Here is a 57,671-nt window from a genome sequence, read left to right as displayed (position 1 = left end):
GCGCGGTCATCATCAGCACCTTCACGTCCGCCAGCGAGGGATCGGTGCGGATGCCCTCGCAGATCTCGTAGCCCGAGACCTCGGGCAGCATCACGTCCAGCAGCACCAGGTCGGGATGGGTGTCGCGGATGCGGGGCAGGGCGTCGGCCCCGTTCGAGACCCGGTCATGGTCATAGCCTTCGCGGGTCATCAGGTAATCCAGTGCGACGGCGATGTTGTCCTCGTCCTCGACCACCAGGATGCGCGGCTTGCGGTCCATGCCCTACCCCTCTCTGCACGCGGCGGCCTGAAGGGCATCGCCCTCGGGAGCCGCCTGCCACTCTGCCCCCGTCAATTCCCCGGCCTCGGTGATCTCCACCCCCTCGACCACCAGAACCTGCCGCCCCCCGGCGCAGTCGATGGCCATGAGGCCGCTTTCGACCGGGCGCCAGCGTGCGAATTTCAGCAGCGGCACAATCCGCAGACTGCCGATCTGCGGGTGGATCATCCGCTTGCGCTGGTCCAGGGCCCAGAAGCGCATGGTGATCGGCTTGAGGTAGGTCCAGGGCCGCAGCGGCATCGCCTCTTCCTCGACGCGGACCACTTCGATCCCCGGCGGCAGTTCCGCCGCGACCCGGCCATACCAGCTGTATTCCAGCACCAGCGTCGCGCCGATCAGGCCCGCCGCCGCCATGACGGGCACGAACCAGCGCGGCAGGCCGGGCCGCCAGCGCCGCAGCGCCCAGGCCAGCAGGCCCAGGGTGGCGGCCGCAAGGATCGCGCCGATCAGTTCAAGGGCCATCTGATCAACTCCTGGCGCCGCGGGCCTGGCCCACGGCAGATTGCATGGTGCGCACGACGACAAAGGCGTCGCGCAGGTGGCTGCGTTCGAAATCCGACAGTTCCGAGGGCGCGATGAAGTTGTCGGGCTTTTCTCCGCCCTTCACCCGCCGCGCCTGATGTTCCAGCCGGGCCTGAGCGATCAGGTCGTATGCCTCGATCAGGTCGCGCCCTCCGCTGGCGCTGATGACGCCCGCCTCTACCGCCGCTTCCAGCCGGGCGCGCGTGTTCACCGCTGGCAACTGTCCGATCAGCGCATAGACCCGTCCCAGATCGACCACCGGCACCACGCCGTTGTGCTTGAGGTCGATGTGGTTCTTGTATTCCCCCGACCGGATCGTGGCGAAGCCGCGCAACAGGCCCAGCGGAGGATTGTGCTTCAGGCTGTTGGAGATCATGTGCGCCACGAAGATCGAGTTCTTCGCGGCCAGCTCAAGCACTTCGGCCTGCAATTCGGTGTAAAGGCTGGCCGTCCCGCCGATGGCGCGCAGGTCGAACATCACGCTGGCCAGCATCTGCGCCATCGGATCGGGGGTCGTGATCCATTTGCGGAAATAGCCGCGCCAGACGGACATGCGCTGGCACCACTGCGGATTGGTCGCCATCATGTCACCGGGGCAATAGACATAGCCGCAGGCGTTCAGCCCGTCCGAGACGATCTTCGCCAGCCGGGCAAAATAGCCCATGTCGGCCTCGGTCGCGGCATCGTCGATCATCAGGCAGTTGTCCTGATCGCTGACGCCCGTCTGCTCCTGCCGCCCCTGGCTGCCGCAGGCGAGCCAGAGGTAAGGCACCGGCGCCGGGCCCAGTTCCGCCTCGGCCATCGCCAGAAGCCGCCGCGTCACCGTATCTGCGATGTCGGTGATCAGCCGCGTCACCACCTCATGCGCGCTGCCGCCGCCGACCAGCTGCACCAGAAGGCGGGGGATGCGCGCCGTATTCTCGGCCAGTTCCGCCACCGTCTGCGCCGTCGCGGCGTCGCGCACCAGCAGGGCCGAGGACACCGCCTGGAACCGCACCAGATCGGTCTGGGTGATCATGCCCACCAGCCTGCCGTCATCCACCACCGGCAGATGGCCGATCCGGTGCTCCAGCATCCGGTTCAGCACGTCCGACCCCAGACTGTCCGGCGTCAGCACCATCGGGTCAGCCGCCATCACCCGGCTTACCGGGGCCGCAGGGTCCAGCCCCTCGGCCAGCACCTTGTTCACGAAATCCCTCGCGGTGACGATGCCGACCAGCCGGTCGCCTTCGGTGATCGCCAGGCAGGAGATATGCGCATCGCGCATCCGTCTGGCCGCCTCGCGGATGGGCGTGTCGGGCGGCACGGCAATCGGCGCGCGGGCGATCAGGTCGCCGACCTTGCGGGTCGAGATGTCGGCCTCGCGCGCCTCGTGCTGGCGTCCCCGGTGGAAAAAGCGCTCGAAGGCCGGATAGGTCGCGATCAGGCGGCGGAACTCGGCCTCCGGCAGCATGAGGATGTCCGCGCCCCGGGTCGCGCGCGCCGTCGTCACCGCCATCCCGTCGCGCAACAGCCCGCGTTCGCCGAAACTGTTGCGCGGACCGAGAAGGGACACGAGGCCCCCGGAAGGCTCCAGCACCTCGACCGAGCCTTCCAGGATCAGGAAGATCCCGGTCAGCGGCTCTCCGGCGGCATAGATCACCGCACCGTCGTCGTAATGCCTGCGGCTGAAGGAGGCGGCGACACGCGCCATCTCGTCCCGCGGCAGGCTGTCGTAGGGGTGCACCGTCTCCAGGAAGGCCAGAAGCGGGGTGCTGTCCTGATCCATGATCCTGTTCCGGCAAGGAGGATGCGCCCCCGGGTTTCCCCGGAGGCGCAAAGGGTCTTAGTGAGCCACGGCCTGTCCGGCGCCCTTGGGCACGCGGATCGATTCCACCAGGTCCACCACATGCTGCGGCGGGGCCTTGGTGACCATCGACACCACATAGGCGACGATGAAGTTCACCACCGCACCGATGGTGCCGATCGACAGCGGCGAGATCCCGAAGAAGTGCTGATCCGGCGTGTTCGGATACACGTTCGTGCCGGGGATGAAGAACCAGCCCAGGTAGAGGAAGATGTAGACCGAGGTGAAGACCAGACCGGCCAGCATCCCGGTGACGGCACCGGCGGTGTTCACGCGCTTCGAGAAGATCCCCATCATGAGGACCGGGAAGATCGTGGCAGCCGCCAGACCGAAGGCCAGCGCCACCACCTGCGCTGCAAAGCCGGGCGGGTTGAGGCCAAGCCAGGTGGCCAGCGCAATCGCGAAGGCCATCGAGATCCGGGCGGCCAGAAGTTCGCCCTTTTCGCTGATGTTCGGATTGATCGCGCCCTTGATCAGGTCATGGCTTACGGCCGACGAGATGGCCAAGAGCAGACCCGCAGCGGTGGAGAGCGCAGCCGCCAGACCACCCGCGGCGACCAGCGCCACGACCCAGCCCGGCAGAGCCGCGATTTCCGGGTTCGCCAGCACCATGATGTCGTTGTCCACCTTGGTGACCTCGTTCGCGGTCAGGCCAAGTTCGGCCATCGACTTGCCGCCCAGCATGGTTTCGGCCAGCACCTTGTCGCGCGCTTCGGTCGCGGCCGTCACGGCAGCTTCCAGCGCGGTCTTGTCGGCATCCGCCGCGGCTTCCGCCAGGGCCTTCTGGGCTTCGGCCAGGGCCTTGTTGGCCTCGGTCACGGCCTTGGGCTCGTTGAAGTACTGGATCAGGCCGTCGCCGTTCTTGTCCTCGAACTCCAGAAGCTTGGTGGCCTTCCAGGTGTTGATCCAGGACAGTTTCGGGTTCGACTCGATTTCCGCAACCGACAGCGCGGGCTTCGAGAAGGCCGAGCCGTCAACCGCACCCGGCCAGAAGGTGGTGGACAGGTTCAGCCGGGCCATCGCCCCCACCGCCGGAGCGACGGTGTACAGAAGCGCGATGAACACCAGCGCCCAGCCGGCCGACGAACGGGCGTCCGCGACCTTCGGAACGGTGAAGAAGCGGATGATGACGTGCGGCAGGCCCGCGGTGCCGATCATCAGCGCCATGGTGAAGAGGAACATGTTGAACATGTTCGTCGTGTCGGCGGTGTAGGCGGTGAAGCCCAGTTCCGTCACGACCTGGTCCAGCTTGGCCAGCATCGAGATCTCGCCGCCCTGCGGTGCATAGGACCCGATCAGGCCCAGCTGCGGCAGGAAGTTGCCGGTCAAGGACAGCGAGATGAAGATCGCCGGGATGGTGTAGGCGATGATCAGCACGATGTACTGGGCAACCTGGGTGTAGGTGATCCCCTTCATCCCGCCAAGCACGGCATAGGCGAACACGACGGCGGCACCGATGTAGAGGCCGGTGTCGGTCGTCACTTCCAGGAAGCGCGAGAAGGTCACGCCGACGCCGCGCATCTGGCCGATAACGTAGGTGACCGAGATCACGATCAGGCAAAGCACCGCCACCAGTCGCGCCGTCTTGGAATAGAAGCGGTCGCCGATGAATTCCGGCACGGTGAACTTGCCGAACTTGCGCAGATAGGGCGCCAGAAGCATCGCCAGAAGCACATAGCCCCCGGTCCAGCCCATCAGGAAGGCCGATTGCGTGTAGCCGCCGACCGGGGCCAGGGCGATGATCCCCGCCATGGAAATGAACGAGGCCGCCGACATCCAGTCCGCGCCCGTCGCCATGCCGTTCATGACCGGGGGAACACCCTGACCGGCCGCATAGAATTCCGAGGTCGAGCCCGCCCGGGCCCAGATCGCAATCCCGATGTAGATGGCAAAGGTGATGCCAACCACGATCAGGTTCAGGGTAAACTGATCCATCTGTCCCGTCCCCTTACTCTTCCACGCCGTGATCGCGGTCGACCTTGCCCATCATCTTCGCGTAGGCGAAAATCAGGATGATGAAGACATAGATCGACCCGTTCTGCGCCATCCAGAAGCCCAGATCGGCACCGCCGATCATGATGCCCTTCAGCGCAGGCCGAAGCAGGATGCCAAGCCCGAACGAGCATGCGAACCAGATCGCCAGAGAAATCAGGATGATCCGGACGTTCGCTGCCCAATAGGCGTTGGCAGAAGATTTGTCTGCCATGAGTACTCTCCCTTTCTTGTTTTCCGCCCCCCGGGGGATCCGGGGGAACGGCCCCTCCCGTCAGGCTGAAACGCGCCCCACGATATCGGCCAGCATGGCGCGGATGCCGTCGATGGACCCCATCGCCGGCACCCGTTCCAGCACTGACTGCGACTCGTAAAACGCGATCAGCGGTGCCGTGTCGGCGTGGTAGGCGGCAAGCCTGGCCCGCACCGTCTCGGCAGTGTCGTCGGCCCGGCGCTTGAACGCCGTGCCGCCGCATTTGTCGCAGGTCCCCGCCGTGGCGGGCTGCTTGAACTCGTCATGATACCCCTCGCCGCAGGCGGCGCAGGTGTAGCGGCCCGAGACGCGGGCGACCATCGCCTCGTCCTCGACTTCAAGGCTGATGGCGGCGGTCACGCGCGCCCCCGCCTCGGCCAGAAGCCCGTCCAGCGCGGCAGCCTGACCGGCGGTGCGCGGAAAGCCGTCCAGGATGATGCCCTTGGCCACATCCTGCTGCGCCATGCGGTCCTTCAGGATCGCCAGCACGATGTCGTCGCTGACCAGTTGACCCGCCTCCATCACCGCCTTGGCTTTGCGGCCCGCCTCGGTTCCCGCCGCCACCGCCGCGCGCAACAGGTCGCCGGTCGAAAGCTGGACCAGACCGAAGTCCTTCTCCAGCATCCGCGCCTGCGTGCCCTTGCCTGCTCCGGGCGGGCCAAGAAGGATCAGAACCGGACCCACGCCCCTAGCCCCGGTTCATGCGGTTGGCGATCAGGTCATCGACCACCGAGGGATCGGCAAGGGTCGAGGTGTCGCCAAGGGAGCCAAAGTCGTTCTCGGCGATCTTGCGCAGGATGCGGCGCATGATCTTGCCGGACCGGGTCTTGGGCAGGCCCGGCGCCCACTGGATCAGGTCGGGCTTGGCGATCGGACCGATCTCCTGCCGCACCCAGGCCTCCAGCTCCTTGCGCAACTCCTCGCTGGGCTCGACCCCCTTCATCAGGGTCACATAGGCATAGATGCCCTGGCCCTTGATGTCGTGCGGATAGCCCACCACGGCCGCTTCGGCCACCGCCTCGTGCGCGACCAGCGCCGATTCCACCTCTGCCGTGCCCATCCGGTGGCCGCTGACGTTGATGACGTCATCCACCCGGCCCGTGATCCAGTAATAGCCGTCCGCATCGCGCCGGCAGCCGTCACCGGTGAAGTAATAGCCCTTGTACTGGCTGAAATAGGCTTCCTCGAACCGCTGGTGGTCGCCCCACAGCGTCCGCATCTGCCCCGGCCAGCTGTCGGCAAAGCACAGCACGCCCTCGGTCTCGACCTCTTCCTGCACCTTGCCCGAGGCCGCATCCAGCACCACCGGCTTGACGCCGAAAAAGGGCTTGGTGGCCGAGCCGGGCTTGGTCGGGATCGCGCCGGGCAGCGGCGTCAGCATGTGGCCGCCGGTCTCGGTCTGCCAGAAGGTATCGACGATCGGCAGCTTCCCCTTGCCGACATGGGTGTTGTACCAGGCCCAGGCCTCGGGGTTGATCGGCTCGCCCACCGAGCCCAGCACCTTCAGCGACGACAGGTCGTGCTTTTCGACCCATTCGGTGCCCAGCCCCATCAGCGAACGGATCGCGGTGGGGGCGGTGTAGAACTGGTTGACCTTGTGCTTGGCGCAGACCTCCCAGAAGCGGCCCGCGTCGGGGTAGGTCGGCACGCCCTCGAACATCAGCGTCGTGGCGCCATTGGCCAGAGGCCCGTAGACGATATAGCTGTGCCCTGTGACCCAGCCCACGTCCGCCGTGCACCAGAAGACATCGCCGTCGTGATAGTCGAAGGTCAGCTGCTGCGTCATCGAGGCATAGACCAGATAGCCGCCCGTGGTATGCACCACGCCCTTCGGCTTGCCGGTCGAGCCCGAGGTGTAAAGGATGAACATCGGGTCTTCCGCGCCGACCTCGACATAGGGGCAATAGGGCTTGGCCGCCGCCATTTCCGCCGTCAGGTCGAAATCGCGCCCCTCGACCCAGGAGGTCTGATCGCCGGTGCGCTTGACCACCAGCACCTTCACATGGTCCGAGCAATGCAGCAGCGCCTTGTCGGTGTTGTCCTTGAGGCCCGTCTTCCGGCCGCCGCGCGGCGCCCAGTCGGCCGTGATGACAAGCTTCGCGTCGCAGTCGTTGATCCGGTTGGCCAGCGCATCGGGAGAAAAGCCGCCGAACACCACCGAATGGATCGCCCCGATCCGGGTGCAGGCCAGCATCGCATAGGCTGCCTCGGGGATCATCGGCATGTAAAGGACCACGCGGTCGCCCTTCTGCACCCCATGCGCTTTCAGCACGTTGGCCAGGCGGCAAGTCTGTTCCAGAAGCTCGCGGTAGGTGATGTGCCTGGCCGGGGTCTTCGGATCGTCCGGCTCCCAGATGATCGCGGTCTGCTCGGCGCGGGTCAGCATGTGGCGGTCGATGCAGTTGGCGCTGACGTTCAGCGTGCCGTCCTCGAACCACCTGATCGACACGTTGCCCGGCTGGAACGAGGTGTTCTTCACCCGGGTATAGGGCCGGATCCAGTCAATCCGCTGGCCTTCCGCACCCCAGAACGCCTCGGGGTCCGCGATCGAGGCGGCGTAACGCCGGGCATAGCCCTCGGCATCGACATGCGCCCTGGCAACAAAGTCGGCGGACGGCGGATAGACGGATTTGGCTGCTTCGCTCATTCTCTTCTCCTCCCGAAGGGCTGTCACAGACACCCCTCGACTGTATCAGTATTCGGCCAGGAACCCTCTTTCCCCGGGTAAACTTAGCACTTCGTAAAGAATTTCGTAACCCCCTATTTTTCCAACATAATTCTGTAAATTCATTGACTGATTGGTAGTCAATTCTGCAAATGTGTGAAAAGTGTGGCGGCCAAGTGCTTGCTTTCGCACAGCCGTTACCGCTCACACCCGCAGGGGTGCTGCGGGCGCGGGGGTGCAGGGGGGCAGACCTTGAAACCCGGTAAAGGGTCAGCGTGATTCGCCGACGGTTGCGGGGCCATCCAGCGCGGCATCGACGGCCTGGATGTCGGGCAGGTACAGCACTTCCGGTTCGCGCAGGCCCTGCGCCTCCAGCTGACGCCGCAGCTTGTGGGTCAGGCCCACAAGGTAAAGCTGCCCACCCTTGCGCCGCGCGCGGTCGGCCAGGCTGTGAAAGCCCCGCGCGCCGGAACTGTCGATCAGCGGCACCGCCGACATGTCCAGGACCAGAGCCCGGGGGGCCTCGGCGATGCGGTCCAGCACCCCGCCCAGCTGCGCGGCGGCGCCAAAGAAATAGGGGCCCTCCAGGTGATAGACCACCCGGTCGGCACGCGGCGTTTCGGGCTGGTCGGTACGGGGCCGGACGGCGGCGGTCTCGGACATCCGCTTGATGAAGACGAGGCCCGCCAGCGCGAAGCCGACGATGATCCCCTCGGTCAGGTCGCGGAACACCACCAGCAGGAAGGTCACGCTGACCACCAGCGCATCCCCGCGCGAGGACCGCAGCAGGGCCGCGAACTCGTGCCGCTCTGCCATGCCCCAGGCGACGACGGCCAGCACGCCGGCAAGTGCAGCCAGCGGGATATAGGCGGCCAGGGGGGCCGCGACCATCAGGAAGGCCAGAAGGAACAGCGCATGCAGCATCCCCGACACCGGCCCCCGGCTGCCCGCCCGCACGTTGGTTGCCGTGCGCGCAATGGTCCCGGTGACGCAGAAGCCGCCAAAGAGGGCCGAACCGATGTTCGCCACGCCCTGCGCCACCAGTTCCGCGTTCGACCGATGGCGCGTGCCGGACATCCCGTCGGCGACGACGGCGGACAAGAGCGACTCGATCGCGCCCAGAAGGGCAAAGCTCGCCGCCCAGGGCAGCGCCTCGCGCCAAAGGCTCAGGTCGGGCAGGGACGGCGCGGGCAGGATCTGCGGCAGGGCGCCAAAGCGCGTGCCGATGGTGGCGACCGGCAGGCCCAGAGCCGCCGTGACGACCGACGCGGTGACCACCCCGATCAGCATCCCCGGCCAATGCGGCCGGACCTGTCGCAGGCCCAGGATCACCGCTGCGGTCAGCGCGGCGACCGCGACGGCCGCCCAGGTGACCGTTTCCCTTGCGGCCCACAGCGCCTCTACCTTGGCCAGGATCTCGCCCGGTTCGCCCCCCGGCAATGTCAGCCCGAACATCTCGCGCAGCTGGCTGGCGAAGATGATGACCGCGATCCCGGCGGTGAAGCCAACGGTCACGGGATAGGGGATATAGCGGATATAGGTCCCGATCCGCAGCGCCCCGGCTGCGATCAGGATCACCCCGGACAGCAGCGTGGCCAGGATCAGCCCCTCGACCCCGATCGCCATGACACAGGCCGACACCAGCACGATGAACGCCCCCGCCGGCCCGCCGATCTGATAGCGCGACCCGCCCAGCGCGCTGACGAGGAAGCCGCCGACGATGGTGGTGTAAAGCCCGCGTTCCGGCCCCACGCCGCTGGCGATGGCGATGGCCATGGACAGGGGCAGGGCGACGATCGCCACGGTCAGCCCGGCCAGCGCATCGGCGCGCAGATCGGCAAGCCGATAGCCCTCGCGCCAGACCGTCAGCAGCTTGGGTAGGAACTCCGTCGGGCCGCTCTGGCCCCGCGCACTGTCGCTCATCGTCTTGTCCAAACCAGGGATCCGGCCAGTAATCGCTGGCAAGCGAGGGGAAATGCCGTCAGAAGACTCCTCGCCAACCGTCCTGTCAACCGCAGCAGATCAGATGACCCCGAACATCCCTCCAAAAGATCCGGTCCGCCCCGCCGACGACGACGCCCGCCGCCTGGCGAAGGACCTCCTGGCCCTTGGACATGCCGCCCTGGCCTGGAGCGACCCGGACACCGGCACTCCGGGCATCAGCCGCATCGCCTTTGCCCGCGACCCGGAGGCCGGGCTCCTGACGCTGGTCTCGGGCCTTGCGCCGCATTTCCGCGCCTTGCGGGACCGGCCCGACTGCGCGCTGATGCTGGGTGAGGTGGGCGAGCGTGGCGATCCCCTGAGCCATCCCCGCCTGATGATCCGCGCCCGCGCCGCCTTCGTACCCCAGGACGACCCGGCCCGCCCCGCTCTGCGCGACCGCTGGCTGGAAAGGTCGCCAAAGGCGCGCGTCTACATCGACCTGCCCGACTTTGCCTTCGTCCGGTTCCAGCCGGTGTCGGCGCTGCTGAACGGCGGTTTCGCCCGCGCCTTCCACATCGCGCCCGAGGATCTGTAGCAAAAGGGCGGCCCTGCAGGACCGCCCCCGATTTCCGTTCGGAAATCGTCCCGGAATTCGGTCGAATTCCGGCCCCCGGGCGTCAGGCCGGCACGTCCATGCGCATCGTCACCAGCGCCTTGCCCTTCACCGCCTCGCCCCAGCGGATCTGCGCCTGGTTCCCGCCCGCGCCGGTTCCCGGCACCGCATAGGGGAAGACATGGCGCGGGGCATTCGACACGTTGGTGATCATCCCTTCCGGCGCCACCGACTGCACCTGGCGGATGCGCCCGCCAAAGGGCACGAAGCCACCCGCGCTGACGTTCCAGGTCTCGGCCGCGGTGTTCTGCGTGTGGGTCACCTGGACCGGGTTGATGATCCACTGGCTGACGTTGTTGAAGCTGTTCCCCTCCACCCGCACATTGCGCGAGCGGGTGAAATCCAGCGTCGCGAAGGTGGTGTCCACCATCTCCACCCGGTCGATCACCACGCCGAAGCTGCGGAAACTGTTGGCCGACAGCGTGAAGCCCGACAGGAAATGCCCCGGACCGTAGGGTTTGATCACGATCCAGCGGAAGGCCGTCGAAGTCGAGGACGAGATGAACACGTTGCCGACGATGTTCAGCCCGCCGAACGAGAACTCGCCGTTCTCCTCGGGCTCCGAGTCGTGTTCGTTGCCCCATTCGATGAAGCAGTTGTCGATGTAGTTGCCGGTCACCACGGTCGAGACGTTGGTCTGGGTAAAGACCAGCCCGGCCCGGCGCACGCCCGCCGTCGTGTTGTCGCCCTGGAAGAAGTGATTGGCGTGGATCAGGTGGCCGGTCCCGTTGATGATTGCGAAATGCGCAAAGCGCACGATCCGGTTGTTGCGCAGTTTGGTGTCGTTGGCCTGCACGTTCATCGCGATGGTGGTGCGGTCCACCGCCGGCACCGACTGTTCGTTCGACAGGAACTGGCACATGTCGACGAACATCCCCTGGCAGCCTGTCCCGGCAGAGCTGATCCCCCGGTCCTTCGGGCGGTTGAAGGTGCAGGACATGAAACGCTGGGTAGACCCCGACATCGGCAGAAGGACGCCCGACCCGACGCCCAGGCAGTTGAACTCGATGTCCTCCAGCTCGAACCGCGACATCAGGTCGAAGCCCGAGAAGTCGAGCATGTACTTGAACCGGCGGAAAGTATAGGTCCGCGTGCCCACGGCGGCGTAGAGCGGCTGGCTGATCGTCAGCGTGCCCGCGCCGACGTTCCTTGCCGTGACATAGACCTCGCGCCCGACGCCGGTGCCCTCGACCAGCGCCCCCACCGGGATGTTGGCTACATTGGCGACATTGGTCAGCGTCGTGTTCTGCGCGGCCGAATAAGTGGCGACCGAGGTCACCACTTCGGTCTCCCAGGCCGGCCCCGACACTGCGTTCAGCGACCCGTTCCGCACCACCCGGCGGCTGGTGAAGCTGGTGATCCCGGCCAGGGCCGCGACGTTGATCGGCTCGGGGATCTCCACCCGGCGGCCCGACAGATCCAGCGTGACATAATCAGTGAAGAAGAACAGCGCCTGAAGTGCGCGCTTGAACCCCTCCAGCTCGGACCCGAAGGCCTGGCCGTAGGTGTCCAGGTCATAGTTCCGCGTCAGCGTCAGCTTGCGGTTCGCGGGCATCGACAGCGTGCCCTCGAACCGGATGCGGCTGTTGATCGTGACGTCCTGCGTCAGGCGGAACACGCCCGAGGGCACGAGGATCTCGCGCCCCGCGGCCGCGGCATCTGCGGCCAGGAAGGCGGGCGCGTCGTTCGTCGTCCCGTTGCCCAGCGCGCCGAAATCGCGGACATCCACCCAGTCCATCAGCTTGCGGATGAAGACGTTGGTCACATCCTCGACCTCGATGTCGTCGATCCGCACCACCCCGCCATTGGCCCCGGTCAGGTCCAGGCCCACATGGGCATAGACCGTCTGAAGGGACCAGGGCAGGTCCACGCCGGTGCGGTTGGCTGGAGAGATGATCGCGCTGACCGTCACCACCTCGCCATAGGTGGTCAGCGTCACCGAAGGCCCGACCTGCGGCACGCCGGCCACGTTCTGCCCGTTCACGTCGCCCGCCCAGGCTGCAATTCGGACCGCAGGCAGGTTGCCCGAGACCGCCTTCACCCGCGCCGTCACCCGCAGATACAGCCCCGGCTGGATCGGCGTCTGCGCGAAACTGCGCAGCTTCTGGGTGGCCTCGGTCTTCTGCAATTCCAGACAGCCGCCGAAGTCCTGGTCGTTCGTCACCAGCGCCGCGTTCGGCTGGCCCTGATACGACCCCGAACCGGGCGTCCCGTCCTCGCGCGACCAGAGGTTCAAGCCTGCCGAGAACGGCGGCGGCATCAGGACCAGCCCGTCAGTGATAGCCTTGTTCATCTTCGATTACCCTCGCTTCGCGCCTCTGCCACACGCGATGCGTCAGGACATCCCGACAAACCGCGCCGCCATGGGGTGAAGGGGGTAGCAAGCAAGCCTTAACCGCCGCTCAGTTCAGCGCGCGGCACCTTTCGTCCGGACGCAACGGAACAGGGTGGGGCCGCGCCCTGCCCGGTTGGCCGGAGGCAAGGAGGATGCAGCGTTGCCCGGGGACCCTTGTCTAGACGCCCACGTCGGGCGCGGGCAGAAGCTGGACCGCGTTGATCTGCCAGCCTTCGGGCGTTTCGACCATCATGTAGTCGAGATACCAGCCCTTGCCCGCCTGATCGGTGATCCTGACCCGCTGCCACAGGTTGCCCGCAATCTCGCGCAGCTCCTGCATCTGCACCTCTGCGGGCCGGTAGACCATCGGATAGCCCTGCTTGACCATCGCCCCGAAATTCTCGGGCGTGCCGAACAGCCGCTTGATGTTGGGGCTTGCAAAGGTGAAGGCCCGGGCGAAATCGTCGGCAAGGAAGGCCTCGATCTGGCTGCGGATGGTGTTCTCGATCGGCGCTTCCTGGGCGGCGAGCGGCAGGGAAAGCACGACGGACGTCACGATGACAGTCAAGGCAAGGCGCATGGCAAGCCCTCCGGCTGGACCTGCACCGAAACCTAGGGCGTGCTTCGGGCTTGCCAAGGCCTCTTTACGCGCGCGCGCACCATCGCCAGACTGACAGCCAGGACAGGAGAAGCGCAGACCGTGACCTACGCCTTCGATCTTGCCGACACCGACCTGACCGCCAGCCTGCGCCGGATCGCCACCGAGGAACTCGCCAGCGCCCTGGCTCGGCTTGACCAGATCGATGCACCCCGGGCGGTGCACGGCATCCGCAAGAACCTCAAGAAGACCCGCGCGCTCTTGCGGCTGGTGCGGAGCGGGCTGGCAGAACAACCGGCCGCCAACCAGACCCTGCGCGAGGTCGGCCTGGCCCTGTCCGCCCGTCGCGATGCGGCCGTCCGCCTTGCAACTCTCGACCGCCTGTTTCCCGACCGTCCCGAACCGATGCAGGGCCTTTACTCTGTCCTTGCCTTACCCGGCCCGGACCTGGTTGCCGAGCCTGTGGGCGCGCTTCGCGAGCGGCTGATCTCTGTGCTCGACAAGGTTCAGGGCTGGTCGCTTTCGGGCAAGGATACCCGAATTCTCCGCGCGGGGTTGGCCGACACCCGGGCAAAGGCCCTGCGCACCGCACGGGCCGCCCGGCGCAGCCCGCATCTGGACGAAGCCTTCCACGACTGGCGCAAGCGCGCCAAGGACTTCTGGTATCAGTCCCGCCTCTTTGCGCCGGTCTGGCCCGACCTGTTCGCCCCCCTCGTCGCCAGCGCCGACCGGCTGGGCGAGATGCTCGGCGACCATCACGACCTCGCCGTCCTCCGGGCGCATGTCGCGGCCCTGCCCGATGCGCAGGTGCCCGACTTGACCCGGCAGATGCTTGCCCGGCGCCTCGACGCCGCACAGGCCGAGATCGAGGCCAGGGCATTTCCCCTGTCGGCGCGACTGTTCGCCGGAGATCCCGAAGCGATCGCCCGCATCTGGACCGACTGGCGCCGGATCTGGCGCGAAAACGCATAAGAGGGATCCCGGGTCCGGTCGCCCGGTCCGGTCGGATCCCCCGGCGCCCAGCATCAGGGTTTGCGACGCGCCAAACAGACGCAGGCACAGGTCCTCGCGCATGAAGCGCCAGTCCGTCAGACGCGCACGCGGCAGCCGTGGCGGCACCTGGCCCGCAGGATGGTCCCGTCGCCTTCCAGCAAAGCCTTCTCCGCGCCCGAAGCGCCCGGCCAGACCGCACCCCCTTCCGCCTTTCGCCGCGTGTGCGCTGCCACCACCCGAAGGGACCAGGCCTGTCACCGGGCGCCGAAATCCATGCGGATTTCGGGCCGGTTTCCGCATGGAAACCGGCGCCGCGCGCGGGTCAGGCGATCAGCTCGCCCCGCAGCGCCCGCTCGATCAGCGTCACCGTCTCCTCGACCCCGTACAGCGCGATGAACCCGCCAAATCGCGGGCCCTCCGAGGCGCCGAGCAGCACCTCGTACAGCGCCTTGAACCAGTCGCGCAGCGGCTCGAACCCATGTTCCTTGCCCACCGCAAAGACCATCGACTGCAAGGCCTCGTCGTCCAGCCCCCCGTCCCAGGCCTTCAGCCGCGCGACCAGATCCTCCATCGCCGCCCGCTCGCGGTCGTCCGGCAGCCGGAACACCCGCGTCGGCGCGATCTTGTCCGCGAAATAGCGCACCGCAAAGCCCGCCGCCGCATCCAGATCGGGGTGCGTCTCGGGCGAAGCCTCGGGTGCATAGCGCCGGATGAACTTCCACAGTCCCGCCGCATCCTTCGCCGCCGCGACCGAGGCCAGATTCAGCAGCATCCCGAAGCTGACCACCATCTTCGACGCCGGCGGCTTGCCGTTGTGGATGTGCCAGACCGGGTTGTTCACCTGCTGGTCCAGGGTCTGCGCCGGAAAGGCCTTCAGCTGCTGGTGATACTCGTCCACCGCCCGCGGGATCACGTCCCACCACAGCCGCTTGGCCGTCCTGGGTTTCTGGTACATGAAATACGACAGGCTCTCCGTCGCCGCATAGGTCAGCCATTCGTCGATGGTCAGCCCGTTGCCCTTCGACTTCGAGATCTTCTGCCCCTGGTCATCGAGGAACAGCTCATACGTCATGTGGTTCGGCGCCCTACCCCCCAGCACCTCGCAGATCCCGTCGTAGATCGGCGTGTTGGTGGAGTGGTCCTTCCCGTACATCTCGAAGTCCACGCCCAGCGCCGCCCAGCGCGCGCCGAAATCCGGCTTCCACTGCAACTTCACATGTCCGCCCGTGACCGGCAGCGTCCACTCCCGCCCGTCCTCGTCGTCGAAGGTGATCGTCGCGTCCTTCGCATTGACCTCCTTCATCGGCACATACAGCACCCGCCCCGTTTCGGGATGGATCGGCAGGAAGCAGGAATAGGTCTGCTGCCGCTCCTCGCGCAGGGACGCCAGCATGATCGCCATGATCCGGTCATAGCGTTCCGCCGCCAGCCGCAGCGTGTCGTCGAACCGGCCCGACCTGTAGAACTCGGTGGCCGAGATGAATTCATACTCGAACCCGAACGTGTCCAGGAACCGCCGCAACATCGCGTTGTTGTGGTGCCCGAAACTCTCGAACTCGCCATAGGGGTCCGGCACGCTCGTCAACGGCTTCTGCATGTGCTGCCGCAGCATCTCCTGGTTCGGGACGTTCTCCGGCACCTTCCGCATCCCGTCCACGTCGTCGGAAAAGCAGATCAGCCGCGTCGGAATGTCGCTGATGACCTCGAAGGCCCGCCGGATCATCGTCGTCCGCGCCACTTCCCCGAAGGTCCCGATATGCGGCAGACCCGAGGGCCCATAGCCCGTCTCGAACAGCACATAGCCCTTTTCCGGGGCCTTCTTCTCGTACCGTTTCAGCACCGCGCGCGCCTCTTCGAACGGCCAGGCCTTCGAATTCATCGCCGCATCGCGCAACGCAGTCATCGCATCTCTCCTGAAACGGGCCCGGGGCCAGTCCCCGGGACCCCCGTCCTCTATTGCCCCCCCCGCGCCGCGTCAATAATCTGCCGCCCGACGCATAGAGGAGCCGACCATGCCCGAATCCGCCATGTCCCCCCAGGACGCGCTTGTCGCCGTCATGGTCGCCACCTCCGCCTCGGACGAAAACGTGCGCACGGCCGAGCTTGTCGCGATCACCCGCATTGTCAATCACATGCCCGTCTTCGCCACCTACGACCCGGACCGCATCCGCCGCGTCAGCCGCATCGTCTTCGACCTGTTCGAAGAGGAAGACGGGTTGGACGCCCTCTTCGGCCTGATCCGCGAGGCCCTGCCGGAGCGCCTCTACGAGACCGCCTATGCCTTGGCCTGCGACGTGGTCACGGCGGACGGAAGACACTCCCAGGTCGAGCTCCGCATGCTGGAGGAGGTCCGCGAAGAGCTGAAGATCGACCGCCTCCACGCGGCGGCGATCGAGTGGGGGGCCAGGGTGCGGCACATGGTCGTCTGACGCAGGTCGGGCTGCACCCCGGCCTCCGCAGGCTCAGGATCCATGGCTCTGCCTGAAAGTGCCCGGCCCGCGTGAGTCGTGCCTCGGAACCGACGGTGTGACGATGAACGACCAGTTCCGACGGGCCGAAGCCGGGATCAGGCGCCAGCCGCCTGCGAGGCAGGTCGCGCCATGTCTGACTGCCACGGCCATGACCGGCGCAGCGCTGCCGCCCCCCTGCCCCAAGGTTCAGTCGTCGCGGTCGTCCTTGAAGGTGCGGTGGCCCGAGATCATGGTGGATACGATCGACTGGCGGCTCATGATGTCCTCGCGGATCGCGACATAGATGTGGATGATCATGAAGATCACGATCCACCACATGCCCGGATGGTGCAGGGTGTGCATCCGCTGGCTGTTCCAGGTCAGCCCGTGCATCCAGCCGAACAGATCATGGGTCAGGCTGCCTTCCTGTGCGCCTTCGGCGTAAAGGGCGAACCCGGTGAAGACCATGAAGGTCACGCCCAGCGTGATGAAGAAGAACATCGCCACCTGAGCAAGCGGGTTGTGGCCGACATATTTCTTCGGCTCCTTCTCCAGGAAGAGATACCAGCGCAGCTCGAACAGCACCTCCTGCCAGAAGTCCGCCTTCCAGAACGGGACGTAGAACAGCTGCCTTGCATGGTGGTTGCCGACCATGGCCCAGTAGATCCGGCCCAGGAAGGCGATCAGCAGCACCTGCCCGGCGGCGAAATGGGCAAAGCGGATGTAGCCGAAGACGAACTGCTCGTAAGCCTCGCCGATGATCATCGTGGGCGGCGGCGAGCCGATGAAGTAGCCGGTGACGATCAGGACCAGGATCGACGCGGCGTTGATCCAGTGCCACAGGCGCACAGGCGCCTCATAGACATAGATCGAGGTCTGCCGGTTGACGGTAGCCAGGTCCTCGGGGGCCGCGTCATGGGCGGGAACGGGGGCTGAGGGGGGGGGCCATGATGTCAGCCCGCCATCATCAGAAGGCCCGACAGGGCGATCCCCGCCCCCATCGCCTGCTGCACGATCGGCCGGGCGGCCACCGCCCGCGCGATGCCGATACCGGCCAGATGCAGCGCGGCGGTCGAGATCAGGAAGCCCGCCAGATAGGCGAAGGCATTGCCCGTGGCCTCGGTCGCATGGGCGTGGCCATGGGCGGTGGCGAAGGCGGCGATGGCGGCCAGCGAGGCCCCCGTCACCCAGCCCGGCTGGCCGCGGCGCGCGACCAGCGTCAGCAGACCGAAGGCCACGACCGACCCGACGATCACCGTCTCGACCATCGGAAAGTCGATCCCGGCCCAGCCGATGCCCGCGCCCACCGCCATCGCCCCCATGAAGGCCGCCGCCCCGGCCCAGAAGCGGTGCGGCAGCACGAAGCCCGACCACAGCCCCACCGCCAGCATCGCCAGAAGGTGATCCGGCCCGAAGATCGGGTGTTGCAGCCCGTGCACGAAGCCGTTGGCCTCGCCCACCCCGGTGTGGGCCAGCGCCGGGCCCGCCAGCACGGTCAGCATGATCGCATAGGCAAGTTTGGTCATCGCTTTCCCTCCCTCAGCGGACCTTGACCCGGGCCAGTTCCTGGCCATCAGGCGACATGACATGGGTCGAACAGGCAAGACAGGGGTCGAAGCTGTGCAGCGTGCGCAGGATTTCGACCGGCTCTTCGGGGCGTTCGACCTTGGTGTTCATCAGCGCCGCCTCGAAGGCGCCGATGTTGCCCGCCGCGTCGCGCGGGCTGCCGTTCCAGGTGGTCGGCACGACGCATTGATAGTTCTCGATCCGGCCGTCCTTGATCCGGATCCAGTGGCCCAGCGCCCCGCGCGGCGCCTCGGTCATGCCCACGCCCTTCGCCTCCTTCGGCCAGGTGGAGGGGTCCCATTTCGCCACGTTCGCGGTGCTTTCGTCGCCGTTGCGGATGTTGGCGACCAGCTTGTCGAAGAAGTGCTTCTGCAACCGCCCGCAATATTCGCTTTCCAGCGCCCGGGCCGCCGTCCGGCCGAGGGTCGAGAACAGCGCCGACACCGGCAGGTTCATGGTGCGCAGCAGGCCCTCGACCTGGTTCCGGATATCCTCGTGCCCCGAGGCATAGCCCACGACATAGCGCGCAAGCGGCCCCACCTCCATCGCATGGCCCTTCCAGCGCGGCGCCTTGATCCAGGAATACTTGGCCGCCTCGTCGATGTTTTCGATGTTGGTGCGGCTGCCCTTGGCATTCGGGCCAAGCTCGAACCTCGGGCTCGTCTCTCCGTCCCAGGGGTGCAGACCCTTGCCCGGTTCGGCATACTGATACCAGGAATGATCGACGAACTCCTGCACCTGCCCGGGGTCGCGCACATCGACGTCCTGCACCTCGTTCAGGTTGCCGTTGATGATCGCCCCGCGCGGCAGGCGCAGGTTGGCCGCCCTGAAATCATTGGCGTTTTCGGGAATGTCGCCATAGGCCAGCACCGACCTGCCCGAAAGCCCGCCGCCGTAGAGCCAGTTCTTGTAGAACCCGCCGATCGCCACCACGTCGGGCAGATAGACGTTGCGGTTGAACGCGATGCACTTGTCGATGATGGAGCTGACATGGTTCAGCCGCTCCATGTTGATCGCCCCCACCGCGCCCGTCGAATGGACGTTGATCGGGCAGGGCACGCCGCCCACCAGCCAGTTCGGATGCGGGTTCTTGCCGCCGAAGATCGTGTGGATCTTCACGATCTCCTTCTGCAAGTCCAGCGCCTCGAGGTAATGCGTCGTGGCCATCAGGTCGGCCGCGGGCGGCAGCAGATAGGCCGGGTTGTCCCAGTAGCCGTTCTTGAAGATGCCCAGCTGCCCGCTTTCGACGAAGGCCTTCAGCCGGTTCTGCACATCGCGGAAATAGCCGGGCGAGGACAGCGGATGGTTCGGACTGACCGCCTGCTGCAACTCGCTGGTCGCCTTGGGGTCGGCGCGCAGCGCGTTGACCGGGTTCACCCAGTCCAGCGCGTGCAGGTGGTAGAAATGCACGATGTGGTCGTGGATCTGGAGGTTCAGCTGCATGATGTTGCGGATCGAGTTCGCGTTCTCGGGGATGGTGATCCCCAGCGCATCCTCGACCGCCCGCACCGAGGTCAGCGCATGCGTCCCGGTGCAGACGCCGCAGATCCGCTCGGTGAAGGCCCAGGCATCGCGCGGGTCGCGGCCCTTCAGGATCACCTCGAGGCCCCGCCACATCGTGCCGGTGCTGACGGCGTTGGTGATGATGTTCTGGTCGTTGACGTTGACCTCGCAGCGCATGTGGCCCTCGATCCGCGTGACCGGATCGACCACGACGCGGGTGCCGCTGGTGTCGAGCGTGAAGCCGTTGGGAGTGGTCACGGTCATGGCTCAGCCCTCCACCTTGTCCTGCGTTTTCTTCTGCGCCCGTTTCAGCGCCGAGATGGCTGCATGCACTGCCACCGCGCCGCTCACCACGCCGGCGGCCGCCATGCCGACCTGATCGGCATTCGCCTCGACCCCGAACTGCTTGATGTTGGTCAGGCGGTTGTAGAAGCTGCCCTGATCCCAGAAGCCGTCCTCGGAACAGCCGATGCAGCCGTGGCCCGACTGGATCGGGAAGCTGACGCCCTCGTTCCAGCCGATGGTGGAGCAGGCGTTGTAGGTCGTCGGCCCCTTGCAGCCCATCTTGTAAAGGCAATAGCCCTTGCGCGCGTTGTCGTCGTCCCAGGCCTCGACGAACTGGCCCGCGTCGAAATGCGGGCGGCGATAGCATTTGTCGTGGATGCGCTGGCCGTAGAACATCGCCGGGCGGCCCTGACGGTCCAGTTCGGGAAGCCTGTCGACGGTCAGCATGTAGGTGATGACGCCGGTCATCACCTCGGCGATGGGCGGGCAGCCGGGGATCTTGATGATCGGCTTGTCGGTGATGACCTTGTGGACGGGCGTGGCCTGCGTCGGGTTGCGCTTGGCCGCCTGCACGCAGCCATAGCTGGCGCAGGCCCCCCAGGCGATGATCGCCTTCGCCCCTTCGGCCGCCCGGCGCAACTGTTCCACGAAGGGCTTGCCGCCGACGATGCAGAACATCCTGTCCTCGTTCAGCGGCGGGTTGCCCTCGACGGCCAGGATGTAGTTGCCGTGGTGCTGCTCCATCGCCTCTTCCATGGCGGCCTCGGCGGCATGGCCTGCGGCGGCCATCAGGACGTGGCAGTAGTCGAGCGAGATCATCGACAGGACCACATCCCTGGCCAGCGGATGGGCGCCCCGGATGAAGCTTTCCGAACAGCAGGTGCATTCGAGGCCATTGACCCAGATCACCGGCGTGCGCGGCTTCGTTTCCATCGCATGGGCGATCTGCGGCACGAAGCTGGGGCCAAGGCCCAAGGCGCTGGCGGTCAGCGAACAGTATTTCAGGAAGCTGCGCCGGGTAATCCCCTGACGTCGCATGACCTCGTAGAAGGTTTCGATCTGGCTCAACGCTGGCCCTCCCTCATGTCCCCAAAGGCGCCTTCGCACCTCTCCGCCGCTAGGGAAGCAGGGTGTGCCGTGGCATACAAAGAAAAATGCCGCCGCCGCGGATTGCTGTTTTCCTGTGCTGAATCAGCGCCTTGAAGGGTGGCGGCGCGGCGGGGGGCGGTCGCCTGCTTGCCGGCTTTCCGCCCCGGCGGTCAGCGGCTTTCCACCCCGCGCAGCGCATTCGCTGCCGCGACGGTCGCCTGCCCCAGCGCGAGTCCGCCGTCATTCGCGGGCGTCACCCGATGGGTCAGCACGGGGGTCTCGCCCAGCGCCCGGATCGTCAGATCGTGCAGCAGCGCGTTCTGGAAACACCCGCCCGACAGGGCCACGGCCCGGGCCTCTCCGCGCGCCACGAGGTCACGCGCGGCGGCGGCGAAGGCCTGCGCAAGCCCCAGATGGAACCGCCCCGACAGTTCGGCCGGCGATGCCCCCGCCTGCAGGGCGCGCCGCGCCTCGGCCCAGATCGGGGCGGGGTCGATCAGGGCGCCCCTTTGTGCAAAGGGCAGGCCCGCCCCCCCGTCCTGCGCCAGTGCCTCGAGCCGCATCGCGGCCTCGCCCTCATAGCTTTGCGCCATGGGGCAGAGGCCCAGCACGGCGGCGAAGGCATCGAACAGCCGCCCGGCGCTGGACGAGAGCGGCGCGTTGATCCCGCGCGCCGCCGCCTGCCGCAAGAGGTCGCGCGGGGCCTGCGCAAACAGGGCATCGGCCCAGTCCGCCAGCCCCGCCTGATCCAGCCGGGCCAGCGCATTGCGCCAGGGTTCCCGCGCCGCCCTGTCGCCGCCGATCAGCGGCGCGGGGCGCAGGTGGGCGGCGCGGGTGAAACCGTGGTAGTCGCCCAGCAGCACCTCGCCGCCCCAGAGCGTGCCGTCGGGGCCAAGGCCCGTGCCGTCCAGCACGATCCCCGCCACCTTGCCGCCATCCAGCGGCCAGAGGTTCTCGGCCAGACAGGCGGCCAGATGGGCGTGGTGGTGCCAGACCTCGGCCACCGGCAGGCCCATCGCCTGACCGGCCTGCGTGGCGCGATAGCCGGGGTGGGCATCCACCGCGACCAGCGCGGGGGCATGGTCGAACAGCGCACGGTAGTCCGCCACCGCCTTGACGAACTCATCGGCACTTAGCGTAGCGTCCAGATCGCCGAGGTGGTGGCCCAGCAGCGCCTGCCCGTTCTTCACCAGGCAGATCGCCCCCTTCATCTGCCCGCCCAGTGCCAGCACCTGCGGCGCATCCGCGAATCCCGGCGGCAGCGGCAGAGTGCCCGGCACCCGGCCCCGCGCGCGGCGCAGGATCATCGGGGGCTGGCTGCGTTCCACGCTGTCGTCCAGCCGCCGGGCGATCTCGCGGTCATGCATCAGGAAGCCGTCGGCAAACCCGGCCAGCTTCGTGCGCGCCTCGGCGTTGCCGATCACCTGCGGCTCGCCCGACAGATTGCCGCTGGTCATCACGAGGGGGCCGCCGAAGGCCTCCAAGAGCAGATGGTGCAAGGGCGTGTAGGGCAGCAGGACGCCAAGCGCGGCCATGCCGGGGGCGATCCCCTCGGGCAGGGTCCGGCGCGAGCGCAGGAGCACGATGGGCGCGGCGGGATCGGACAGGAGCGCAAGGTCCGCCTCGGTCACCTCGGCCAGCGCAGCCAGGTCGGCCCGCCGCGCCATCACGGCCAAGGGCTTGGCCGGGCGGCGCTTGCGGGCGCGCAGCAGGGCGACGGCGGCCGGGTTGCGGGCATCGCAGGCCAGATGGAACCCGCCGATCCCCTTCACCGCCACGACGCCCCCCGCCCGCAGGCAGGCCACGGCCTGCGCGATCGGATCGCCCGGCAGCTCGGTGCCGGACACCTCGAACCACAGGCGCGGGCCGCAGGTGGGGCAGGCCACCGGCTGGGCATGAAAGCGGCGGTCGGCGGGATCCTCATACTCTGCCCGGCAGTCGGGGCACATCGGAAAGGCCGCCATCGTGGTCTGCGCCCGGTCATAGGGCAGGCCCTTCAGGATGCTGAAGCGCGGGCCGCACTGGGTGCAGTTGGTGAAGGCATAGCCCTGGCGGCGCCCCGGTTCGGCGATCTCGGCGACGCAGGCCGGGCAGGTGGCGGCATCCGGCGTGACGCGGGTTTCGGCCCCCCGGCCCCGGCTCGGGGCGATCTCGAACCCCTCGGGCAGCTCGCCTGCGAAGCCCGAGATCTCCACCGCATCGACCCTCGCGAGCTTCGGCGCCCGGGCGGAAATCGCGGCGACAAAGGCCTCCAGCCCGGCGCCGGAGGCCTCGATCCCCACACCTTCCGCATCATTCCAGACCCGCCCGCGCACCCCGAACTCCTGCGCCAGCTGCCAGACGAAGGGCCGGAACCCCACCCCCTGCACCTGCCCCTGCACCCGGATCGTGACTGCCCGCTCTTTCATCTGTCCACAAATATCCCGGGGGTCCGGGGGCTGGCCCCCGGTCCGCCGCCTCCCCTAGTGCACCGTGCAGACCATGCCGGGATCGAAACTGCGCACCACATGCTGCACGGCCAGCGGCACCGGCCCTTCGACCTGCGTGCCCTCCAGCGCGGCCTCCAGCGGGCCGGGAACGTCGGCCGCATCGCGCGGGCTGAAGTTCCAGGTCGTCTGCGCGATGATCTGGTAATTGGCGATCTTGCCGTTCCGGATGCGCAGCCAGTGCCCCAGCGCCCCGCGCGCCGCCTCGACCATGCCTGCGCCCTGCCCGTCGCGCGGCAGGCTGCACTGCGCCATGAAGCTTTCGCCGGGGGCAAGGGCCGCCACCCAGGCCTCCATCAGGATCTGGGTCCGCGCCAGTTCCAGAAGCCGCCCGCCGACGCGGGCCACCACCCCGCCCTCCTCGGCCAGGGCCAGCGCCAGCGGGTGGCCATCCACCACCTGCCGGGCGAGCGCCCCCACCTCCATCGGCTGGCCTGCCAGACGCGGGGCCTTGCACCAGCTGTAGGCCGGGGCGGCCATGCCCTCGTCCGGGGTGGTCATGCCGTCCAGGGGATGCGCCGTGCCGCCCAGCATCCAGGCATGGCTCAGATCCTCGGCGATCTCGGCGGGCCGGACCGGGCCCGGGGCGCCCGCGCTGCGGGTGCCCGCCGCAAAGGCCGGACCATCGGCGAGCGGATAGGCCCCGAAGGACAGGTAGCGCCCGGCGCCCCGGCCCAGTCCCGCAAGGCCAAGGTCGGCGGCGATGCCCAGAAACAGCGCCACATCGCCGCTCGGCCAGCGCATCAGGGCGGCCACGTCCTTCAGCGCGCAGAAATCCTCCAGCCGCCCGCCGAAAAGCACGGTTTCGAGATAGCGGCGGAAGGCGCGCAGCGTGGCGGCCAGGCGCGCCTTTTCGCGCGGCCCCGGCGCGCGGGTCACGCCGCCCGGCTGGATCCCCAGCGTATGCGGCCACTTGCCCGCCATCAGGCCCATGGCGTGCAGAAGCTCGGCCCGGGCCTGCACCGCCGCGCGCTGCGCGCCGCCCTCCAGCGCGATGAACCGCGCCACCGCACGCGCATGCCAGGGGCGCCCGGCATAGGCGGGGCGGGCGAAGTCGGGCATGAAGAACAGGTGGAAATGCGTCAGATGATCGGCCACATTCTCGGCCGCGTGGATCAGGGCAGCGGCCAGCGCGCCCTGGGGGGTGGGCGTCAGCCCCATCGCCGCCGCCAGGGCATGGGCCGCCGCGGTGGACTGGCTGATCGAACAGATCCCGCAGATGCGCGGGGTGATGACCAGCGCGTCGCGCGGATCGCGACCCTCCAGCATGCGCTCGAACCCGCGGTAGAGCGGCGCGTTCACCTGCGCGCGGGCCACTCGGCCCCCGGCCACATCCAGCGTTACTTCCAGATCGCCCTCGACCCGGTTGAACGGGCCGACGACCAGCCGCGCCCCGGTCACGTCACCCGTCATCGCGGCTTGCGCAGGGTGGGCGGCACGACCACCCGGTCGGCATGGGCGTTCCGGTCGATCCGGGGCGGGGTTGCCGCCTTGGACAGCGAGGCCAGCGCCATGAACCAGGCCTTGGGCATGTCGGTCGGCAGGCCCACGGGGATGCCCGCGATCTTGGGCGTCTCGACGAAGGCATGGGCCGGATCCTCGAACTGCGGCGCGGTGCAGTTGATGCAAGGGTAGCCCCCGCGCGTGCAGCTGCCCTCGCCGTTCCAGGGCCGGATGTTGCAGTCGCCCACCGCCTGCGTGCCGATGCAGCCGAGGTTCTCCATCATGCAGCCCTGTTCCGACAGGCTGCGGGCGCTGGCCTTGTATTCGTAGAACTCGTTCTTCGGGCAGCCGTGATGGACCAGATGATCGGCATAGAACCGCGGCCGGCCGTAGCCGTCCAGCGCCACGGGCTCGCCCGCCGCCAGCAGCATCAGCGTTTCCGTCACCCAGCCGGGATGCGTGGGGCAGCCCGCCACGTTGACGACCGGCGCGCCCGACCCGCTGCGCCAGGCGGGGGCGAACAGTCCGTCGGGATGGGCGCCGTCGTAGTGCAGGCCCACCGCATCGGTCGGGTTGCCGCCTGCCGCCGTCACCCCGCCATAGGCCGCGCAGGTGCCCACCGCCACCACATGCCGCGCCCTGGGCGCCAGCCGCTGCACCCAGGCCATCAGGCTCTGGCCGGTGCCCGACAGCATCTGGAACCGCCCCGTCCCGCCCGGCCCCCGCGCGATCGCGCCCTCGACACACAGGATATCCAGCGGCACCCGCCCCTCGGCCACATCGTCGAGGATCGCCCGCGCCTCGGCCCCGGTGGCCAGCGACAGCGCCGGGTGCCACAGAAGGCGGATGCCCGCATCCTCCAGCATCTCGATCACGCCCGGGCTTTCGGCGCAGAGCAGCGACATCGTGCAGCCGCCGCAGCCCGAGGCCTGAAGCCAGAGCAGCGTCGTCATGACCCGGCCTCGCAGGGCAGGCTCAGCCGGAAGCAGGCGCCGGGGCCGGGCGTGTCGCACAAGGTCAGGGTGCCGCCGTGTTCCTGGGCGATCTTGTGGCTGATCGACAGGCCAAGTCCGGTGCCGCGCCCGACCGGCTTGGTCGTGAAGAAGGGATCGAAGATCGCGGCCGCCACCTCGGCGGGGATGCCGGGGCCGTTGTCCTGCACCGTTAGGTCGGCCCGGTCGCCCGCCTGCACGACCGACAGCCGCACCCGGCCATCGGCCTGTCCCTCCAGCGCATCGACCGCGTTCTGCACCAGGTTCATCACCACCTGCTGGACATGCCCGGGCCGACCGCGAACCTGCACCGACTGCATCGGCTCCATCTCCAGCGCCACGGGCTCCTTCCGGCCGCGCATGACCCAGCTGGCCGCGACGCGCACGATCTCGGCCAGGTCGAACAGCACCATGTCGCCCGCACCGTCGGCCGACAGCCGCCGCAGATCCTCGTCGATGTCGCGCACCCGTTCGGCCCCTTCGCGCGCGCCCTTCGTCGCCTCGCGCAGATTGGCCACCTCGCGGTCCAGCCGCAGGTCCTGACGCAGGGCGATCAGCTCCTCGCGGCTGGCGCCGGCCTGAACCCGGGCGAAATAGGTCTCGAACTTGCCCGCATAGCGTTCCAGCGCATGGGTGTTGGCATAGACGAAGCTGATCGGGTTGTTCAGCTCATGCGCGACCCCGGCCAGCAGGCGGCCCAGCGAGGCCAGCTTCTCGTTGCGCACCAGCTGCGCCTGCGCCGTCTTCAGCGCGTCATGGCTTTGCCGCAACTCGGCATAGGCGGCGCGCAGGGCCCCCAGGGGCCGCCCGGTCAGCACGAAACCATCGACCCGCCCCCGGTCATCCAGCCGAGGCGCGATCGAGATGTCCAGCGGCTCCACCCCCTCGGCCGCCAGCAGGTTCGCCTCGAAGCTGCCGGTGCGGCGGCTGTCGCGGATGGTTTGCAGCATGGCGGCCACGGTGCCCCGATGCTCCTCGGCGAACAGATCGGCCACCGGCGCGCCCAGAAGGCTGCGATCCGGCCCCGCAATCCGGGTCAGCGACTCGCTGATCCGCGCGATCCGCCCCCCCCCGGTCGGTCACGATCAGCACATCCGACACCGAGGACAGGATCGCCGTCAGGAAGGTGCGCATCTCCTCCAGCTCGGCATTCTGCCGCTCGAGCTGTTCCTGATAGCTCACCAGGTCGGCATAGGTGCGGTCCATCGCCGACAGCACCTCGCCCCAGGCGTCATCGGTGAACTGCGCCGGTCGGTCGGAACTCAGGATGTCGAACGCAGAGGCCATGCGGGAATCTTAGAAGCCGCGCGGGGCTGTGAACAGAAGAATGTTGGCAGTCCCGCCGCCCTGTCACCCCAGGTACAACTGGCAGGCAAGTTGTCGGTCAAGGCTCCGACCGAAAGGCCTCTTTCCAGCCTGCCTTCCGCAGTGCGCAGAGGGATACCGAAATTCCGTCGTTCTTTCCGATGCTTGAACAAAAGTCGGGCATTTCGCAAATTCCCTTTCCCGGCCCCCTGAAAACCATACTCTCACTTCCAGGCGGATGTGAAAGGCATCCGACCACACTCAAGGGGAGGAAAGACCCGTGGCGCCGAAGGTTCTGATTCTGGGCATCGGGAATGTGCTCTGGGCCGACGAAGGCTTCGGCGTCCGCTGCGTCGAGATGATGGCCGAAACCCACGCCCTGCCCGACCACGTCCGCCTGCTCGATGGCGGCACGCAGGGGCTCTATCTGCTTCCCTTCCTGGAAGAGGCCGATGCGCTGATCGTGTTCGATGCTATCGACTACGGCCTGCCGCCCGGCACGATCAAGGTCATCCGCGACAGCGAGGTGCCCGCCTTCATGGGCGCCAGGAAGATGAGCCTGCATCAGACCGGCTTTCAGGACGTGATCGCCACGGCGCAGCTGATGGGCTATTGCCCGGCGCGCATGGTGCTGATCGGCTGCCAGCCGGTCGAGCTGGAGGATTACGGCGGCGGCCTGCGCCCCGCCGTCGCCGCCCGTATCCTCGAGGCGCTGGCCATCGCGCGCGACATCCTGGCCGACTGGGGCGTTGCGGTGCGCGAAGGGCGCACCGACAGCCCGCTTCTGGCCGACCCGTCGATCCGCCGCGACGCCTATGAGGCGGGCCGGCCGTCCGAGGATGCGGCCTGCCGCGTTGGCGATGCCCGCTTTCTGCCGGGGGCCGCTTGATGTGCGTGGGCATCCCGATGCAGCTTCAGGCGGTGAACGGGATCGTGGGCCATGCCACCGACAACGGGCAGTTGCAGCTTCTGGACCTGTCGCTTCTGCCCGATGCCCGCCCCGGCGACTGGGTGCTGGGTTTCCTCGGCACCGCGCGCGAGATCCTGCCCGAGGCCGAGGCGCTGTTGATCCGCAAGGCGCTGGCCGGTCTGTCGCAGGTCATGGCGGGCGGCGACGCGGGGGATGCCTTTGCCGATCTCGAGGCCCGCACGCCCCGCCTTCCCCCCCATCTGCAAGCCGCGCTGGACGCGGGCCGAACCACAGGGTGACACCGATGCACGACCATGCGCCATACGACCTGCCCCCCGCCACCGCCCTGCACCCCAGCCTGGCCCGGCTGACGACAGACTTCGGTTATCCCCGGCTGGATGATCCCGACGCGGTGGCCGATTTCCTGGCCCGCCCCGGCGTGCATTGCCTGTTCATCCCGGGCGACGCGCGCCGCAATCTGGAAACCGCCGACGCCGCCGTGATCCTGCCGGAACTGCGGCAGGCGTTTCAGGGCGCCTTCGACTGCGCGGTGATCGGCGACGCCATCGAGGCCGACCTGCGCGAGACCTGGCGCGCGCTCAAGACGCCGGGCCTGTTGTTCTTCCGCCAGTCCGATTTCCTGGGCGCGGTGGAGCGGGTGCGCGACTGGTCGGACTACCTCGCCCGCATCACCCGTTTCCTGTCGCTCAAAGCCGCCTGAGGTCCGCCCATGGTTTCGCCCTTCACCCTTCCCCCCACCGGCTTCGGGCCCGGCTCGCAACCCGACCCGGAGGGCGAACTGCAATACATGCCCATGCCCTCGGGCATGCGCGTCTATGAACCCCATATCCCCGAGGCCGAGGACGCCGCCGCCCTGGCCGAGGCCCTGGCCATGCTGTCCGAGATGGCCAGCGCCTGCGCGGCGGTGGCAGGGGGCAGCGCTGCCGTCAGCTTCGACCTCGCTACCCTGTCGCCCGCCGCCCGCAAGGTGATGGCCGACGCCCTGGGTCAGGGCGAGGTCTCGATGAAGCTGCGCGGGCGGCCCGCCGTGATGGTGCAGGAAAGCGTCTTTGCCGGGGTCTGGATGCTGCTGGCCGCCGGCATGGATACGGTCGAGATCGCCCCCGTGCCCACACTGGCCTTGTCCCGCGCGCATCTGCCCCACAGCCCGGCGCTCGGGCTCCTGGCCCGCCGCGTGCCGGGGCTGGCCAACGCGCCCGCCATTCTGGCCGAGCTGGTGGACAAGTCGCTGACCCGCCGCCCCGGCAGCCTCGCCCATGTGGTGAACCTCTCGCTCCTGCCCCATTCGCCCGAGGATCTGGCCTGGCTGTCCGAGGCGCTGGGCGAAGGCTCGGTCACCATCCTGTCGCGCGGCTACGGCAACTGCCGCGTCACCGCCTGCGCGCAGGCCCATGTCTGGAAGGTGCAGTTCTTCAACTCGATGGACACGCTGATCCTGGACACCTACGAGGTCTGCGAGATGCCCGAGGTCGCCATCGCCGCGGCCGAGGACCTGGCCGACAGCGCCATACGCATCCGCGAAGTGATCGAGGCGATCCGATGACCCCGGGGTTCGAAGGCAGCTATCTGGGCGCGGCCGACAAGATCAGCCCGGCCGCGATCATGGAATGCAAGATCTGCTGGACGCCCTATGACCCGGCCGAGGGCGACGAGACACGGCAGATCAGCCCCGGCACCGCCTTCCTCGACCTGCCCGAGGACTGGACCTGCCCCGGCTGCTCCGCCCCGCGCGCGCAGTTCCTGGTGCGCGAGGATCCCGGCGCCCCCTCTGCCGCCCTGATGGCCGAGATGGAGGCGCGGACAAAGGCCCTGGTCGCCGACTTCACCAAGGTGTTCCATTCCAGGATGCGCGACCTGCCCGTGGTCAATCAGGCGCTGCATGTGCAGGCCGTGGCGTTCCAGCCGCACGAGGGCGGGTTCCTGGGCATCCTGATCGCGCCCTGGTTCATGAACCTCGTGTTCCTGCCGGGGGCCGACCGCCCGGCCCTGAAGGCGGGCACGAAGGAGGTGCTGACATTCCCCTCGGGCGACTACGAATTCATGCACGCCAGCCGCGAGATGGTGGGCCCCTACCTGGCCTGCGCGCTGTTCTCGCCGATGGGCGATTTCACCAGCCAGATGCAGGCGGTCGAGGTGGCCCGCGCGGCGATGGTCGAACTGTTCAGGCCCGAGAACCGGGCCGAGACCGACCGCAGCGCCGAGATCCGCGCCCGGCGCGAGGCCGCGCTTGCGCCCGAGCCCGCGGCCCCGGCAGAGCCCGAGGCCACGCCCTCGCGGCGGCAACTCCTGACCGGGGAGCTGGGCGGATGACGCTCGGCGCGGCGCGGATCACGCAAGGGGCGGCGGGCTGGCAGATCGATCGCCAGTCGGGACCCGATCTGGCCGCGCATCTGGTCGGGCGGGCGGTGGAGGAGGCAGCGGTGCTGCTGCCGCGCCTGTTCAACCTTTGCCGCATGGCGCAGGCCACCGCGGCCGAGGTCGCCCTTGGCCTGCCGCACGCCACCGATACCGGCGCCGAGGTGATCCGCGATCATCTCGCCCGCATCTTCGTCACCCTGCGCCGGGCCTTCGAGCTGCCCCCGCTGCGCCCCGACCCGGCCGAGGTGCCTGGCGCAGCGGGCCGCCTGCCTGCCACGCTGAACGAATTGTCCGCCTGGCTGGCCAGCCCCCTGCCCGCCGCCGATCTGGGCCGGGCGGTGGCGCGCAGCTTTCCGCGCGGCCTTGGCGCGGTGCCGCCGCTGCCCCAGCCGCAGGGCGCGGCAATGGGGGCCTTCGAAAACGCGCCCGCCGGGCGGCAGGCCGGCCACCCGCTGCTGCGCGCGGTGGAGGCGGATCAGGGCCGCAGTCCCCTCTGGCGCTACCTCGGGATGCTGGTCGATCTGGAGGCCGCCCGCGACGGTGCCCTGCCGCCGCCCCGCCGCCTGCCCGACGGCACGGCAGTTGTGCAGGCCGCGCGCGGGGCCTATGCCCTGCGTCTGGGGCAGGCGGGGGGGCGTGTCACTTCGGTCCTGCGGATCACGCCGACCGACCATCAGCTTGCCCCCGGCGGCGCCCTTTCGCTGGCGCTCGCCAGCCTGCCCGGCGACCGGCCCGACCTGGCCGCGCGGCTTGTCGCGCTGCATGATCCCTGCATTCCCGTGACGGTGGCCCCCGTGACTGTTGCCGAGGTCAGCCATGCATGAGATGAGCCTCGCCGAAGGCATCCGCAGCATCGTCCTCGATCAGGCCCGCGCGCATGGCTTTGCCCGCGTCACCGTCCTGCGGCTGGAGATCGGCCGCTTTGCCGGGGTCGAGAAACCCGCGCTGGACTTCGCCTTCGACGTCGTGATGCGCGGCAGCCCGGCCGAAGGCGCGCGGCTGGAAATGATCGACCTGCCCGGCCAGGCGCTGTGCTATGACTGCGCGAAAACGGTTCAGATCGCCGACCGGCTGGACCCATGTCCCGAATGCGGCGGCGGGCGACTGATCCCGCAGGGCGGCGACGAGCTGCGGATCAAGGATATGGAGGTGCTCTGATGTGCACGGTGTGCGGCTGCGGCGACAAGGTGGTGATCGACGGGCGCGAGGTCTCGCACGAGGAGGCCCACCGGCTGGGCCTTGCCCATTCCCATGACCACGGTCCCGTCGGGCCGGGCGAACACACGCACCACCATCATCACCGCCACAGCCACCCGCACCGCCACGGCGACCTGGTGCACGATCACCCGCACGACCACCACCATGACCATCCGCATGACCACAGCCACGGGCCGCACCACGACCACGGCGACCCCGCCCACGCCCATGCCCATGCCCATGGCGCGGACGACCACGACCATACCCACGACCATCTGCACTATGGCACCGGCCCGGCCGGGGTTTCCGTGCCCGGCATGAGCCAGGCCCGGCTGATCGAGGTGGAAACCTCGATCCTGGCCAAGAACGACGCGATCGCCGCCTCGAACCGGCGGGTGCTGCGCGCGCTGGGGGTGCTGGCCCTCAACCTCGTCTCCTCGCCCGGGTCGGGCAAGACGACGCTCCTGTGCCGCACGATCGAGGCCCTGGGCGACGCCCCCCTTGCGGTGATCGAGGGCGACCAGCAGACCTCGGCCGACGCCGACCGGATCCGTGCCACCGGCGCGCGGGCGATCCAGATCAACACGGGCAAGGGCTGCCATCTGGATGCCGCGATGGTCGGCCACGCCATCGACGACCTGCGCCCGCGGCCGGGATCCTACCTCTTCATCGAGAATGTCGGCAACCTCGTCTGCCCCGCCGCCTTCGACCTGGGCGAGGCGGCAAAGGTCGCCATCCTTTCGGTGACGGAAGGCGAGGACAAGCCGCTGAAATACCCCGACATGTTCACCGCCGCGCGGCTGGCGATCCTGAACAAGACCGACCTCGCCCCGCATTGCGACGTGGACCTCGACCTCTGCGAGGCCAACCTGCGCCGGGTGAACCCCGGGATCGAGATCCTGCGCCTGTCGGCCCGCACCGGCGAAGGCATGCCCGCCTGGCTCGACTGGCTGCGCGCCCGGCTGGCCGAGGCGCAGGCATGACCGCCCCGCGCCCCACCGTCCTTCTGGTCGATGACGAGCCGAATTCGCTCTCGGCCATGCGCATGGCGCTCGAGGACGAATTCGACTGCATCACCGCCGCCGATGCCGAAACCGCCATGGCGCGGATGGAGGAGGAATGGGTGCAGGTGGTGATCTGCGACCAGCGGATGCCGGGCCGGACGGGGGTCGAGCTTCTGACCGATCTGCGCGAGCGCTGGCCCGATACGGTGCGCATCATCATCACCGGCTACACCGACCCCGCCGCCATGGCCCAGGCGATCAATGACGCCGGCATCCACCAGTTCATCACCAAGCCCTGGCATCCCGACCAGCTTGTGATGGCTGCCCGCAACGGCGCGCGGCTGTTCCAGCTGGCCCGCGACAACGAACGCATGGCGCTCGAGATGCGGTTCCTCGCCTCGACCGCCCAGACCAAGCTGGAACGCCGCCGCACCGCCCTGCGCGACGGGATGGGGTTCGAAACCATCCTGCGCAGCCCGCAAAGCCCGATGAACGCCCTGGTCGAGACGGCCCGGCACTATGCCAGTTTCGATGTGCCGGTGCTCCTGCTGGGTGAACCGGGAACGGGCCGGGCGCGGCTCGCGCGGGCGATGCATTATGCCTCGCTGCGCTCCGACAAGCCGTTTCAAGCGATCAACCTGGCGGGCCTGCCCGATGATCTGGCGATGGTCGAGCTGTTCGGGGCCAAGCGCGGCGTGCTGCCGGGGGGCGTGAACAAGATCGGCCTCGCGCAGAAGGCGGACCGCGGAACCCTGTTCGTCGCGGGAATCGAACAGGCCTCGCCCGCGCTGCAACCGGCGCTGTGGCGGCTGGTGGACGAGGGCAGTTTCACCCCTGTCGGCGGGCAGGAGGTGCTGACCACCAACCTGCGCCTGATCGCGGGCGCAGGCGCCGACCTGCCCGCGCGGGTGGCGGACGGGCGGTTCCGGCTGGACCTCTACTATGCGCTGGCGGTGGTCGAGATGGCGATCCCCCCCCCCTGCGCGCCCGGCGCGGCGACGTGGCGCTGCTCGCCCAGCATTTCCTGACCGACCTTGCCGCCACCCACGGCAAGGCCGCGCAAGGCTTCACCCCCGCCGCGCTGGAGTTTCTGGAGAATTACGACTGGCCCGGCAACCTGCGCGAACTTCTCAACGAGGTCACGCGGATGCTGATCCATGCCCGCACGCCGGTGCTGGGCGCCGATCTCATCAGCCGCCCGATCCTGCAGGCCCTGCCTTCCGAGGCCGGTGCCGACCGCACGGCACAGGCGGTTCTGGTGTCGGACGGCACGCTGAAGGACCGGGTGGAACTGATCGCGATGCGCATCCTGCGCGAAACGCTGACCCGCCACCGCTGGAACAAGAGCCGCGCGGCGGTGGAACTGGGCCTCAGCCGCATGGACCTGCACGCCAAGCTGGACCGGTACAGCATCGCGGCCCCCTCGGGCCAGATGCAGGACGAGGAGGAGGAATAGGCCATGTGTCTGGGCATCCCCGGCCGGATCACCGCCATCACCGATGCCGCCCGCCTGATGGCGATGGCCGAGGTCTCGGGCGTGCGGCGCGAGGTGAACGTGGCCTGCGTCGCGGGCCATGACCTGGAGGCGCTGGTCGGCCAGTGGGCGCTGATCCATGTGGGCTTTGCGATGAGCCTGATCGACGCGGACGAGGCGCAGGAGACTCTCGACCAGATGGCCCTGAGCCGGGAGTCCCTCGCATGAAATTCGCCTCCGAATTCCGCGACCCCGTCGCCGCCCGCGCGCTTCTGTCCGCCATCGCCCGCAAGGCCGACGCGATCGGGGCCGCCCGCGCGCGACCCGTCCACATCATGGAGATCTGCGGCGGCCATACCCATTCGATCTTCCGCTACGGGCTCGACAGGCTGATCCACGAGGGGGTGGAGTTCGTCCACGGCCCCGGCTGCCCGGTCTGCGTGCTGCCCATGGCGCGGGTCGATGAATGCGTGGAGATTGCCGAGCGGCCGGGCGTGATCTTCACCACCTTCGGCGATGCGATGCGGGTGCCCGGCCACCGGAAAAGCCTGTTGCAGGCGAAATCCGGCGGGGCCGACATCCTCATGGTCTATTCGCCGCTGGACGCGCTGGAGCTTGCCCGCCGCAGCCCGGGGCGCGAGGTGGTGTTCTTCGGCCTCGGCTTCGAGACCACGACCCCCTCCACCGCGCTGTCGATCCAGCAGGCCGCGCGCGAGGGGCTGACCAACTTCAGCGTGTTCTGCAACCACATCACCGTGCCCGAACCGATCAAGGCCTTGCTCGACGATCCCGACATGGTGCTCGACGGCTTCATCGGCCCGGGCCATGTCAGCATGGTGATCGGCACCCATCCCTATGATTTCATCGCCCGCGACTACGGCAAGCCCATCGTCGTGGCGGGGTTCGAGCCGACCGACCTGCTGCAATCCGTCCTCATGGTGCTGACCCAGATCGCCGAAGGCCGGGCGGCGGTGGAAAACCAGTATGCCCGCGTGGTGCCCGAATACGGCAATTCGGTCAGCCTTGCCGCCATCGCCGATGTCTATGAACGCCGCCCCAGCTTCGAATGGCGCGGCCTGGGCGAGATCGACGCCTCGGGCCTGCGCATCCGGGCGAAATACGCCGCCTTCGACGCCGAGGAGAAGTTCGGCATCGGCTATGCCACCGGGCGGCGCAGCGTGCCCGAGATCGAGGGCTGCGCCTGCGGCGCGGTGATGACGGGCAAGCTCAAGCCCACGCAATGCCCGCAATTCGGCAAGGGCTGCACCCCGGACATGCCGCTGGGTGCGCTGATGGTGTCCTCCGAAGGGGCCTGTGCGGCCTACTGGCAATATGCCGGCGCGCGCGAGACGGCGGCATAGATGGCGCTGCGCGACACCCATGTGACCATGGCCCATGGCGGCGGCGGGCGCGCGATGCGCGACCTGATCGACGATGTGTTCACCAGCGTCTTCCAGCCCCCCGACACCGAGGATCAGGCCCGCCTGATGGACGAGGCCCTGCGCGAACCCGGCGCGCGGCTGGCCTTCACCACCGACAGTTTCGTGGTCACGCCGCTGGAGTTTCCCGGCGGCGACATCGGCACGCTGGCCGTCTGCGGCACCGTCAACGATCTGGCCGTCGGCGGCGCGCGGCCCCTGTGGCTCTCGGCCGCCTTCATCATCGAGGAAGGCTGCGAGATCGCCCTTCTGCGCCGCATCGTCGCCTCCGTGGCAGCCGAGGCGGCGCAGGCCGGCGTGCGGATCGTCACCGGCGACACCAAGGTGGTCGAACGCGGCAAGGGCGACGGTCTGTTCATCACCACCGCCGGGGTCGGGGTCATTCCGCCGGGCCTCGACCTGGGCGCGCGGCACATCCGGCCGGGCGACGCGGTCATCGTGAACGGCGTCCTGGGCGACCACGGCGCCACCATCCTGGCCGCCCGTGGCGATCTGGCGCTGTCGGTTGACCTCGCCTCGGATTGCGCGGGGCTCGGCCATCTGATGCAGGCCGCCCTTGCCGCCGCGCCCGGCCTGCGCGCTGCCCGCGACTGCACGCGGGGCGGCCTTGCCTCGGCGCTGAACGAGATGGCGGCCGAGGCGGGCCTCGCCGTGGAACTGGACGAAACCCGCCTGCCGCTGCGCCCGGAAGTGGCCGGTGTCTGCGAGATCCTGGGGCTCGACCCGCTCTATCTGGCCAACGAAGGGCGGCTGGTCCTGTTCTGCCCGCCCGATCAGGCCGAAGCGCTGGTAGCCGCCCTGCGCCGCCTTCCCGAGGGACAAGGGGCCTGCGTCATCGGGCAGACCCTGCCCGCCCCCGCCGGCCGCGTCACCCTGCGGACAGCCTTCGGCGGAGCGCGCCTGGTTGACATGCTGATCGGCGAACAGCTGCCCAGGATCTGCTAGGGTCCGGGCCCATCGGTCTGCCAAAGAATGCCCGGCCCGCGTGAGTCAGGCTTTCGGAACAACGGAGGAGACGACGAGCCCCTTGCGCGGGCTTTGCAGATCAAGGACTCCAAAGCTTGCCAGATCCTTAACGCTCGCAGATTTTCCGCATACAAATCAAAGCACTGGGATTCCGACCGCGCGCGGCGCACCGCGGCAGAGCTCCCTTGCGGCCCCCACCGCCCACCGAAAAATCCCCTTCCCTTCCCCGATTTCCCCCGTATAGTCGCGCCCCATGATCACGGGACCTCATATGCTTGCCATCGACAGGGCCGCATGCCCTGCGCTGCCCCGTGGCCTTCTCCTTCTTAGCCGCCTCTGAGCGTGCCCCCGGGCGCGACCGCTCAGAGGTGACCAGCGCCCGCCAGGCTCAGCTAAGAAAAGGACCGCGACATGACCCAGGATAAAGTCGTCATCTTCGACACCACGCTCCGCGACGGCGAACAAAGCCCCGGCGCGACCATGACCCACGAGGAAAAGCTGGAGATCGCCTCCCTCCTCGACGAGATGGGGGTGGACATCATCGAGGCCGGCTTCCCCATCGCCTCCGAAGGCGACTTCGCCGCCGTGACGGAAATCGCCAAGCGGGCGAAGAACGCCACCATCTGCGGCCTCGCCCGGGCGAACTTCAAGGACATCGACCGCTGCTGGGAGGCGGTGCGCCACGCGAAGTCCCCCCGTATCCACACCTTCATCGGCACCTCGCCGCTGCACCGCGCCATCCCGAACCTCGACATGGACCAGATGGCCGACCGCATCCACGAGACGGTCACCCATGCCCGCAACCTCTGCGACAACGTCCAGTGGTCGCCGATGGACGCGACACGGACGGAACCCGACTATCTCTGCCGCGTGGTGGAAATCGCGATCAAGGCCGGCGCCACGACGATCAACATCCCCGACACGGTCGGCTACACCTATCCGATGGAGTCCGCCAGGATCATCAGGATGCTGCTGGAGCGGGTGCCCGGCGCGGACGAGATCATCTTCGCCACCCACTGCCACAACGACCTCGGCATGGCGACCGCCAACGCCCTCGCGGCCGTCGAGGCCGGCGCTCGGCAGATCGAATGCACGATCAACGGTCTGGGTGAGCGGGCCGGGAACACGGCGCTGGAAGAGGTGGTGATGGCGATGCGGGTCAGGAACGACATCCTTCCGTTCCGCACCGGCATCGACACCACGAAGATCATGAACCTGTCGCGCCGGGTCAGCCAGGTGTCCGGCTTCCCGGTCCAGTTCAACAAGGCCATCGTCGGCAAGAACGCCTTCCTGCACGAAAGCGGCATCCATCAGGATGGGGTCCTCAAGAACGTCCAAACCTTCGAGATCATGCGGCCCGAGGATATCGGGCTGACCCAGAAGAACATCGCGATGGGCAAGCATTCCGGTCGCGCGGCGCTGCGGGCGAAGCTCAAGGAACTGGGCTTCGATCTGGCCGACAACCAGCTGAACGACGTCTTCGTCCGCTTCAAGGCGCTGGCCGACCGCAAGAAGGAGGTCTATGACGACGACCTCATCGCGCTGGTCTCGGATGAGCAGACCAACGACGCCTATGAATACCTCCAGCTGAAGAAGCTGCGGGTCGTCTGCGGGACCGAGGGGCCGCAGGAGGCGGATATGATCCTGTTGATCGACGGCAAGGACCACCACATCGACGCGACCGGCGACGGGCCGGTGGATGCGGCGTTCAACTGCGTGAAGATGCTCTTCCCGCACAAGGCCCGCCTTCAGGTCTATCAGGTCCATGCCGTGACCGAGGGGACGGACGCGCAGGCCACCGTCAGCGTCCGGCTGGAGGAGGAGGGGCGGATCGTCACCGGCTCGGCCGCCGATACCGACACCATCGTCGCCTCGACCCGGGCCTATATCAACGCGCTGAACCGGCTCATCATCCGGCGGCAGAAGACGGCGCCGGGCGAGGATGTGAAGACCGTCTCTTACCACGGCGAGTAAGCGATCGGCCCCGGCGCGCCGCGCGCGGCGGCTGGGGCAATCTTAATAAAATCAACAACTTGGCTGCGGGCGTTCAGGGATCGTTAGCCATGATGCCCGCAAGCTAAAGCGAACCGGACCAACCCCTCAGTGCGTTGGCATGGGCGAAGAGCGCCGGGTCTTTCGACCAATGGTCAAGCAGGTCCGACCAGCGCAGCGCCACGAAGGTCACGTCGTCGCCCTTCACCGCGCGGGCGAAGTCGGCGACCTCGGCCCGGTGGCGGATGATGGCGTCCGGCGAGACCGGCTTGCCGCTGGCCCACTGGGCAGGCTCGGCATGGAGGTAGACCAGCACCGCCCCCCGCGCCCGTTTGACGCTTTGCGTCCGCAGACCGTAGGCGTGTTTCACCAGTTGCACCGCATCGAGATGCCGGTAGGTCTGCTTGCCATCTGCCAAGGCCCGGCGCATCGCGGTGAACCGGGCCATGCCATTGCCCCAGTCGCGGCTGTCACAGGCCTCGGAGAAGCCCACGGCCTTGCCGGGGCGGAAGGGTTCGTACCGCTTCGATTCCACCCCCACGAGGGTCGTCGGCGTGGTGATCACGGCATCGAGCCAGGGGTGGCGGCCCCCGGTCCAGGGAAAGCGCATCTCTGCCTCGATCTCCACCGCTTCCGGCTGGCCCATCGGCACGCCGGGCAGTGGCGGCAGGGCCTGCGGGCGGTTCAGGAACCAGCCGAAGGCGTTGGCAACGAGGGCTGCCGAGGACTCCGGGCTGTCGAACTTGCCCGAGGCCAGTTCGCTGCCGGGGGATCGCTTCAGGGCGGCCAGAACGGCCTCGGCCGGAACGCCGGGCAGGAAGGCGGCGTCCGTCATCCCTTCATCTCTTGCACCGTATTCCCGCCGTCCACAACCAGCATCGCCCCGGTGACATAGGAGGCTTCGTCCAAGGCGAGGAACAGCGCGCAGGCGGCGACTTCCTCGGGCCGGCCGGGGCGGCCGACCGGGGTGCGGGTTCCGGCGGCGATCTCTTCGGGGCTGGAGCTTTCGGTGGCGATCCAGCCCGGCAGGACCGCGTTGCAGGTCACCCCGCGCGGCCCGTATTCCAGCGCGATCGACCGCGTCATGCCGGTGATCGCGGCCTTGGCGGTGGCATAGGCGGATGAGCCGTCGATGGTCACCACCGGCCCGGTGACGGAGGAGATGTTGACGATCCGGCCGAACCGTCGCGCGGCCATGCCGGGCAGCGCGGCGCGGCAGCAGTGGAAGGTGGTGTTGATGTTCAGCGCCATGTGATGCGCCCAGACCTCGTCGGTCCAGTCGGCCAGATGCCCGCGCGGCACGTCGAGGCCGGTCTGCACCATGCCCGCGTTGTTCACCAGGATCTCGACCGGGCCCAGCTGCGCCTCGACCGCCGCGAACAGGCCCGCGACCTGCGCCGGGTCGGTCAGGTCGGCGATGTGCGACATCGCACCAAGTTCTTCCCCGCGGGCGTGGATGCGGCCGGTCGTCGCCGTGACGCAGAGCCTGGCACCCCCGGCCGCCAGCGCCCGGGCGATGGCGAAACCGATTCCCCCCGGCGCCCCGGCCCCCGTCACCAGCGCCACGCGCCCTGCCACCCCTGTCATCGCTGCCCCCCGTGTTTGCGGTCGATCCCTGCCACCATATCGGAAAAATGAAAGAGCTTCCGGCCATCATAGCCATTTCCCCGCGGGAAAGATCGGTTTTCTGCAAGCACGCGGAAGTGTGCGGATTGCAGCCGGCGGGGCTTTCGCTTCCCTGCGCGCTGCCTCTATAAGAAGCAGCCCCGTCGGGAACCCCGAGTCGGGGCCGAAACCGTTGCTTGCCCCAGGACCACCAAAGGACCGCTCATGTCGCTTTTCCCAAGCCTGTTCTCGTCTGACATGGCCATCGACCTCGGGACCGCGAACACGCTGGTCTATATCCGCGGCAAGGGGATCGTGCTGAACGAGCCTTCCGTGGTGGCCTACCACAACAAGGACGGCAAGAAGGTCGTTCTGGCCGTGGGCGAGGATGCCAAGCTGATGCTGGGCCGGACGCCCGGCACCATCGAGGCGATCCGGCCGATGCGCGACGGGGTCATCGCCGATTTCGAGGCGGCGGAAGAGATGATCAAGCACTTCATCCGCAAGGTGCACAAGCGGTCCACGATCAGCAAACCCAAGATCATCGTCTGCGTGCCGCACGGGGCGACCCCGGTGGAAAAGCGGGCCATCCGGCAGTCGGTCCTCTCGGCGGGCGCAAAGCGGGCCGGGCTGATCGCCGAACCCATCGCGGCGGCCATCGGGGCGGGGATGCCGATCACCGAACCCACGGGGAACATGGTGGTGGACATCGGCGGCGGAACGACCGAGGTGGCTGTCCTGTCGCTGGGCGACATCGTCTATGCCCGGTCCGTCCGGGTGGGCGGCGACCGGATGGACGAGGCCATCGTCAGCTATCTGCGGCGTCACCAGAACCTGCTGATCGGGGAATCGACGGCCGAACGGATCAAGACCTCGATCGGCACGGCCCGGATGCCTGACGACGGGCGCGGGTCTTCCATGACGATCCGGGGCCGCGACCTGCTGAACGGGGTGCCGAAGGAGACCGAGATCAACCAGGCCCAGGTGGCCGAGGCCTTGGCCGAACCGGTGCAGCAGATCTGCGACGCGGTGATGCAGGCGCTGGAGGCGACGCCGCCCGACCTTGCGGCGGACATCGTGGACCGGGGCGTGATGCTGACGGGGGGCGGGGCGCTGCTGGGGGAGCTGGACCTGAGCTTGCGCGAACAGACGGGCCTTTCGATCTCGGTGGCCAACGAGTCACTGAATTGTGTTGCCCTGGGCACCGGGAAGGCACTGGAATACGAAAAGCAGCTTCGGCATGTGATCGATTACGACACCTGAGGCCCTCTGGCCGATGGCGATGGAAGGCTGACCCTTGGCCAGGAACCGCACCGCACCCGAGGAATATTCGCGCCCCCTGCGCCGGCTGCTGGTCGGGCTGGCGGTGCTGGTGCTGGTTGCGCTGTTCATCCTGTGGCGGATCGACAGTCCGCGGGTGGAACGCTTCCGCGCCGCGCTGATCGACGCGGTGGTGCCGAACCTCGACTGGGCGATGCGGCCGGTGACGGCGTTTGCTGGGATGATCGACGACTTCCAGTCCTACACGCGCATCTACGAACAGAACCAGGAGTTGAAGCGCGAGTTGCAGCAGATGAAGGCCTGGAAAGAGGCCGCGTTGCAGCTGGAGCAGAAGAACGCCCGGCTGCTGGACCTGAACAAGGTGCGGCTCGACCCGAAGCTCACGCATGTGACCGGCGTTGTGATGGCCGACAGCGGCAGTCCGTTCCGGCAGTCGGTGCTGTTGAACGTGGGCGCGCGGGACGGGATCCGCGACGGCTGGGCGACGATGGACGGGATCGGGCTGGTGGGCCGCATCTCGGGCGTGGGCGAACGCACCAGCCGCGTGATCCTGGTGACGGATTCGAACAGCCGGATCCCGGTCACGATCCAGCCCTCGGGGCAGAAGGCGCTGCTGTCGGGCGACAACTCGCCGCTGCCACCGCTGGAGTTCATCGAGGACAGCGATCAGGTCCGCCCCGGCGACCGGGTGGTGACCTCGGGCGACGGCGAGGTGTTTCCGGCGGGGCTGCTGGTCGGACAGGTCGCGCTGGGGACGGACAAGCGGCTGCGCGTGGTGCTGGCGGCGGATTACCAGCGGCTGGAGTTCCTGCGCGTGCTGCGCAGCCACGAATTGCAGCCGATCACCGATCCCGGCAACCTGGTCGCCCCGCCTCTGGGCGCGCCGATGCCCGACACCTCGGCCGGGGCGGCCGAACGGGCGGCCTCGGCGCCGCCGGCCCGCACCGAGGGCGGCAATGTCGAGGAGACCGGCTCGGGTGCGGCCGAGGGTCCGGCACCGGAGGCCGGCGATGGCTGAATTCTGGCGGCAGGAGCAGTGGATCTTCCGGGGCCTGTTCCTGGCCATCGCGCTGGGGCTTCTGTTCCTGCGCCTTCTGCCTCTGGGCAGCGCGCCCGGCGCCCTGCCGGGGCCGGACCTGCTGCTGTGCGTGACCCTGGCCTGGATCGTGCGGCGGCCCGATTTCCTGCCGATGCCGCTGATCCTGCTCGTCTTTCTGGTCGAGGACCTGATCCTGTTCCGCCCGCCCGGCCTCTGGGCCGCGATCGTGATCCTGGCGACCGAATTCCTGCGCAGCCGCTTTGCGCTGACCCGCGAGCTGAGTTTTCCGGTCGAATGGCTCTTGGTCTCGGGCGTGATGCTGGGCATGATGCTGATCTACCGGCTGACGCTGGGACTGGCCTTCGTTCCGCAGGCCCCCTTCGGCTTTGCCGTGGTCCAGGTCCTGTGGTCCGTTGCGGTCTATCCGGTGGTGGTGGCCCTGTCGCGCCTGACGCTGGACCTGCGCAAGCCCGCGACCGGCGAAGTGGATGATTTCGGGAGACGGCTGTGAAACGGACCGCCCGCGAGGCCGAGGAAAGCAACCGCACCCTGAACAGGCGCACCCTGATGCTGGGCGGGGCGATGGGCGCGATGGTCGCCGTGCTTGGCGCGCGGATGCGGTATCTTCAGGTCGATCAGGCCGACCAGTTCAAGCTTCTGGCCGAGGAGAACCGGATCAACATCCGCCTGATCCCGCCCGAACGCGGCATCATCATGGACCGCAACGGCAAGGTCATCGCCGGCAACGAACAGAACTACCGCGTGGTCATCACCCGCGAGGCGGCGGGCGATGTCGATCTGGTCATGCGCCGTCTGGCCGCCATCATCCCGATGACCGCCGAGGAGTTGCAGGCCAGCATCGACCAGGTGAAATCCCTGCGCGCCTTCGTGCCGGTGACTGTGGCCGAGCGGCTGAGCTGGGACGACTTTTCCAGGGTCGCGGTCAACGCCCCCGCCCTGCCCGGCGTCGTGCCCGAGGTCGGCCAGTCCCGCCGCTATCCGCTGGACACCGACTTCGCCCATGTCGTGGGCTATGTCGGCCCGGTCAGCGAGAAGGACCTTGCCGACCTGGAATCCCCGGATCCCCTGCTGCGCATTCCGAAGTTCCAGATCGGCAAGATCGGCGTCGAGAAGTGGATGGAAGAGACCCTGCGCGGCGAGGCCGGGACCAAGCGGATCGAGGTCAACTCGGCCGGCCGCGTCATGCGCGAGCTGGAGCGGCGCGAGGGCACGCCGGGGAAGGACATCCGGCTGACCATCGACGCCGAGGTGCAGAACTTCGCCCAGGCCCGGCTGGGCGAGGAAAGCGCCGCCGTGGTGGTCATGGACGTGACCAACGGCGACATCATCTGCTGCGCCTCCTCGCCCTCGTTCGATCCCAATCTCTTCGTGCGCGGCATCAGCCATGCCGAATACAACGCCCTGATGGAGAACGACCACCGCCCGCTGGCCAACAAGACGGTCTCGGGCGCCTATCCGCCCGGATCGACCTTCAAGATGGTCACCGCGCTTGCCGCGCTGGAGGCCGGAGTGGCGACGCCGGACACCCGGGTCAGCTGCCCGGGTTACATCGAGTTCGGCGGCCGCCGCTTTCACTGCTGGAAACGGTCCGGCCACGGCACGGTGCGCCTGTCGCGCAGCCTGTCGGAAAGCTGCGACGTGTATTACTACGAAATCGCGCAGAAGGTCGGCATCGACAAGATCGCCGAGATGGGCCGCAAGCTGGGCCTGGGCCGGAAGTTCGACATTCCGATGTCGGCGATCACCGAAGGCAACATGCCCGACAAGGCATGGAAGATGGCGCGGCACAAGCAGGAATGGCGGATCGGCGACACGATCAACGCCTCGATCGGGCAGGGCTATGTGCTGGCCTCGCCCCTGCAACTGGCGGTGATGACGGCGCGGATCGCCAGCGGGCGGCAGGTCCTGCCCCGGCTGGTGCGGATGGTTCAGGGCCGCGAACTGCCGGTGCCCGAGGCCCCGGCGCTGGACATCGCGCCCGAACATCTGGCGGCGGTGCGCAAGGGCATGCACGAGGTGGTGAACGGTGACAATGGCACGGCGAAATCCAGCCGCATCGTCGAGCCGACGCTGGCGATGGCCGGCAAGACCGGCACCAGCCAGGTGCGCAACATCTCGAAGGCCGAACGCGAGGCCGGCGTGATCTCGAACGACCAGCTGCCCTGGCACCGGCGCGACCATGCGCTGTTCGTGGGCTATGCGCCCTATGACAATCCGCGCTATGCGGTGTCGGTGGTGGTGGAACACGGCGGCGGCGGTTCGACCGCGGCCGCGCCGATTGCCCGTGACGTGATCCTGCGCGCCCTGTCGGACGGCCTGCCGCCGCTGAATGCCTATCCTGCCAGCCAGCGCGCCCGGATCGAGACCATGCTGCGGGAACTGCCCCTGCGCGATCCGGTGACCGGCAGGCCGCCGGCCCGCAGCGCGACCTGAGGCGACGATGAGTTTCCTGGAATATCGCGTCAAGCAGGCACCGACGGGGATCCGCAAGATCCTGTACATGAACTGGCCGCTGGTGGTTCTGGTGACGGCCGTCGCCTCGGTCGGGTTCCTGATGCTCTATTCCATCGCGGGCGGAAATCTGGACACCTGGGCGCGCCCGCAGATGGAACGCTTCGCGGTCGGGATGGTGCTGATGTTCATCGTGGCGATGGTCCCGATCTGGTTCTGGCGGTCGATGGCGGGGGTGGCCTATCTGGTGGCCTTCGTGCTTCTCTTGGTGGTGGAGTTCTTCGGCACCGTGGGCATGGGCGCGCAGCGCTGGATCGACCTGGGCTTCATCCGGTTGCAGCCGTCGGAGATGATGAAGTTCACCCTGGTGATGGTGCTGGCCGCCTATTACGACTGGCTGGACCCGAAACGGGTGTCGCGGCCGCTGTATGTGCTGATCCCGGTTCTCTTGATCGTGGTGCCTACGGTGCTGGTGCTGATGCAGCCGAACCTCGGCACCTCGCTGATGCTGATCCTGGCCGGGGCGACGGTGATGTTCGTCGCCGGGGTCTCATTGTGGTATTTCGGCGCGGTTCTTGCGCTGGGGGTCAGCGCCGTGATCGGGGTCTTCACCCTGCGCGGCACGGAATGGCAGTTCCTGCACGACTACCAGTATCGCCGGATCGACACGTTCCTCGACCCCTCGGCCGATCCCCTTGGGGCGGGTTACAACATCATCCAGGCCAAGATCGCGCTGGGCTCGGGCGGCTGGTCGGGCAAGGGCTTCATGCAGGGCACCCAGTCGCGGCTGAACTTCCTGCCGGAAAAGCACACCGACTTCATCTTCACCACCCTGGCCGAGGAATTCGGCTTTGTCGGTGCCTTTTCGCTTCTGGGGCTTTACGCGCTGATCCTGGGCTTCTGCCTGGTGGCGGCCTGGCAGAACCGCGACCGGTTCTCCTCGCTTCTGATCATCGGGGTGGCGGCGAACTTCTTCTTCTACATCGCGGTGAACCTGTCGATGGTGATGGGCATGGCCCCGGTGGTGGGGGTGCCGCTGCCGCTGCTGAGCTATGGCGGGTCGGCGATGATGGTGCTGCTGGTCGGCTTCGGCCTGGTGCAGAGCGCCCATGTCCACCGGCCGCGCTAAGTGAAGCTTCTCCGCCGCCACGGACGCTTTCTGCTGTCCTTCTGCCTTGGGCTCGGCGCCGGACTGGGCGGCTGGGCCCTGTCCTTCGGCCCTGTCCTTGCCCTGCTTGCGGGGGCCGATGTCCTGTTCCTGACCTACCTCCTCCTCACCGCCCGGATCGCCGGTCAGATCCGCCCGGACGACCTGCGCCGCCATGCCGATGAGGACGACGAGGGCGTGGCCCTGATCCAGTTTCTGGCGGGGTTTGCGGTGCTGGCCAGCGTGGCAGCGATCATCACCGTGCTGAACGCCGACGAAAGCAGCCTGGGCGCACGACTGGCCGCTGTGGTCAGCCTGCCGCTTGGCTGGGCCACCGTCCACACGCTGATGGCGTTCCACTATGCCAACTTGCATTACCGCGCTGCGGCCCGGGGGGAGGGCTTCGCCTTTGCGGGCAAGGGCGATCCCGACGCATGGGATTTCCTGTATGCCAGCTTCACCATCGGCATGACCGCCCAGGTTTCGGATGTCGAGGTCACCACCCGCCCCCTGCGCCGGGCGGTTCTGGTGCATGGCGTGGCCGGTTTCTTCTACAACACCGGTATCCTTGCGCTCGCGGTGAACGCCGCCGTAACGGCCGGTCCGTAGCGCCGATTTCTTCGCAGAAATCGGACCGGAGCCTTTGAAGGCTCCGAACCGGAATTTTGCAAAATTCCGGCGCGCGCCCGGAAAGGGCGCCACGGAAGAGGGTTGACAACCGGGAAACGTCCACGGCCAACCTGTTGAAAATCCTTGACCCGAAATCCTGCCCACGCGTGGGCATTCCGAAAGCCTCACCCATGCTGACCGTCCTTTTCGCCGCCCCCGCGCTCTGGCCCGAATACGAACCCCACCTGCCCGCCGCCCTGGCCGAGGCCGGTCTCACCGCCCGGATCGTCACCGAGGCCGCCCCGGCCGAGGTCGACTACATCGTCTATGCCCCCGCCTCGCCCTTGCAGGACTTCACCCCCTACACCCGCACGAAGGCCGTCCTGAACCTCTGGGCCGGGGTCGAGAAGATCGTGGGCAATCCGACCCTGACCCAGCCCCTGTGCCGGATGGTCGACCCCGGCCTGACCGAGGGGATGGTGGAGTGGGTGGTCGGTCACACCCTGCGCCACCACCTCGGCATGGACCGCCACATCGTGAACCCTGCCCGCGTCTGGGACCCGACCTGCCCGCCGCTGGCCCGCGAACGTCCCGTGACGATCCTTGGCATGGGCGCGCTGGGATCGGCCTGCGCCGAGGCGCTGCGGGCGCTCAACTTTCCGGTCACAGGCTGGAGCCGCACCGAAAAGCCCGGCCAGCTGCACGGCGCGCAGGGGCTGCGCCAGGCGCTGTCCACCGCGCAGATCCTCGTCACGCTTCTGCCGAAGACGCCCGAGACCGAGAACCTGCTTGACGCCGACCGCCTTGCGCTGCTGCCGCGCGGCGCGGTGATCCTGAACCCCGGCCGGGGAGCCCTGATTGACGATCAGGCCCTGCTGGCGGCGCTTGACGCAGGCCAGATCGGCCATGCCACGCTGGACGTGTTCCGCGTCGAGCCCCTGCCGCAGGACCACCCCTTCTGGTCACACCCGAAGGTCACCGTCACCCCTCACATCGCCGCCGATACGCGGGCCGTCACCTCGTCCCGCGTGATCGCCGAGAACATCCAGCGGGGCGAGGCGGGCGAGCCCTTCCTGCATCTGGTGGACCGCGCGCGCGGCTACTGATCCCGCTTATCGCTTGCCGCCAACCGGCAGGAAGGGGTTGCGGAAATGCCGTGACCTGTGAATGATTGATCAAATTCACGGGCGGCAATTCCCGTGACGGGGAGATCATCGCATGCGGTCAGAGCCGCAGGATACGGAAGGCGGCCCCTGCTGGCCGCGCAAGCCCGAGTTCGGCGGAGCGTCGGCGGTCTCTCGCCTTCGACGCCGGGGCAAGGCCCCGATCCCCGACCGACAAACTCAGGAAAGAGCCACGACATGCCCGGTAATCTGACCCTTGACGAATTGAGAAAGGCCGTGAAGGCCGGAGAGATCGACACCGTGATCGCGGCCGGCATCGACATGCAGGGCCGCCTGATGGGCAAGCGCTTTCACGCGCAGTTCTTCGTGGACGGCGGCTGGGAGGAGACCCATTGCTGCAACTACCTGCTGACCGTGGACATGGAGATGACCACGGTGCAGGGCTACAAGTCCTCCAGCTGGGAAACCGGTTATGGCGACTATGTGCTGAAGCCCGACCTGCGCACGCTGCGCCGCATCCCCTGGCTGCCGGGCACGGCGCTGGTGCTGGGCGACACGCAGGACCATGCGACGCATGCCGACGTCCCCCACGCGCCGCGCTCGATCCTGAAGCGGCAGGTGGAACGCGCCCGCGCGATGGGCTTCGAGCCGATGATGGCGACGGAGCTGGAGTTCTATCTGTTCGAGAACAGCTACGAGAACCTGCGCGACGGGGGGCTGTCGGCCCTGCGTCCGATCAGCGGCTACAACGAGGATTACCACATCTTCCAGACCACCAAGGAAGAGGATGTGATGCGGGCGATCCGCAACGGGCTTTATGGCGCGGGGATCCCGGTCGAGAACTCTAAGGGCGAGGCCGAGGCCGGGCAGGAGGAGGTGAACTACCGCTACTCCGACGCGCTGGACGCGGCCGACAACCATGTGATCGTGAAGAACGGCATCAAGGAAATCGCCTGGACCAAGGGCAAGTCGGTGACCTTCATGGCGAAATACGACCACCGCCGCGCGGGGTCGTCCAGTCATATCCACCAGAGCCTCTGGACGAGGGACGGCAAGCCGGCCTTTGCCGACAAGGCCGACAGCCACGGCATGTCGAAGCTGATGAAGCATTACCTTGCCGGACAACTGCACCATGCCCGCGACATCACGGCGTTTCTGGCGCCCTATGTGAACAGCTACAAGCGGTTCACCGTGGGGATGTTCGCCCCCACCAAGGCAGTCTGGAGTGCCGACAACCGCACTGCGGGCTTCCGCGTCTGCGGGGTGCATACCAAGGCCGTCCGGGTGGAATGCCGGATTCCGGGGTCGGACGTGAACCCCTATCTGGCCTGTGCCGCGCTGCTGGCGGCGGGGCTGGACGGGATCGAGAAGAAGATGGCGCTGGAGCCGGAGATGCGCGGCGACATGTATTCGGCCAAGGGCATCCGCGAGATCCCGCACAACCTGCGCGAAGCGGCAGAGTTGATGCACAAGTCCACGATGCTGCGTGAGGCCTTCGGGGATGACGTGATCGACCACTACCACCACGCCGCCCAGTGGGAGATTTCCGAGACCGACCGCGTGGTCACGGATTTCGAACGCGAGCGGCTGCTGGAACGCGCATGACCGTAGGGTGCGCATTCATGGCGCACCTTCCACACCGAACGGTGCGCCATGAATGCGCACCCTACGAGGACTGACATGAAACCCATTCAACTGATTTCCCCCGTTGACGGCCGGGTCTATGCCGAACGGATGCCGCTTTCGCCCGAGGCCGCCGAAACCGTCGTCGCCCGCGCGAAGGCCGCGCAGAAGCCCTGGGCCGCGCGGCCCCTGGAAGACCGTATCGCGCTGGTCAAGGCCGGGGTCGCCAAGCTGAACGCCATGTCCGAGGTCGTGGTCGAGGAGCTGGCCTGGCAGATGGGCCGCCCCACCCGTTACGGCGGCGAGTTCGGCGGCGTAAACGCGCGGACCGACTACATGGCGTCCATCGCGGCAAAGACGCTGGCGCCCGAGATGGTGGAGGACAGCGCCCAGTTCCGCCGTTTCCTCGCCCGCGAGCCCGTGGGCGTGGTCTTCATCATCGCGCCCTGGAACTACCCTTACCTGACCACGATCAACACGCTGGTCCCCGCGCTGATCGCCGGGAACACGGTGGTGCTGAAGCACGCGAGCCAGACACTGCTGGTGGGCGAGCGGCTGGCCGAGGCCTTCCATGCCGCGGGTGTGCCGGAGGACGTGTTCCAGAACGTCGTCCTCGACCACGCCACCACCGAGGCCCTGATCGCCAAGCGGTCGTTCGGCTTTGTCAACTTCACCGGCTCGGTCGCGGGTGGCGCGGCCATCGAACGTGCCGCTGCGGGGACCTTCACGCCGCTGGGGCTGGAGCTTGGCGGCAAGGACCCCGGCTATGTGCGCGAGGATGCGAACCTCGACGTGGCGGTGGACGTGCTGATGGATGGCGCGATGTACAATGCCGGCCAATGCTGCTGCGGGATCGAGCGGATTTATGTGCATGAGAAGCTGTTCGACAGCTTCGTGGAAAAGTCGGTGGCCTGGGTCGGCCAGCTGAAGCTGGGCAATCCCTTCGACGCCTCCACCACGCTTGGGCCCATGGCGCACAAGCGGTTCGCCCAGACCGTCCGCGACCAGACCGCCGAGGCCATTGCGAAGGGGGCGAAGCCGCTTCTGGACCCGAAGACTTTCGCCGATGACGGCGGGGCCTATCTGGCGCCGCAGATCCTGGTCAACGTCGATCATTCGATGCGCGTGATGCGCGAGGAATCCTTCGGCCCCGTGGTCGGCATCATGCCGGTGAAGACCGACGAGGAAGCGATCCGGCTGATGAACGACAGCCCCTATGGCCTGACCGCCAGCATCTGGACCCAGGACTACGAGACCGCCGAACGGATCGGCGCGCAGATCGAGACCGGGACGGTGTTCATGAACCGGGCCGATTACCTGGACCCGGCGCTGACCTGGACCGGGGTCAAGGACACCGGGCGCGGCACCTCTCTGAGCTATCTCGGGTTCCATTCCGTGACCCGGCCGAAATCCTATCATCTGAAGAAAGTCTGACGCCATGAGCCACAACGTTCCCAACCGGAACTGGTCCTATCCCACCGCGATCAAGTTCGGCGTCGGCCGGATTTCAGAGCTGGCCGACCACGCCAAATCCATCGGCCTGCAAAAGCCGCTGTTCGTCACCGACAAGGCCCTGGCAAGCCTGCCGATCACCACTCAGGCGCTGGACGTGCTGGAGGCCGGGGGGCTGGGCCGCGCGCTGTTTTCGGAGGTGGACCCGAACCCGACCGAGAAGAACATGGAGGCCGGGATCGCCGTCTATCTGGCGGGCGGCCATGACGGGGTGATCTGCTTCGGCGGCGGCTCGGCCTTGGACCTGGGCAAGATGATCGCGCTGATGGCGCATCAGCCGAAGAAGCTGAAGGTCTGGCAGCTGGAGGACATCGACGACTGGTGGACGCGCGCCGATGCGTCGAAGATCGCGCCGATCATCGCGGTGCCGACGACGGCCGGAACCGGGTCCGAGGTCGGCCGGGCGGGGGTGCTGACCAACTCGGAAACCCACAAGAAGAAGATCATCTTCCATCCGAAGCTGATGCCCGCGATCACGATCTGCGATCCGGCGCTGACCGTGGGGATGCCGAAGTTCATCACCGCCGGCACCGGCATGGACGCGCTGGCGCATTGCCTGGAGGCCTATTGCAGCCCCTTCTACCACCCGATGAGCCAGGGCATCGCGCTGGAAGGGATGCGGCTGGTGTTCGAGAACCTGCCGAAGGTCTATGCCGACCCCAATGATCTTGACGCCCGGGCGCATATGATGAGCGCGGCGGCCATGGGGGCGGTGGCGTTCCAGAAGGGGCTGGGGGCGATCCATGCTCTGTCCCACCCGATCGGGGCGGTCTACAACACCCACCACGGCACCACGAACGCCGTGGTGATGCCGATGGTGCTGGACTTCAACCGCAAGGCGGTGAAGGACAAGCTGGCCTCGGCGGCGGCCTATTGCGGGATCAAGGGCGGCTACAAGGGCTTTTACCAGCGCATCCTCGACCTGCGCGAGACGCTGGATATCCCGAAGAACCTGACGAAGCTGGGGGTCAAGGACCCCGATCTGGACATGCTGACGAAGATGGCGCTGGAGGATCCGTCCTGCGGCGGCAACCCGGTCAAGATGACCAAGAAGAACACCCGCGCGCTGTTCGAGGCCTGCCTGTAGGGTGGGCTACAGCGCACCATCCGCCGGTGCGCCTTGGCGCACCCTGCGAACGGCTTGCCATGTTGACCCGTGAGACAACCGATATTGCCGTGATCGGGGCAGGGGTCATCGGCCTGACCATCGCGCTGGAGCTGATCGACCAGGGCCACGAGGTGGTGCTGGTCGATCCCGGTGAACCCGGCATGGGCGCAAGCTACGGCAATGCGGGCACCATCGCCGGATACGCGACCAGCCCCGTGGGCACCCCCGCCGTGCTGCGGTCGCTGCCCTCGCTCCTGTTCTCCCGGACCTCTCCGCTGGCGATCCGCCACCGCGCGCTGCCCTCGCTGGCGCCCTGGCTCCTCCGCTTTCTCTGGCAGTCGCTGCCCGCCCAGGCAAAGCGGAACGCCCGCAGTCTTGCCGCGCTGCTGGCCGGGGCGGCGGACCTGTGGGATGACCTCGCGCTGCGGGTGCAGGGCGCGGGCATCCTGCAACGGCGGGGCTGCCTCTATCTTTACGAAACGCCGCAGGCCTTCACCCAGGCCTGGGCCGAACTTGACCGGCGCCGCAGGCTTGGCGTCGAGGTCGATCTGGTCGGCCCCGACCGGCTGGCCGCGCTGGAGCCGAACCTGCCCCCGGGCCTTGGCGGGGCGGCGCATTTCACCGGGGCGACCTTTCTGGACGATCCCGGCCGGATGATGCGCCTGATCGCGGCGGCCGTGCTGGAGAAGGCGCGGCTGATCCCCGCGCGCGCCGAGCGGCTGGAGCGGCGCCCCGATGGCGTGGTGATCGAGGGGGCGGGCCTTCACCTGCACGCTCGCCGGGTGGTCATCGCGGCGGGTGCCCATTCCCGGGCCCTGGCCGCACAGGCGGGCGACCGTATCCCCCTGGACACCGAACGCGGCTATCACGTCGAATGGGACATGGCCGAGCCGCTGCTGAACCGCCCCGCCTGCCCCGTGGCGCGGGGGTTCTACTTCTGCCCGATGGCCGGGCGGCTGCGGGTGGCGGGGACGGTGGAGCTTGGCGGGCTGACGCTGCCGCCGTCGCCGCATCGGATAGCGAAACTGGTCGAAGGCGCGCGGGCCTTCTTCCCGGACCTGCCCGCCCCGGACCGGGAATGGATGGGCTTTCGCCCCTCGATCCCCGACAGCCTGCCGGTCATCGGCCCGTCGCGCAGCGGGGCCGAGGTGATCCTGGCCTTCGGGCACGGGCATCTGGGGGTGACGCTGGCACCGATCACCGCGCGGATGGTGGCGGGGTGGATCGACGGCCATGCGGCAGGGCCGGACCCCGCCCCCTTCCTGCCGACGCGGTTCTGATCCGGAAAATCCACGCGCCCCCTTGACCTTCCCATCATGGGAAGCCCCATATGCCCTTACGTCCCTGACCGACAGGAGGCGGACAATGACGGCGCATCCGAAAGACCTGACCCCCAAGACCTTGACGGTCGACCTGCCCATCGCGGGCATGACCTGTGCCGGCTGCGCGGGCCGGGTGGAGCGTGCGCTGAAGGCGGTGCCGGGGGTGACGGCGGCGCGGGTGAACCTGGCGACGGAACGGGCCGAGGTCGAGGGCAGCGCCGCGCCCGAGGCGCTGATCGGGGCGGTGGAACGGATGGGCTACAGGGTCCCCGCCCCGGCGCAGGAGCTGGCGATCGAGGGCATGACCTGCGCCTCTTGCGTCGCGCGGGTGGAACGCGCGCTGCGCGCGGTGCCGGGGGTGACGGGGGCGACGGTGAACCTGGCGACCGAAAGCGCGCGGGTCGAGGGCGTGGCGGACAGCGCGGCGCTGATCGCGGCGGTGCAGGGAGCGGGCTATGCGGCGCGGCTGGCCTCGGCCACAGTCGAGTCCCCGGCGCAGCGGCAGGCGCAGGAAGCGAAGGGCCTGGCCCGCGACCTGACCCTCGCCGCCCTGCTGACGCTGCCGGTCTTCGTGCTGGAAATGGGCGGGCATATGGTTCCGGCGTTCCACCACTGGGTGATGGCGACCATCGGGCAGGGCACAAGCTGGCTGATCCAGTTCCTGCTCACGACGCTGGTGCTGGCCGGTCCCGGGCGGCGGTTCTTTGCGCGCGGGATCCCGGCGCTGCTGAAGGGGGCGCCGGACATGTCCTCGCTGGTGGCGGTGGGGTCGGGCGCGGCCTGGGGCTATTCGACGCTGGCCACTTTCCTGCCGGGGCTGATGCCGCCGGGCACTGTGGCGGTCTATTTCGAGGCCGCGGCGATGATCGTGACGCTGATCCTGCTGGGCCGTCTGCTGGAGGCGCGCGCCAAGGGCCGGTCCTCGCAGGCGATCGCGCGGCTGGTCGCGCTGCAACCCGCCGTGGCGCATGTCCGGCGGGAGGGGCGCGTCGTCGATCTGCCCATGGCCGAGCTCCGGCCCGGCGACCTGCTGGAGCTTCGGCCCGGCGAGCGGGTGCCGGTCGATGGCCGCGTGGCCGAGGGCGCAAGCTGGATCGACGAAAGCATGGTCACGGGCGAGCCGCTGCCGGTGGAAAAGCACACCGGTGCCCGGGTCATCGGCGGCACGGTGAACCAGACCGGCGCGCTGGTGGTCGAGGCGGTGGCGGTGGGCGCGGACACGATGCTGGCGCGCATCATCCGCATGGTCGAGGCGGCGCAGGGTGGGAAGCTGCCGATCCAGGCGCTGGTGGACCGGGTGACGCTGTGGTTCGTGCCGATGGTGATGGCGCTGGCGGCGCTGACCTTCCTCGTCTGGCTGGCCTTCGGTCCCGCGCCTGCGCTGCCGATGGCGCTGGTCAACGGGGTTGCGGTCCTCATCATCGCCTGCCCCTGCGCGATGGGGCTGGCAACGCCCGTGTCGATTCTGGTCGGCACGGGGCGGGGGGCGGAACTGGGGGTGCTGTTCCGCAAGGGCGAGGCCTTGCAGGCGCTGCACGACGTCAAGGTCGTGGCCTTCGACAAGACCGGCACGCTGACCGAGGGCAGGCCGGTGCTGACCAGCTTCCACCCCGCGCCGGGCGAGACGCGGGAGGCGCTCTTGCCCCTGCTCGCCGCCGTCGAGGCGCAGTCGGAGCATCCCGTCGCCCGCGCCATCGTGGCGGCGGCCGAGGGGATGGCCCTGCCGCCCGCAGAGGGGTTCCTCGCCAGCCCCGGGCATGGCGTTTCGGCCCGGGTCGGGGGGGCGGAGATCGCGCTGGGGTCGGCGCGCGAGATGGACAGGCGCGGGGTGGACATCGCGGCCTTCGCGGCCGAGGCGGAGCGGCTGGCCGACCGGGGCGAAACCCCGCTTTATGCCGCGCGGGACGGAAAGGCCGTGGCGCTGCTGGCGGTGGCCGACCGGGTGAAGGACACGACCCCGGCGGCGATCGCCGCGCTGAAGGCGATGGGCCTCAGGCTGGCGATGATCTCGGGCGACAACGCGCGGACGGCGCGGGCCATCGCGCGCGATCTGGGGATCGACGAGGTGGTGGCCGAGGTCACACCGGAGGGCAAGGCGGAGGCGATCCGCAAGCTGAAGGCTGAGGGCGCGCTGGCCTTCGCGGGCGACGGGATCAACGACGCCCCCGCGCTGGCCGAGGCCGATGTCGGCATCGCCATGGGCACCGGCACAGACATCGCCATCGAGGCGGCGGATGTGGTGCTGGTCTCGGGCCGGCTGCCCGCGCTGGCCGATGCCATCGGCCTGTCCCGCGCCACGATGCGCAACATCCGGCAGAACCTGTTCTGGGCCTTTGCCTACAACGTCGCCCTGATCCCGGTGGCGGCGGGGGTCCTTTATCCGGCCTTCGGCATCCTGTTGTCCCCGGTCCTGGCCGCCGGGGCGATGGCGCTGTCCTCGGTCTTTGTCCTGACCAATGCCCTGCGGCTGAAACGCTATGGAGCGCGCAGATGATGATCATCGGTGAAGCCGCCGCCGCCAGCGGGGTCTCGGCCAAGATGATCCGCTATTACGAGGAAACCGGCCTGATCCCGCCCGCCGGGCGCACGGCCTCGGGCTACCGGACCTATGGCCCGAAGGAGGTGCAGATCCTGCGCTTTGTCCGCCGGGCGCGCGACCTCGGGTTCCCGATGGAGAAGGTTGCGGACCTTCTGGCCCTGTGGCGCGACCGGACGCGCGCCAGCGCCGAGGTCCGCCGCCTGGCCGAGGCGCAGATCGCCGCGCTGGAGGTCCGCATCCGCGAGATGGAGGCGATGAAGGCCACGCTTTCCCATCTGGTCCAGGCCTGCGCCGGGGACGATCGGCCCGATTGTCCCATCCTGGACGAGCTGGGCGGCAGCCCCTGCCGCAGCGCCGGGGGCTGAGCCCGGCCCCGACTTGCACCGCAGCGCGCAAGCGGCCAAGCTGGCCCGGCAGGACAGGACCGCACCGCATGACGCATCGCATCGCCGCCGAGGGCATCCGTTTCGACTTCCTCCCGCGCGGGGGCGTGCTGGACGGGCTGTCCGTCCGGGATCAGGGACGCGACATCGCGCCCTTGCACCGCGCGCCCTGGACCGAGGCCGAGGTTCCCGCCGAGGCCCCGCCGCATCAGGCCTGGCTTCGGGGCGATTTCCTGGCCGCGCCGATGGGCGCCTCGGAGCAGGGGTTGCACGGGCTGAGCGCGAATGGCGACTGGCAGGTGCTGCCATCGCCCGAGGGCTGCCTGCGCGCGGTGCTCGGCGGCGCGGTGCAGGGGGCGACGGTGGTCAAGGAACTGACGGTCAGCGACGGCCATCCCTTCGTCTATCAGCGTCACCTGTTCATCGGCGGCTCGGGCGCGCTGCCGGTGGCGAACCATGCCATGGTCTCGGTGCCGAACGGCGCCAGGCTCTCGTTCTCGCGCAAGCGCTGGTGGGAGACGCTGGCCGAACCGCTGGAGACGGTGCGGGGCCGCTCGGCCCTGGCCTATCCGCGCCGGGCCGAGGATGCGGCCGAGTTTCCGGGGGCGGATGGCGGGACGGTGAACCTGCACCGCTATCCCTGGGGCGATAGCCACGAGGATTTCGTTGCGGGGGTGGAGGACCCGGCCTCGCGCCTGGGCTGGACCGCCGTCGTGCTGCCAAAGGAGGGCGATCTGTTCCTGTCGCTGCGCAACCCGGCGCAGCTGCCGATGACCATGCTGTGGCATTCGAACGGCGGGCGCGACCATGCGCCCTGGAATGGCCGCCACCGGGGCTGTCTGGGGGTCGAGGAAGGCGCGGCCCTGCCGATGCTGGGACTGTCCTCGCGAGAGACGCCCGATCCCCTGTCCGCCGCCGGGCAGCCGCCGCTGCTGCGGCTGGACCCGCTGGGCACTGTCGAGGTCCGCCACATCATCGGCTGCATCGCCTGGCCGGAAGGGCAGTCGATCGCGGGCGTGATGCTGGAGGGCGATCAGTTGACGATCACCGGCGACTGGGGGGCGGAACGGAAGGTGCCGCGGCAGTGTCCCACGACGTGGTGTAGGAGGCCGCGCGCGGAGCCTTCGGCGTAGCGCAGCGCGCGGCCGGGGGTGACGCTGGCGGTCATCGCCGATCTTCGGAGAAGGTTTGGGTTGCGAGACCTTGAACCTGAAACGGAGAATGAGCCATTGTCCGCCACCGGTTCGAGGACCATGCCGAACGGCAAGCGCGAGGTTCTCGGCGTCGCCACCGGCCCATCCGAAGCGT

49 protein-coding genes and 2 pseudogenes (1 of these 51 running past the window's edge) are annotated in these 57,671 nt (G+C 68.3%); 30 read left to right on the top strand and 21 right to left on the bottom strand.

Annotation, left to right across the window (positions count from 1 at the left end; translation table 11 throughout):
* From G8O29_RS13860 to G8O29_RS13825, 8 genes are all read right to left on the bottom strand, one after another.
* Positions 1-259, bottom strand: partial view of a response regulator transcription factor gene (locus tag G8O29_RS13860; protein ID WP_128514954.1) — the 5' portion only. The gene continues 122 nt to the left of window position 1, outside the view; 259 of the gene's 381 nt are visible here — the first part of the coding sequence; it begins with the start codon at positions 257-259; its stop codon lies off the left edge, out of view.
* A 3-nt stretch (positions 260-262) separates the two neighbouring features.
* A complete protein-coding gene (locus tag G8O29_RS13855; protein ID WP_166403820.1) occupies positions 263-781 on the bottom strand; it encodes a hypothetical protein in 519 nt (172 codons plus the stop codon).
* Positions 782-785: 4 nt separating this feature from the next.
* Positions 786-2,609, bottom strand: a complete 1,824-nt coding sequence (locus G8O29_RS13850) for a DUF294 nucleotidyltransferase-like domain-containing protein (protein WP_166403819.1) — start codon at positions 2,607-2,609, stop codon at positions 786-788.
* 57 nt (positions 2,610-2,666) lie between these two features.
* Positions 2,667-4,622: a sodium:solute symporter family protein gene (locus G8O29_RS13845; RefSeq protein ID WP_166403818.1), complete on the bottom strand. Its 1,956-nt coding sequence runs from the start codon at positions 4,620-4,622 to the stop codon at positions 2,667-2,669.
* A gap of 13 nt (positions 4,623-4,635) precedes the next feature.
* Positions 4,636-4,893, bottom strand: coding sequence for a DUF4212 domain-containing protein (locus tag G8O29_RS13840; RefSeq protein WP_166403817.1), 258 nt, complete (start codon positions 4,891-4,893; stop codon positions 4,636-4,638).
* A gap of 60 nt (positions 4,894-4,953) precedes the next feature.
* Positions 4,954-5,616: an adenylate kinase gene (locus G8O29_RS13835; RefSeq protein WP_166403816.1), complete on the bottom strand. Its 663-nt coding sequence runs from the start codon at positions 5,614-5,616 to the stop codon at positions 4,954-4,956.
* Positions 5,617-5,620: 4 nt separating this feature from the next.
* On the bottom strand, positions 5,621-7,579 hold the full coding sequence (gene acs / locus G8O29_RS13830; protein ID WP_166403815.1) for an acetate--CoA ligase: 1,959 nt from the start codon (positions 7,577-7,579) through the stop codon (positions 5,621-5,623).
* A gap of 288 nt (positions 7,580-7,867) precedes the next feature.
* Positions 7,868-9,520 (bottom strand): SulP family inorganic anion transporter, encoded by a 1,653-nt coding sequence (locus G8O29_RS13825; RefSeq protein ID WP_166403814.1) that lies wholly within the window; start codon positions 9,518-9,520, stop codon positions 7,868-7,870.
* 115 nt (positions 9,521-9,635) lie between these two features.
* On the opposite strand from G8O29_RS13825, the gene G8O29_RS13820 reads away from it, so the two are divergent.
* On the top strand, positions 9,636-10,115 hold the full coding sequence (locus G8O29_RS13820; protein ID WP_166403851.1) for a pyridoxamine 5-phosphate oxidase: 480 nt from the start codon (positions 9,636-9,638) through the stop codon (positions 10,113-10,115).
* Between the two features lie 82 nt (positions 10,116-10,197).
* On the opposite strand, the gene G8O29_RS13815 is transcribed toward G8O29_RS13820, so the two are convergent.
* Both G8O29_RS13815 and G8O29_RS13810 read right to left on the bottom strand, forming a co-directional pair.
* Positions 10,198-12,486, bottom strand: a complete 2,289-nt coding sequence (locus G8O29_RS13815; protein ID WP_166403813.1) for a right-handed parallel beta-helix repeat-containing protein — start codon at positions 12,484-12,486, stop codon at positions 10,198-10,200.
* A gap of 220 nt (positions 12,487-12,706) precedes the next feature.
* Positions 12,707-13,108, bottom strand: coding sequence for a DUF4864 domain-containing protein (locus G8O29_RS13810; RefSeq protein ID WP_166403812.1), 402 nt, complete (start codon positions 13,106-13,108; stop codon positions 12,707-12,709).
* A 120-nt stretch (positions 13,109-13,228) separates the two neighbouring features.
* Between G8O29_RS13810 and G8O29_RS13805 the strand changes: the two genes are divergently transcribed.
* Positions 13,229-14,098 (top strand): CHAD domain-containing protein, encoded by an 870-nt coding sequence (locus tag G8O29_RS13805; protein ID WP_166403811.1) that lies wholly within the window; start codon positions 13,229-13,231, stop codon positions 14,096-14,098.
* 343 nt (positions 14,099-14,441) lie between these two features.
* Here the strand turns inward: G8O29_RS13805 and G8O29_RS13800 are convergent, their stop codons facing one another.
* On the bottom strand, positions 14,442-16,022 hold the full coding sequence (locus G8O29_RS13800; RefSeq protein WP_166403810.1) for a lysine--tRNA ligase: 1,581 nt from the start codon (positions 16,020-16,022) through the stop codon (positions 14,442-14,444).
* Between the two features lie 109 nt (positions 16,023-16,131).
* Here G8O29_RS13800 and G8O29_RS13795 point away from each other — a divergent pair, with 109 nt between their 5' ends.
* A complete protein-coding gene (locus G8O29_RS13795; protein ID WP_166403809.1) occupies positions 16,132-16,548 on the top strand; it encodes a tellurite resistance TerB family protein in 417 nt (138 codons plus the stop codon).
* Between the two features lie 228 nt (positions 16,549-16,776).
* Here the strand turns inward: G8O29_RS13795 and cybH are convergent, their stop codons facing one another.
* From cybH to G8O29_RS13755, 8 genes and pseudogenes are all read right to left on the bottom strand, one after another.
* The gene (cybH, locus tag G8O29_RS13790) at positions 16,777-17,526 is read right to left on the bottom strand and encodes a Ni/Fe-hydrogenase, b-type cytochrome subunit (protein ID WP_166403850.1); all 750 of its coding nucleotides are present in this window, start codon (positions 17,524-17,526) and stop codon (positions 16,777-16,779) included.
* Positions 17,523-18,095 carry a HupE/UreJ family protein gene (locus G8O29_RS13785; RefSeq protein WP_166403808.1) on the bottom strand — a complete coding sequence of 191 codons (573 nt, stop codon included), beginning with the start codon at positions 18,093-18,095 and terminating at the stop codon, positions 17,523-17,525. Before G8O29_RS13785 ends, cybH begins: the two co-directional genes overlap by 4 nt.
* Positions 18,096-18,108: 13 nt before the next feature.
* Entirely contained in the window at positions 18,109-19,902 is a 1,794-nt protein-coding gene (locus G8O29_RS13780; RefSeq protein WP_166403807.1) for a nickel-dependent hydrogenase large subunit, read from the bottom strand.
* 3 nt (positions 19,903-19,905) lie between these two features.
* Entirely contained in the window at positions 19,906-20,991 is a 1,086-nt protein-coding gene (locus tag G8O29_RS13775; protein WP_166403806.1) for a hydrogenase small subunit, read from the bottom strand.
* A 191-nt stretch (positions 20,992-21,182) separates the two neighbouring features.
* Complete coding sequence (hypF, locus tag G8O29_RS13770) at positions 21,183-23,420, bottom strand: carbamoyltransferase HypF (RefSeq protein WP_166403805.1); 2,238 nt, start codon at positions 23,418-23,420, stop codon at positions 21,183-21,185.
* Positions 23,421-23,474: 54 nt separating this feature from the next.
* The gene (locus G8O29_RS13765) at positions 23,475-24,911 is read right to left on the bottom strand and encodes a nickel-dependent hydrogenase large subunit (RefSeq protein ID WP_166403804.1); all 1,437 of its coding nucleotides are present in this window, start codon (positions 24,909-24,911) and stop codon (positions 23,475-23,477) included.
* Positions 24,908-25,894: an NADH-quinone oxidoreductase subunit B family protein gene (locus G8O29_RS13760; RefSeq protein WP_166403803.1), complete on the bottom strand. Its 987-nt coding sequence runs from the start codon at positions 25,892-25,894 to the stop codon at positions 24,908-24,910. The genes G8O29_RS13765 and G8O29_RS13760 overlap by 4 nt, the downstream gene beginning before the upstream one ends.
* Positions 25,891-27,220 (bottom strand): annotated as a pseudogene (locus G8O29_RS13755) (sensor histidine kinase). The gene G8O29_RS13760 and the pseudogene G8O29_RS13755 overlap by 4 nt, the downstream one beginning before the upstream one ends.
* A 298-nt stretch (positions 27,221-27,518) precedes the next feature.
* Between G8O29_RS13755 and G8O29_RS13750 the strand changes: the two are divergent.
* The 13 genes and pseudogenes from G8O29_RS13750 (at position 27,519) to G8O29_RS13690 (ending at position 38,581) form a co-directional block, all read left to right on the top strand.
* Positions 27,519-28,127 (top strand): HyaD/HybD family hydrogenase maturation endopeptidase, encoded by a 609-nt coding sequence (locus G8O29_RS13750; RefSeq protein WP_166403802.1) that lies wholly within the window; start codon positions 27,519-27,521, stop codon positions 28,125-28,127.
* Positions 28,127-28,447, top strand: a complete 321-nt coding sequence (locus tag G8O29_RS13745) for a HypC/HybG/HupF family hydrogenase formation chaperone (protein ID WP_166403801.1) — start codon at positions 28,127-28,129, stop codon at positions 28,445-28,447. Before G8O29_RS13750 ends, G8O29_RS13745 begins: the two co-directional genes overlap by 1 nt.
* 5 nt (positions 28,448-28,452) lie before the next feature.
* On the top strand, positions 28,453-28,869 hold the full coding sequence (locus tag G8O29_RS13740; protein ID WP_166403849.1) for a thioredoxin domain-containing protein: 417 nt from the start codon (positions 28,453-28,455) through the stop codon (positions 28,867-28,869).
* 9 nt (positions 28,870-28,878) lie between these two features.
* The gene (locus G8O29_RS13735) at positions 28,879-29,712 is read left to right on the top strand and encodes a hydrogenase expression/formation protein (protein WP_166403800.1); all 834 of its coding nucleotides are present in this window, start codon (positions 28,879-28,881) and stop codon (positions 29,710-29,712) included.
* A complete protein-coding gene (gene hybE, locus G8O29_RS13730; RefSeq protein ID WP_166403799.1) occupies positions 29,709-30,479 on the top strand; it encodes a [NiFe]-hydrogenase assembly chaperone HybE in 771 nt (256 codons plus the stop codon). Before G8O29_RS13735 ends, hybE begins: the two co-directional genes overlap by 4 nt.
* Positions 30,476-31,351: a HupK protein gene (locus G8O29_RS13725; RefSeq protein WP_166403798.1), complete on the top strand. Its 876-nt coding sequence runs from the start codon at positions 30,476-30,478 to the stop codon at positions 31,349-31,351. The genes hybE and G8O29_RS13725 overlap by 4 nt, the downstream gene beginning before the upstream one ends.
* Positions 31,344-31,685 carry a hydrogenase maturation nickel metallochaperone HypA gene (gene hypA, locus G8O29_RS13720; RefSeq protein ID WP_166403797.1) on the top strand — a complete coding sequence of 114 codons (342 nt, stop codon included), beginning with the start codon at positions 31,344-31,346 and terminating at the stop codon, positions 31,683-31,685. The genes G8O29_RS13725 and hypA overlap by 8 nt, the downstream gene beginning before the upstream one ends.
* Positions 31,685-32,707 carry a hydrogenase nickel incorporation protein HypB gene (gene hypB / locus G8O29_RS13715; RefSeq protein ID WP_242679114.1) on the top strand — a complete coding sequence of 341 codons (1,023 nt, stop codon included), beginning with the start codon at positions 31,685-31,687 and terminating at the stop codon, positions 32,705-32,707. Before hypA ends, hypB begins: the two co-directional genes overlap by 1 nt.
* Positions 32,704-34,184: pseudogene (locus G8O29_RS13710) on the top strand (sigma-54-dependent transcriptional regulator). The gene hypB and the pseudogene G8O29_RS13710 overlap by 4 nt, the downstream one beginning before the upstream one ends.
* A 3-nt stretch (positions 34,185-34,187) precedes the next feature.
* Entirely contained in the window at positions 34,188-34,430 is a 243-nt protein-coding gene (hypC, locus tag G8O29_RS13705; protein WP_166403796.1) for a HypC/HybG/HupF family hydrogenase formation chaperone, read from the top strand.
* Positions 34,427-35,563: a hydrogenase formation protein HypD gene (gene hypD, locus G8O29_RS13700; protein WP_166403795.1), complete on the top strand. Its 1,137-nt coding sequence runs from the start codon at positions 34,427-34,429 to the stop codon at positions 35,561-35,563. Before hypC ends, hypD begins: the two co-directional genes overlap by 4 nt.
* Positions 35,564-36,586, top strand: a complete 1,023-nt coding sequence (gene hypE / locus G8O29_RS13695) for a hydrogenase expression/formation protein HypE (RefSeq protein WP_166403794.1) — start codon at positions 35,564-35,566, stop codon at positions 36,584-36,586.
* Between the two features lie 432 nt (positions 36,587-37,018).
* Positions 37,019-38,581 carry a 2-isopropylmalate synthase gene (locus G8O29_RS13690; protein ID WP_166403793.1) on the top strand — a complete coding sequence of 521 codons (1,563 nt, stop codon included), beginning with the start codon at positions 37,019-37,021 and terminating at the stop codon, positions 38,579-38,581.
* Between the two features lie 103 nt (positions 38,582-38,684).
* On the opposite strand, the gene G8O29_RS13685 is transcribed toward G8O29_RS13690, so the two are convergent.
* Entirely contained in the window at positions 38,685-39,434 is a 750-nt protein-coding gene (locus tag G8O29_RS13685) for a PGN_0703 family putative restriction endonuclease (protein WP_166403792.1), read from the bottom strand.
* Entirely contained in the window at positions 39,431-40,186 is a 756-nt protein-coding gene (locus tag G8O29_RS13680; protein ID WP_166403791.1) for an SDR family NAD(P)-dependent oxidoreductase, read from the bottom strand. Before G8O29_RS13680 ends, G8O29_RS13685 begins: the two co-directional genes overlap by 4 nt.
* A 243-nt stretch (positions 40,187-40,429) precedes the next feature.
* Here G8O29_RS13680 and G8O29_RS13675 point away from each other — a divergent pair, with 243 nt between their 5' ends.
* From G8O29_RS13675 to G8O29_RS13610, 14 genes are all read left to right on the top strand, one after another.
* Complete coding sequence (locus tag G8O29_RS13675; RefSeq protein ID WP_128515005.1) at positions 40,430-41,467, top strand: rod shape-determining protein; 1,038 nt, start codon at positions 40,430-40,432, stop codon at positions 41,465-41,467.
* A 34-nt stretch (positions 41,468-41,501) separates the two neighbouring features.
* Complete coding sequence (gene mreC / locus G8O29_RS13670) at positions 41,502-42,503, top strand: rod shape-determining protein MreC (RefSeq protein ID WP_166403790.1); 1,002 nt, start codon at positions 41,502-41,504, stop codon at positions 42,501-42,503.
* Complete coding sequence (locus tag G8O29_RS13665; protein WP_166403789.1) at positions 42,496-43,035, top strand: rod shape-determining protein MreD; 540 nt, start codon at positions 42,496-42,498, stop codon at positions 43,033-43,035. Before mreC ends, G8O29_RS13665 begins: the two co-directional genes overlap by 8 nt.
* Entirely contained in the window at positions 43,032-44,978 is a 1,947-nt protein-coding gene (gene mrdA / locus G8O29_RS13660; RefSeq protein WP_166403788.1) for a penicillin-binding protein 2, read from the top strand. The genes G8O29_RS13665 and mrdA overlap by 4 nt, the downstream gene beginning before the upstream one ends.
* Before the next feature lie 7 nt (positions 44,979-44,985).
* Positions 44,986-46,125, top strand: coding sequence for a rod shape-determining protein RodA (gene rodA / locus G8O29_RS13655; protein WP_166403787.1), 1,140 nt, complete (start codon positions 44,986-44,988; stop codon positions 46,123-46,125).
* Positions 46,126-46,752, top strand: coding sequence for a DUF1345 domain-containing protein (locus tag G8O29_RS13650; protein WP_166403786.1), 627 nt, complete (start codon positions 46,126-46,128; stop codon positions 46,750-46,752).
* A gap of 191 nt (positions 46,753-46,943) precedes the next feature.
* Positions 46,944-47,858, top strand: coding sequence for a 2-hydroxyacid dehydrogenase (locus G8O29_RS13645; RefSeq protein ID WP_166403785.1), 915 nt, complete (start codon positions 46,944-46,946; stop codon positions 47,856-47,858).
* Between the two features lie 255 nt (positions 47,859-48,113).
* Positions 48,114-49,481: a glutamine synthetase family protein gene (locus tag G8O29_RS13640; RefSeq protein WP_166403784.1), complete on the top strand. Its 1,368-nt coding sequence runs from the start codon at positions 48,114-48,116 to the stop codon at positions 49,479-49,481.
* Between the two features lie 75 nt (positions 49,482-49,556).
* The gene (locus tag G8O29_RS13635) at positions 49,557-50,933 is read left to right on the top strand and encodes an aldehyde dehydrogenase family protein (RefSeq protein ID WP_166403783.1); all 1,377 of its coding nucleotides are present in this window, start codon (positions 49,557-49,559) and stop codon (positions 50,931-50,933) included.
* Between the two features lie 4 nt (positions 50,934-50,937).
* Positions 50,938-52,098, top strand: a complete 1,161-nt coding sequence (locus tag G8O29_RS13630) for an iron-containing alcohol dehydrogenase (protein WP_166403782.1) — start codon at positions 50,938-50,940, stop codon at positions 52,096-52,098.
* Between the two features lie 59 nt (positions 52,099-52,157).
* Entirely contained in the window at positions 52,158-53,399 is a 1,242-nt protein-coding gene (locus tag G8O29_RS13625; protein WP_166403781.1) for an NAD(P)/FAD-dependent oxidoreductase, read from the top strand.
* 85 nt (positions 53,400-53,484) lie between these two features.
* Entirely contained in the window at positions 53,485-55,935 is a 2,451-nt protein-coding gene (locus tag G8O29_RS13620; RefSeq protein WP_166403780.1) for a heavy metal translocating P-type ATPase, read from the top strand.
* The gene (gene cueR / locus G8O29_RS13615; protein WP_166403847.1) at positions 55,935-56,345 is read left to right on the top strand and encodes a Cu(I)-responsive transcriptional regulator; all 411 of its coding nucleotides are present in this window, start codon (positions 55,935-55,937) and stop codon (positions 56,343-56,345) included. Before G8O29_RS13620 ends, cueR begins: the two co-directional genes overlap by 1 nt.
* A gap of 68 nt (positions 56,346-56,413) precedes the next feature.
* Positions 56,414-57,496, top strand: coding sequence for a hypothetical protein (locus tag G8O29_RS13610; protein ID WP_166403779.1), 1,083 nt, complete (start codon positions 56,414-56,416; stop codon positions 57,494-57,496).
* Positions 57,497-57,671 lie beyond the last annotated feature (175 nt).

Origin of the sequence: Rhodobacter calidifons (genome assembly GCF_011174775.1) — a bacterium.
Classification (GTDB): Bacteria; Pseudomonadota; Alphaproteobacteria; order Rhodobacterales; family Rhodobacteraceae; genus Tabrizicola; species Tabrizicola calidifons.
The sequence above is the reverse complement of the archived record's forward strand: the minus strand, read 5'-3'. Positions and strand labels throughout refer to the sequence as shown.

What these genes read in the sequence shown, in the direction of transcription:
- G8O29_RS13855 (WP_166403820.1), bottom strand. Translation starts at nt 781, where the DNA reads ATGGCCCTTGAACTGATCGGCGCGATCCTTGCGGCCGCCACCCTGGGC.
- G8O29_RS13850 (WP_166403819.1), bottom strand. Translation starts at nt 2,609, where the DNA reads ATGGATCAGGACAGCACCCCGCTTCTGGCCTTCCTGGAGACGGTGCAC.
- G8O29_RS13845 (WP_166403818.1), bottom strand. Translation starts at nt 4,622, where the DNA reads ATGGATCAGTTTACCCTGAACCTGATCGTGGTTGGCATCACCTTTGCC.
- G8O29_RS13840 (WP_166403817.1), bottom strand. Translation starts at nt 4,893, where the DNA reads ATGGCAGACAAATCTTCTGCCAACGCCTATTGGGCAGCGAACGTCCGG.
- acs (WP_166403815.1), bottom strand. Translation starts at nt 7,579, where the DNA reads ATGAGCGAAGCAGCCAAATCCGTCTATCCGCCGTCCGCCGACTTTGTT.
- G8O29_RS13825 (WP_166403814.1), bottom strand. Translation starts at nt 9,520, where the DNA reads ATGAGCGACAGTGCGCGGGGCCAGAGCGGCCCGACGGAGTTCCTACCC.
- G8O29_RS13815 (WP_166403813.1), bottom strand. Translation starts at nt 12,486, where the DNA reads ATGAACAAGGCTATCACTGACGGGCTGGTCCTGATGCCGCCGCCGTTC.
- G8O29_RS13810 (WP_166403812.1), bottom strand. Translation starts at nt 13,108, where the DNA reads ATGCGCCTTGCCTTGACTGTCATCGTGACGTCCGTCGTGCTTTCCCTG.
- G8O29_RS13800 (WP_166403810.1), bottom strand. Translation starts at nt 16,022, where the DNA reads ATGACTGCGTTGCGCGATGCGGCGATGAATTCGAAGGCCTGGCCGTTC.
- G8O29_RS13795 (WP_166403809.1), top strand. Translation starts at nt 16,132, where the DNA reads ATGCCCGAATCCGCCATGTCCCCCCAGGACGCGCTTGTCGCCGTCATG.
- G8O29_RS13785 (WP_166403808.1), bottom strand. Translation starts at nt 18,095, where the DNA reads ATGACCAAACTTGCCTATGCGATCATGCTGACCGTGCTGGCGGGCCCG.
- G8O29_RS13780 (WP_166403807.1), bottom strand. Translation starts at nt 19,902, where the DNA reads ATGACCGTGACCACTCCCAACGGCTTCACGCTCGACACCAGCGGCACC.
- hypF (WP_166403805.1), bottom strand. Translation starts at nt 23,420, where the DNA reads ATGAAAGAGCGGGCAGTCACGATCCGGGTGCAGGGGCAGGTGCAGGGG.
- G8O29_RS13765 (WP_166403804.1), bottom strand. Translation starts at nt 24,911, where the DNA reads ATGACGGGTGACGTGACCGGGGCGCGGCTGGTCGTCGGCCCGTTCAAC.
- G8O29_RS13760 (WP_166403803.1), bottom strand. Translation starts at nt 25,894, where the DNA reads ATGACGACGCTGCTCTGGCTTCAGGCCTCGGGCTGCGGCGGCTGCACG.
- G8O29_RS13745 (WP_166403801.1), top strand. Translation starts at nt 28,127, where the DNA reads ATGTGCGTGGGCATCCCGATGCAGCTTCAGGCGGTGAACGGGATCGTG.
- G8O29_RS13740 (WP_166403849.1), top strand. Translation starts at nt 28,453, where the DNA reads ATGCACGACCATGCGCCATACGACCTGCCCCCCGCCACCGCCCTGCAC.
- G8O29_RS13735 (WP_166403800.1), top strand. Translation starts at nt 28,879, where the DNA reads ATGGTTTCGCCCTTCACCCTTCCCCCCACCGGCTTCGGGCCCGGCTCG.
- hybE (WP_166403799.1), top strand. Translation starts at nt 29,709, where the DNA reads ATGACCCCGGGGTTCGAAGGCAGCTATCTGGGCGCGGCCGACAAGATC.
- G8O29_RS13725 (WP_166403798.1), top strand. Translation starts at nt 30,476, where the DNA reads ATGACGCTCGGCGCGGCGCGGATCACGCAAGGGGCGGCGGGCTGGCAG.
- hypA (WP_166403797.1), top strand. Translation starts at nt 31,344, where the DNA reads ATGCATGAGATGAGCCTCGCCGAAGGCATCCGCAGCATCGTCCTCGAT.
- hypB (WP_242679114.1), top strand. Translation starts at nt 31,685, where the DNA reads ATGTGCACGGTGTGCGGCTGCGGCGACAAGGTGGTGATCGACGGGCGC.
- hypC (WP_166403796.1), top strand. Translation starts at nt 34,188, where the DNA reads ATGTGTCTGGGCATCCCCGGCCGGATCACCGCCATCACCGATGCCGCC.
- hypD (WP_166403795.1), top strand. Translation starts at nt 34,427, where the DNA reads ATGAAATTCGCCTCCGAATTCCGCGACCCCGTCGCCGCCCGCGCGCTT.
- hypE (WP_166403794.1), top strand. Translation starts at nt 35,564, where the DNA reads ATGGCGCTGCGCGACACCCATGTGACCATGGCCCATGGCGGCGGCGGG.
- G8O29_RS13690 (WP_166403793.1), top strand. Translation starts at nt 37,019, where the DNA reads ATGACCCAGGATAAAGTCGTCATCTTCGACACCACGCTCCGCGACGGC.
- G8O29_RS13685 (WP_166403792.1), bottom strand. Translation starts at nt 39,434, where the DNA reads ATGACGGACGCCGCCTTCCTGCCCGGCGTTCCGGCCGAGGCCGTTCTG.
- G8O29_RS13680 (WP_166403791.1), bottom strand. Translation starts at nt 40,186, where the DNA reads ATGACAGGGGTGGCAGGGCGCGTGGCGCTGGTGACGGGGGCCGGGGCG.
- G8O29_RS13675 (WP_128515005.1), top strand. Translation starts at nt 40,430, where the DNA reads ATGTCGCTTTTCCCAAGCCTGTTCTCGTCTGACATGGCCATCGACCTC.
- G8O29_RS13665 (WP_166403789.1), top strand. Translation starts at nt 42,496, where the DNA reads ATGGCTGAATTCTGGCGGCAGGAGCAGTGGATCTTCCGGGGCCTGTTC.
- rodA (WP_166403787.1), top strand. Translation starts at nt 44,986, where the DNA reads ATGAGTTTCCTGGAATATCGCGTCAAGCAGGCACCGACGGGGATCCGC.
- G8O29_RS13645 (WP_166403785.1), top strand. Translation starts at nt 46,944, where the DNA reads ATGCTGACCGTCCTTTTCGCCGCCCCCGCGCTCTGGCCCGAATACGAA.
- G8O29_RS13640 (WP_166403784.1), top strand. Translation starts at nt 48,114, where the DNA reads ATGCCCGGTAATCTGACCCTTGACGAATTGAGAAAGGCCGTGAAGGCC.
- G8O29_RS13635 (WP_166403783.1), top strand. Translation starts at nt 49,557, where the DNA reads ATGAAACCCATTCAACTGATTTCCCCCGTTGACGGCCGGGTCTATGCC.
- G8O29_RS13630 (WP_166403782.1), top strand. Translation starts at nt 50,938, where the DNA reads ATGAGCCACAACGTTCCCAACCGGAACTGGTCCTATCCCACCGCGATC.
- G8O29_RS13625 (WP_166403781.1), top strand. Translation starts at nt 52,158, where the DNA reads ATGTTGACCCGTGAGACAACCGATATTGCCGTGATCGGGGCAGGGGTC.
- G8O29_RS13620 (WP_166403780.1), top strand. Translation starts at nt 53,485, where the DNA reads ATGACGGCGCATCCGAAAGACCTGACCCCCAAGACCTTGACGGTCGAC.
- cueR (WP_166403847.1), top strand. Translation starts at nt 55,935, where the DNA reads ATGATCATCGGTGAAGCCGCCGCCGCCAGCGGGGTCTCGGCCAAGATG.
- G8O29_RS13610 (WP_166403779.1), top strand. Translation starts at nt 56,414, where the DNA reads ATGACGCATCGCATCGCCGCCGAGGGCATCCGTTTCGACTTCCTCCCG.